Origin of the sequence: Streptomyces poriticola (genome assembly GCF_036689765.1) — a bacterium.
Taxonomy (GTDB): Bacteria; Actinomycetota; Actinomycetes; order Streptomycetales; family Streptomycetaceae; genus Streptomyces; species Streptomyces poriticola.
In genome coordinates, this window is record NZ_JBAGKH010000033.1 from 1 (window position 1) to 57671 (window position 57671).

Annotated in this window: 42 protein-coding genes and 3 pseudogenes (1 of these 45 running past the window's edge); 10 read left to right on the forward strand and 35 right to left on the reverse strand. The window is 72.4% G+C overall.

Translation table 11 applies throughout. From position 1 onward, the window contains the following. Positions 1–157: 157 nt before the first annotated feature. The 3 genes from V5O46_RS27410 to thyX form a co-directional block, all read right to left on the reverse strand. Positions 158–1843: a ribonuclease J gene (locus tag V5O46_RS27410; RefSeq protein ID WP_332887391.1), complete on the reverse strand. Its 1686-nt coding sequence runs from the start codon at positions 1841–1843 to the stop codon at positions 158–160. 162 nt (positions 1844–2005) lie between these two features. Beyond that, positions 2006–2905 carry a 4-hydroxy-tetrahydrodipicolinate synthase gene (dapA, locus tag V5O46_RS27415; protein WP_332887392.1) on the reverse strand — a complete coding sequence of 300 codons (900 nt, stop codon included), beginning with the start codon at positions 2903–2905 and terminating at the stop codon, positions 2006–2008. Positions 2906–3116: 211 nt separating this feature from the next. Further along, entirely contained in the window at positions 3117–3857 is a 741-nt protein-coding gene (thyX, locus tag V5O46_RS27420) for an FAD-dependent thymidylate synthase (protein ID WP_332887393.1), read from the reverse strand. 223 nt (positions 3858–4080) lie between these two features. On the opposite strand from thyX, the gene V5O46_RS27425 reads away from it, so the two are divergent. Further along, positions 4081–4320: a hypothetical protein gene (locus V5O46_RS27425; protein ID WP_332887394.1), complete on the forward strand. Its 240-nt coding sequence runs from the start codon at positions 4081–4083 to the stop codon at positions 4318–4320. 115 nt (positions 4321–4435) lie between these two features. Beyond that, positions 4436–4990, forward strand: coding sequence for a hypothetical protein (locus V5O46_RS27430; RefSeq protein ID WP_332887395.1), 555 nt, complete (start codon positions 4436–4438; stop codon positions 4988–4990). 86 nt (positions 4991–5076) lie between these two features. On the opposite strand, the gene V5O46_RS27435 is transcribed toward V5O46_RS27430, so the two are convergent. From V5O46_RS27435 to rpsO, 5 genes are all read right to left on the reverse strand, one after another. Further along, positions 5077–5607, reverse strand: coding sequence for a hypothetical protein (locus V5O46_RS27435; RefSeq protein ID WP_332887396.1), 531 nt, complete (start codon positions 5605–5607; stop codon positions 5077–5079). A 14-nt stretch (positions 5608–5621) separates the two neighbouring features. Then, positions 5622–6374: a 4-hydroxy-tetrahydrodipicolinate reductase gene (gene dapB / locus V5O46_RS27440; RefSeq protein WP_332887397.1), complete on the reverse strand. Its 753-nt coding sequence runs from the start codon at positions 6372–6374 to the stop codon at positions 5622–5624. A 25-nt stretch (positions 6375–6399) separates the two neighbouring features. Further along, entirely contained in the window at positions 6400–7779 is a 1380-nt protein-coding gene (locus V5O46_RS27445) for a M16 family metallopeptidase (RefSeq protein WP_332887398.1), read from the reverse strand. Continuing rightward, positions 7776–10001, reverse strand: a complete 2226-nt coding sequence (locus V5O46_RS27450) for a polyribonucleotide nucleotidyltransferase (protein WP_332887399.1) — start codon at positions 9999–10001, stop codon at positions 7776–7778. The genes V5O46_RS27445 and V5O46_RS27450 overlap by 4 nt, the downstream gene beginning before the upstream one ends. Before the next feature lie 394 nt (positions 10002–10395). Further along, positions 10396–10683, reverse strand: coding sequence for a 30S ribosomal protein S15 (gene rpsO, locus V5O46_RS27455; RefSeq protein ID WP_332887400.1), 288 nt, complete (start codon positions 10681–10683; stop codon positions 10396–10398). 296 nt (positions 10684–10979) lie between these two features. Between rpsO and V5O46_RS27460 the strand changes: the two genes are divergently transcribed. Continuing rightward, positions 10980–11276, forward strand: coding sequence for a DUF397 domain-containing protein (locus V5O46_RS27460; protein WP_332887401.1), 297 nt, complete (start codon positions 10980–10982; stop codon positions 11274–11276). A 57-nt stretch (positions 11277–11333) separates the two neighbouring features. Here the strand turns inward: V5O46_RS27460 and V5O46_RS27465 are convergent. Then, positions 11334–11566: pseudogene (locus tag V5O46_RS27465) on the reverse strand (type VII secretion integral membrane protein EccD); the annotation flags it as partial. A 375-nt stretch (positions 11567–11941) separates the two neighbouring features. Between V5O46_RS27465 and V5O46_RS27470 the strand changes: the two are divergent. Continuing rightward, a pseudogene (locus V5O46_RS27470) lies at positions 11942–12723 on the forward strand (hypothetical protein). Positions 12724–12975: 252 nt separating this feature from the next. Next, complete coding sequence (locus V5O46_RS27475) at positions 12976–16530, forward strand: SCO5717 family growth-regulating ATPase (protein WP_332887402.1); 3555 nt, start codon at positions 12976–12978, stop codon at positions 16528–16530. A gap of 449 nt (positions 16531–16979) precedes the next feature. On the opposite strand, the gene V5O46_RS27480 is transcribed toward V5O46_RS27475, so the two are convergent. The 9 genes and pseudogenes from V5O46_RS27480 to rimP all read right to left on the reverse strand — a co-directional run bounded on the left by V5O46_RS27480 (position 16980) and on the right by rimP (position 29683). Further along, positions 16980–17930, reverse strand: a complete 951-nt coding sequence (locus tag V5O46_RS27480; RefSeq protein WP_332887403.1) for a bifunctional riboflavin kinase/FAD synthetase — start codon at positions 17928–17930, stop codon at positions 16980–16982. 132 nt (positions 17931–18062) lie between these two features. Continuing rightward, complete coding sequence (locus V5O46_RS27485) at positions 18063–22367, reverse strand: hypothetical protein (RefSeq protein ID WP_332887404.1); 4305 nt, start codon at positions 22365–22367, stop codon at positions 18063–18065. A gap of 280 nt (positions 22368–22647) precedes the next feature. Beyond that, positions 22648–23553, reverse strand: a complete 906-nt coding sequence (gene truB, locus V5O46_RS27490) for a tRNA pseudouridine(55) synthase TruB (RefSeq protein ID WP_332887405.1) — start codon at positions 23551–23553, stop codon at positions 22648–22650. Then, on the reverse strand, positions 23550–23996 hold the full coding sequence (rbfA, locus tag V5O46_RS27495) for a 30S ribosome-binding factor RbfA (RefSeq protein WP_332887406.1): 447 nt from the start codon (positions 23994–23996) through the stop codon (positions 23550–23552). The genes truB and rbfA overlap by 4 nt, the downstream gene beginning before the upstream one ends. 48 nt (positions 23997–24044) lie before the next feature. Beyond that, the gene (locus tag V5O46_RS27500; RefSeq protein ID WP_332887407.1) at positions 24045–24338 is read right to left on the reverse strand and encodes a DUF503 domain-containing protein; all 294 of its coding nucleotides are present in this window, start codon (positions 24336–24338) and stop codon (positions 24045–24047) included. A 185-nt stretch (positions 24339–24523) separates the two neighbouring features. Beyond that, positions 24524–27577 carry a translation initiation factor IF-2 gene (gene infB, locus V5O46_RS27505; protein WP_332887408.1) on the reverse strand — a complete coding sequence of 1018 codons (3054 nt, stop codon included), beginning with the start codon at positions 27575–27577 and terminating at the stop codon, positions 24524–24526. A gap of 175 nt (positions 27578–27752) precedes the next feature. Beyond that, positions 27753–28022: pseudogene (locus V5O46_RS27510) on the reverse strand (YlxR family protein); the annotation flags it as partial. Between the two features lie 126 nt (positions 28023–28148). After that, the gene (gene nusA / locus V5O46_RS27515) at positions 28149–29159 is read right to left on the reverse strand and encodes a transcription termination factor NusA (protein WP_332887409.1); all 1011 of its coding nucleotides are present in this window, start codon (positions 29157–29159) and stop codon (positions 28149–28151) included. A 2-nt stretch (positions 29160–29161) separates the two neighbouring features. After that, complete coding sequence (gene rimP, locus V5O46_RS27520) at positions 29162–29683, reverse strand: ribosome maturation factor RimP (RefSeq protein ID WP_332887410.1); 522 nt, start codon at positions 29681–29683, stop codon at positions 29162–29164. Positions 29684–29886: 203 nt separating this feature from the next. On the opposite strand from rimP, the gene V5O46_RS27525 reads away from it, so the two are divergent. Genes V5O46_RS27525 through V5O46_RS27535 form a run of 3 tightly spaced genes read left to right on the forward strand, consistent with a single transcriptional unit; the run spans position 29887 to position 31816 of the window. Beyond that, a complete protein-coding gene (locus V5O46_RS27525) occupies positions 29887–30393 on the forward strand; it encodes a hypothetical protein (RefSeq protein WP_332887411.1) in 507 nt (168 codons plus the stop codon). Beyond that, positions 30390–30854, forward strand: a complete 465-nt coding sequence (locus V5O46_RS27530; RefSeq protein ID WP_332887412.1) for a ferritin-like domain-containing protein — start codon at positions 30390–30392, stop codon at positions 30852–30854. The genes V5O46_RS27525 and V5O46_RS27530 overlap by 4 nt, the downstream gene beginning before the upstream one ends. Positions 30855–30913: 59 nt before the next feature. Next, positions 30914–31816 (forward strand): aminoglycoside phosphotransferase family protein, encoded by a 903-nt coding sequence (locus tag V5O46_RS27535; RefSeq protein WP_332887413.1) that lies wholly within the window; start codon positions 30914–30916, stop codon positions 31814–31816. 107 nt (positions 31817–31923) lie between these two features. On the opposite strand, the gene V5O46_RS27540 is transcribed toward V5O46_RS27535, so the two are convergent. From V5O46_RS27540 to V5O46_RS27590, 11 genes are all read right to left on the reverse strand, one after another. After that, on the reverse strand, positions 31924–33627 hold the full coding sequence (locus tag V5O46_RS27540; RefSeq protein ID WP_332887414.1) for a proline--tRNA ligase: 1704 nt from the start codon (positions 33625–33627) through the stop codon (positions 31924–31926). Positions 33628–33702: 75 nt separating this feature from the next. Further along, a complete protein-coding gene (locus tag V5O46_RS27545) occupies positions 33703–34245 on the reverse strand; it encodes a GNAT family N-acetyltransferase (protein WP_332887415.1) in 543 nt (180 codons plus the stop codon). 33 nt (positions 34246–34278) lie between these two features. After that, a complete protein-coding gene (locus V5O46_RS27550; RefSeq protein WP_332887416.1) occupies positions 34279–35127 on the reverse strand; it encodes a GNAT family N-acetyltransferase in 849 nt (282 codons plus the stop codon). Positions 35128–35224: 97 nt separating this feature from the next. Further along, positions 35225–36382, reverse strand: coding sequence for a flavodoxin-dependent (E)-4-hydroxy-3-methylbut-2-enyl-diphosphate synthase (gene ispG / locus V5O46_RS27555; protein ID WP_332887417.1), 1158 nt, complete (start codon positions 36380–36382; stop codon positions 35225–35227). Positions 36383–36586: 204 nt separating this feature from the next. Continuing rightward, positions 36587–37879: a M50 family metallopeptidase gene (locus tag V5O46_RS27560; protein ID WP_332887439.1), complete on the reverse strand. Its 1293-nt coding sequence runs from the start codon at positions 37877–37879 to the stop codon at positions 36587–36589. Between the two features lie 8 nt (positions 37880–37887). Continuing rightward, entirely contained in the window at positions 37888–39144 is a 1257-nt protein-coding gene (gene dxr, locus V5O46_RS27565) for a 1-deoxy-D-xylulose-5-phosphate reductoisomerase (RefSeq protein ID WP_332887418.1), read from the reverse strand. A 104-nt stretch (positions 39145–39248) separates the two neighbouring features. Then, positions 39249–41195, reverse strand: a complete 1947-nt coding sequence (locus V5O46_RS27570; RefSeq protein ID WP_332887419.1) for an acyl-CoA dehydrogenase family protein — start codon at positions 41193–41195, stop codon at positions 39249–39251. A gap of 384 nt (positions 41196–41579) precedes the next feature. Next, positions 41580–42149: a hypothetical protein gene (locus tag V5O46_RS27575; protein WP_332887420.1), complete on the reverse strand. Its 570-nt coding sequence runs from the start codon at positions 42147–42149 to the stop codon at positions 41580–41582. A 94-nt stretch (positions 42150–42243) separates the two neighbouring features. Next, a complete protein-coding gene (locus V5O46_RS27580; protein WP_332887421.1) occupies positions 42244–43689 on the reverse strand; it encodes an aldehyde dehydrogenase family protein in 1446 nt (481 codons plus the stop codon). Between the two features lie 303 nt (positions 43690–43992). Further along, on the reverse strand, positions 43993–45594 hold the full coding sequence (locus V5O46_RS27585) for a PucR family transcriptional regulator (RefSeq protein ID WP_332887422.1): 1602 nt from the start codon (positions 45592–45594) through the stop codon (positions 43993–43995). A gap of 122 nt (positions 45595–45716) precedes the next feature. Beyond that, on the reverse strand, positions 45717–48152 hold the full coding sequence (locus V5O46_RS27590; protein WP_332887423.1) for a type IV secretory system conjugative DNA transfer family protein: 2436 nt from the start codon (positions 48150–48152) through the stop codon (positions 45717–45719). Positions 48153–48442: 290 nt separating this feature from the next. On the opposite strand from V5O46_RS27590, the gene gabT reads away from it, so the two are divergent. Together gabT and V5O46_RS27600 are read left to right on the forward strand one after the other, a co-directional pair. Beyond that, positions 48443–49777 carry a 4-aminobutyrate--2-oxoglutarate transaminase gene (gene gabT / locus V5O46_RS27595; RefSeq protein WP_332887424.1) on the forward strand — a complete coding sequence of 445 codons (1335 nt, stop codon included), beginning with the start codon at positions 48443–48445 and terminating at the stop codon, positions 49775–49777. A gap of 395 nt (positions 49778–50172) precedes the next feature. Then, positions 50173–50817, forward strand: coding sequence for a phosphatase PAP2 family protein (locus V5O46_RS27600; RefSeq protein WP_332887425.1), 645 nt, complete (start codon positions 50173–50175; stop codon positions 50815–50817). A 55-nt stretch (positions 50818–50872) separates the two neighbouring features. On the opposite strand, the gene V5O46_RS27605 is transcribed toward V5O46_RS27600, so the two are convergent. The 6 genes from V5O46_RS27605 to V5O46_RS27630 form a co-directional block, all read right to left on the reverse strand. Continuing rightward, positions 50873–52684: a chitinase gene (locus V5O46_RS27605; protein ID WP_332887426.1), complete on the reverse strand. Its 1812-nt coding sequence runs from the start codon at positions 52682–52684 to the stop codon at positions 50873–50875. Positions 52685–52769: 85 nt separating this feature from the next. After that, the gene (locus V5O46_RS27610) at positions 52770–53246 is read right to left on the reverse strand and encodes a hypothetical protein (RefSeq protein ID WP_332887427.1); all 477 of its coding nucleotides are present in this window, start codon (positions 53244–53246) and stop codon (positions 52770–52772) included. A 128-nt stretch (positions 53247–53374) separates the two neighbouring features. Further along, on the reverse strand, positions 53375–54802 hold the full coding sequence (locus V5O46_RS27615) for an NAD(P)/FAD-dependent oxidoreductase (RefSeq protein WP_332887428.1): 1428 nt from the start codon (positions 54800–54802) through the stop codon (positions 53375–53377). A 34-nt stretch (positions 54803–54836) separates the two neighbouring features. Next, on the reverse strand, positions 54837–55637 hold the full coding sequence (locus V5O46_RS27620; RefSeq protein ID WP_332887429.1) for an ABC transporter permease: 801 nt from the start codon (positions 55635–55637) through the stop codon (positions 54837–54839). Next, complete coding sequence (locus tag V5O46_RS27625; RefSeq protein ID WP_332887430.1) at positions 55638–56570, reverse strand: ABC transporter permease; 933 nt, start codon at positions 56568–56570, stop codon at positions 55638–55640. It lies immediately after the preceding gene. Continuing rightward, a protein-coding gene (locus V5O46_RS27630) for an ABC transporter ATP-binding protein (protein WP_332887431.1) crosses the window boundary here: on the reverse strand, positions 56570–57671 show its 3' portion. Its footprint extends 47 nt past the window's final position; the window shows 1102 of its 1149 coding nt (coding positions 48–1149); the start codon falls outside the window, past its right edge — the gene reads right to left on this strand; its stop codon occupies positions 56570–56572. The genes V5O46_RS27625 and V5O46_RS27630 overlap by 1 nt, the downstream gene beginning before the upstream one ends.

A 57671-nucleotide genomic window follows, 5' to 3' on the forward strand; every position in this document is an offset into this window, starting at 1 on the left:
GATTCTGAGTCGGAATTTCCACCCTTCCGGGCCTCTCCGACCATGAAGTAGTCGGGTGCCCGTCCGAGCGGAGTTGCAAACCTAGTGGAGCGGGGCGCCTCGATGCAAATCGAGGCGCCCCGCCACTGGTTGGCGCGGCCGGCGGGCCGACGGACCGTCAGACCTCCACGACCACAGGGAGGATCATCGGCCTGCGGCGGTACGTCTCCGACACCCACTTGCCCAGCGTCCGACGCACCAGCTGCTGGAGCTGGTGGGGTTCGACGACGCCGTCCTGGGCCGAGCGCTCCAGCACCTCCGTGATCTTCGGGATCACGCCCTCGAACGCCGAGTCGTCGATGCCCGAGCCACGGGTGTGGACATGCGGGCCGCCAGTGATCTTGCCGGTGGAGGAGTCGATGACCACGAAGACCGAGATGATGCCCTCGTCGCCGAGGATCTTGCGGTCCTTCAGGGCCGGCTCGCCCACGTCGCCGACGGAGAGTCCGTCGACGTAGACGTAGCCCGCCTGGACCTTGCCGGAGATCTTGGCCTTGCCCTCGACGAGGTCGACGGCGACTCCGTCCTCGGCGATGACGATGCGGTCGTGCGGGACGCCGGTCATGGCGCCCAGCTCGGCGTTGGCGCGAAGATGGCGCCATTCACCGTGGACCGGCATCAGGTTCTTCGGGCGGCAGATGTTGTAGAAGTACAGCAGTTCGCCCGCGGACGCGTGGCCCGAGACATGGACCTTGGCGTTGCCCTTGTGGACGACGTTCGCGCCCCAGCGGGTCAGGCCGTTGATCACGCGGTAGACCGCGTTCTCGTTGCCGGGGATGAGGGAAGAGGCCAGGATCACCGTGTCGCCCTGGACGATCCGGATCTGATGGTCGCGGTTGGCCATGCGGGACAGCGCGGCCATCGGTTCGCCCTGCGAGCCCGTACAGACCAGAACCACCTCGTTGTCCGGGAGGTCGTCCAGCGTCTTGACGTCGACCACGAGGCCCGGCGGGACCTTCAGGTACCCGAGGTCCCTCGCGATGCCCATGTTGCGGACCATGGAGCGGCCGACGAAGGCGACCCTGCGGCCGTACTCGTAGGCCGCGTCCAGGATCTGCTGGATGCGGTGGACGTGGCTGGCGAAGCTCGCCACGATGATCCGCTTGCGGGCGCCGGCGAAGACCTGGCGGAGCACGTTGGAGATGTCGCGCTCGTGCGGTGTGAAGCCCGGGACCTCGGCGTTCGTGGAGTCCGAGAGGAGGAGGTCGATGCCCTCCTCGCTCAGGCGGGCGAACGCGTGCAGGTCGGTGAGCCTGCTGTCCAGCGGCAGCTGGTCCATCTTGAAGTCGCCGGTGTGCACGACCATGCCCGCGGGGGTGCGGATCGCGACGGCCAGGGCGTCCGGGATGGAGTGGTTGACCGCGATGAACTCGCAGTCGAAGGGGCCGATGCGCTCGCGCTGTCCCTCCGCCACCTCGAGGGTGTACGGGCGGATGCGGTGTTCCTGGAGCTTGGCCTCGATGAGTGCCAGGGTCAGCTTGGAACCGATCAGCGGGATGTCCGGCTTCTCGCGGAGGAGGAACGGGACACCGCCGATGTGGTCCTCGTGACCGTGGGTGAGGATGATCCCCTCGATGTCGTCGAGGCGGTCCCGGATGGATGTGAAGTCCGGCAGGATCAGATCGATTCCGGGCTGCTCCTCCTCGGGGAAGAGCACTCCGCAGTCGACGATCAGCAGGCGGCCGCCGTACTCGAAGACCGTCATGTTACGGCCGATCTCGCCGAGGCCACCGAGCGGGGTGACCCGCAGGCCGCCTTCGGGGAGCGGCGGGGGCGGGCTCAGTTCGGGGTGCGGATGACTCAAAAGACTCTCCTCACCACGCACGCCACGTACCGGTGTGGCACGTGGCGCGCGTGACGTTCGTGCAGAAGCAATTGTCGTTGTGTGGGGTGCAGGCACCGGTGGCCTGCCTGTTCAGTTGTGAAGTGCGGGTGCGTGCGGGGCGCGGTCCTGCGAAGTCTGGTGTCAGAGCTGTACCCCACCCGCGGCAAGATCGATCTTCAGCTGCTCGGTTTCCTCCGGGGCGAGCTCGACCATGGGCGGGCGCAGCGGTCCACCGGGCAGCTTCTGGAGGGTGAGGGCGGCCTTGGTGGTCATGACGCCCTGAGTGCGGAACATGCCGGTGAAGACCGGGAGCAGCTTCTGGTGGATCTCCAGCGCCTTGTGCACGTCACCGTCGACATAGGCGTCGACCATGGCGCGCAGCTCGGGGGTGACGACATGGCCGACGACCGAGACGAAGCCGACGGCGCCCACCGAGAGGAGGGGGAGGTTCAGCATGTCGTCGCCGGAGTACCAGGCGAGACCGGAGTGCGCGATGGCCCAGCTCGCGCGGCCCAGGTCGCCCTTGGCGTCCTTGTTGGCGACGATCCTCGGATGCTCGGCGAGGCGGACGATGGTCTCCGTGTTGATCGGGACGCCGCTGCGGCCGGGGATGTCGTAGAGCATGACCGGCAGCTCGGTGGCGTCGGCGACGGCCTTGAAGTGCCGGTACAGGCCCTCCTGCGGGGGCTTGTTGTAGTAGGGGGTGACGACTAGGAGGCCGTGTGCGCCGGTCTTCTCGGCGGCGCGGGCCAGCTCGATGCTGTGGCGTGTGTCGTTGGTGCCGACTCCGGCCACGATGTGGGCGCGGTCGCCGACGGCCTCCAGGACGGCTCGTACGAGGTCCGTTTTCTCCGCATCGCTGGTGGTGGGCGACTCGCCGGTGGTGCCGTTGATGATCAGGCCGTCGTTGCCTGCGTCCACCAGGTGGGCGGCGAGCCGCTGCGCGCCGTCGAGGTCAAGTGCGCCGTCCGCCGTGAAGGGCGTGACCATGGCGGTGAGGACCCGCCCGAAGGGGATCTGCGGAGTGGAGGTCGGAGCCATGGGTTACACGCTACTCGTTGCTCGGAGCGGGGTCTGCCCTCGGGGCAGGCAGCGGATGGGTTCCCAGGCGGATCCCGGCACTGCCTGCTCGGGGGTTCAAGCAGTGCCGGGTCCGTTTGATCAGGCTAGATGAACTTCACGAAATGCCGCAATACGGACACTTCGCCGGGCTGATCCGTACCTGTGTGCCCGGGTGGGCCGGAACGGCGGGTTACGGGGCCACCCGGCCGTTGGTGTTGAAAGCGGCGTAGGTGAGCGGCATCAGCGCAGCCCACTCGGCCTCCATCTTCTCGGCGACCATCTCGATCTCGCGCTGGGGGAAGGACGGGACCTTCGCCCACTCGTGCTGGGTGCGCAGACCGAGGAAGTGCATCAGCGAGCGGGCGTTGCAGGTGGCGTACATCGACGAGTACAGGCCGACGGGGAGCACGGAGCGGGCGACCTCGCGGGCGACGCCGGCGGCAAGCATCTCGCGGTAGGTCTCGTACGCCTGGCGGTAGGAGTCGTCCATCGCGCGGCCGACCAGTTCCTGCTGGGCGGGGGTGCCCTCGACGAACCGGTACTTGCCGGGGCGGCCTTCCTGGACGAGCTTGCGGGAGGCGTCGGGAACGTAGAAGACCGGCTGGAGCTCGCGGTAGCGCCCGCTCTCCTCGTTGTACGACCAGCCCACGCGGTGCCGCATGAACTCGCGGAAGACGAAGATCGGGGCACTGACGAAGAACGTCATCGAGTTGTGCTCGAAGGGGCTGCCGTGCCGGTCCCGCATGAGGTAGTTGATCAGGCCCTTGGAGCGCTCCGGGTCCTTGTTCAGCTCGTCCAGGGACTGCTCGCCGACGGTCGAGACGCGGGCGGCGAACAGCACGTCGGCGTCGGACGCGGTGTGCTTGACCAGCTCGACGGTGACGTCGCTGCGCAGTTCGATCTTGAAGTCGGCTTCGGGCGTTTCGGACACGGTGTGGCGGGCCTTCCCTTGCGTCGCTTGAGGACGCCACTCTACGGCCCGCCGGGTGCCGTCTCTGCGGCCCGTCCGAAGCGGGTGTTCGGTGGCGTGCCGCGATGAAATCGATGAATTCGACGGAACAGGGCACCTTCGGGTCGGTTCGTTCGTCTGTACCCATGACGAGCCACTCGGTACCCGAGCGCATCCTGAAGCCCCCGAAGGGAGACGTACCTCGATGATCCGCCGGCGGGAACCCGTTCCGTTCGCCTTTGTCGCCGAGGCAGACAGGTTCCGCAGCAATGTCGCTCCCCCGCCTCGGGAGCGGGCCTCCTTCGGGCAGATAGCCGGGCGCTCCCTGCTGGGGCTCACCATCGTCGCCGGGCTCGTGGGCTCCCTGGTCATCGGGATGCCCGCGCTCTCACTGGACGACTCGGCGCAGCAGACGCAGCAGTCCCGGGCGTCCGAGGGACGCTGACCCGTCGCCCGGGCGGTCCCTGCCGCCATCCGGGCCCCCGAGGGTGGTGACCGGGCACACCGGTCGATAGCCTCACCGGGCACAGCCCACGCCCCGGAACGAGTGAGGTCCCGCCGTGCCCCTGTCCTTCCTGACGGCCGACCGCGCCTTCGACGCGGCCGAAGACGTCCCGCTGCCGTACGACGACCGGGACCGCTGGCGCCGGCCGTACCGTCCCGGGCCGTGGCGGGTGGGCATGGCGGCGGTGCTGCTGCTGCTCGCGTCGTATGTGCTCTTCGCGGCGGTCATCATCGCGGCCACCAGCACGCTGTCGGGGTCCGCGGTGGTCTTCGGTATCGCAGGCGTCGTGATCGTCTGCGCGCTGCGGCTGCTGCGGATGGGCGTGTGGGTGAGCGCGCACGGACTGCGTCAGGTGAGTTTCCTCGGCACCCGCACGGTGGCGTGGCAGCAGGTGGTTCAGGTGCGGACGGCGCAGCAGCCGGTGCGCTGGCTGGGGCTGCCGCGCACGGTGCAGGGGCAGGCGCTGCTCATGGTCCGGCAGGGCCGGGGCGCCGGTGCCGTGCCGCCGCTGCTGACCACGCACAACGCCGACTTCCTGGCCCGGGAGGAGGCCTTCGACCGGGCCGCGGACGCCGTGGAGGCATGGGCGGCGGAGTACCGGCACGACTGACCACCGGTGACGGGAACGCCGGTGACCCGGTCCGCGGCTGCGGGCGACGGGTCACCGGCGTTGTGTGTGCCCGGTGCAGGCGCGGCTCAGGCGGCCTCGGCGTGCCTGCCGTCGCCGTCCGCATCGGGAGCGCTGCCGGCCCGGGCGGTCCCGGTGGCCTCGGTGGTCCCGGCGGCATGGGCGGCGTCGTGCAGGGCGATGGCCCGCTGCATCGCCCTGCGGGCCCTGGGCGTGTCGCGGGCATCGTGGTAGGCGACGGCCAGCCGGAACCAGCTGCGCCAGTCGTCGGGTGCGTCCTCCGTCTCCGCCTTCCGCCGGGCGAAGACCTCGTCGGCGGAGTCGCGGTCGATGCGGCCGCTCGGGGTGCGCTTCAGCTCGTCGACGGGGAGTCCGCTCTCGGCGTCGAGTTCGGCGGCGAGCCGGTTGGCCTTGCGGACGAACTGGGTGTTCTTCCACAGGAACCACACCCCGATCACCGGCAGGATCAGCACCGCAACGCCGAAGGTGACGGTGAGCGGCGTGCCGGTTTCGATGAGCAGGACGCCGCGGCTGCCGACCAGGACGAAGTAGACGACCAGGACGGCGGCCGTGACGGCGTAGGAGATCTTCGCGCGCATGGTCCCGGGCCCCGTCAGCCCAGGTCCAGGAAGTGTTCCAGGCCGAAGGTCAGGCCCGGGGTGGTCACCACACGGCGGGTGCCCAGCAGGATGCCCGGCATGAAGCTGCTGTGGTGCAGCGAGTCGTGCCGGACGGTGAGGGTCTCGCCCTCGCCGCCCAGCAGCACCTCCTGGTGGGCGAGCAGCCCGCGCAGCCGGACGGCGTGCACCGGGACGCCGTCGACGTCGGCGCCGCGGGCTCCGTCCAGCGCGGTGACCGTGGCGTCGGGAGCCGGGGCGCTGTCGGCCCGGCGGCGGGCCTCGGCGATGAGCTGGGCGGTGCGCGTGGCGGTGCCGGACGGGGCGTCGACCTTGTCCGGGTGGTGCAGCTCGACGACCTCGACGGACTCGAAGTACGGCGCCGCGATCTGCGCGAACTTCATGGTCAGGACGGCGCCGATGGAGAAGTTGGGCGCGATCAGCACTCCGGTCTCCGGGGACTGGGCGAGCCAGCCCCTGAGCTGGGCCAGGCGCTCCTCGGTCCAGCCGGTCGTCCCGACGACGGCGTGGATGCCGTGACGTACACAGAAGTCGAGGTTGCCCATGACCGAGGCGGGGGTGGTCAGCTCGACGGCCACCTGGGCGCCGGTCTCCGCCAGCGTCTCCAGCTTGTCGCCCCGGCCGAGGGCGGCGACCATTTCCATGTCCTCGGCGGCCTCGACCGCCCGTACCGCCTCGGACCCGATACGGCCCTTGGCACCGAGTACCGCCACGCGCAGCTTGCTCATCTTGGTGTTCCTTACCGGAAGGGGGTTAGGCAACGGCGTCGTGCAGCCGGGACGCCTGCTTGTCCTTGAGCGGGCCGATGACCGACAGCGAGGGCCGTCGGCCGAGGATGTCGCGGGCGACGCTGCGGACGTCGTCCGGCGTGACCGAGGCTATCCGGGCCAGCATGTCGTCGACCGACATCTGCTCGCCCCAGCACAGCTCGCTCTTGCCGATGCGGTTCATCAGCGCGCCGGTGTCCTCCAGGCCCAGGACCGTGGAGCCGCGGAGCTGGCCGACGGCGCGGCCGATCTCCTCGTCGGACAGTCCGTGCTCGGCGATGTGGTCGAGCTCGTCGCGGCAGATCTTCAGCACGTCGTGCACCTGCGAGGGCCTGCAGCCCGCGTAGACGCCGAACAGCCCGCAGTCGGCGAAGCCGGAGGTGTAGGAGTACACGCTGTAGGCCAGGCCGCGCTTCTCGCGGACCTCCTGGAAGAGGCGGGAGGACATGCCGCCGCCGAGGGCGGTGTTGAGCACGCCCAGCGCCCAGCGGCGGTCGTCGGTGCGGGCGAGGCCGGGCATACCGAGGACGAGGTGCGCCTGCTCGGTCCTGCGGCCGATCAGCTCGACGCGGCCCGCGGTGCGGATGGTGCGCCGGCCGTCGCGGGGGGCGATGGGCTGCGCGGCGTGGTCCCGGAGGGCGCCGGCCTTCTCGAAGGCGGCGCGGACCTGGCGTACCACCTTGTTGTGGTCGACGTTGCCGGCCGCGGCGACCACCAGGTGGGTGGGGTCGTAGTGCCTGCGGTAGAAGCGGCGGATGCGGTCGGCGGTGAGGGCGTTGACCGTGTCGACCGTGCCGAGGACCGGTCGGCCGAGGGGGTTGTCGCCGAACATGGTGTGCGCGAACAGGTCGTGCACGCAGTCGCCCGGGTCGTCCTCGGTCATCGCGATCTCTTCGAGGATGGCGCCGCGCTCGACGTCGACGTCCTCCTGCAGGATCAGCGAGCCGGTGAGCATGTCGCAGACGACGTCGATGGCGAGCGGCAGGTCCGTGTCGAGCACACGCGCGTAGTAGCACGTGTACTCCTTGGCCGTGAACGCGTTCATCTCGCCGCCGACGGCGTCGAGCGCGGCGGAGATGTCCAGCGCCGACCTGCGGTTCGTGCCCTTGAAGAGCAGGTGCTCCAGATAGTGGGTGGCGCCGTTGAGCGACGGGGTCTCGTCGCGGGAGCCGACGTGCGCCCAGATGCCGAAGGTCGCGGAGCGGACCGAGGGCAGGGTATCGGTGACGATGCGCAGGCCGCCGGGGAGGGTGGTCCTGCGGACCGTGCCGGTGCCGTTCTCGCCCTTGATGAGGGTTTGGGTACGGGCGACGGCCCGCGCCTCCGGGGAGGTGCGGGCCGTCGTCGTGGTGCTACGGGACGTCACTGGTCGGCGTCGTCCTTCTTGGTCTCGTCGGAGGAGCCCTCCTCGCCCTCGATCACGGGGATCAGGGAGAGCTTGCCGCGGGAGTCGATCTCGGCGATCTCGACCTGGACCTTCTGGCCCACACCGAGGACGTCCTCGACGTTCTCCACGCGCTTGCCGCCGGCCAGCTTGCGGATCTGCGAGATGTGCAGCAGGCCGTCCTTGCCCGGGAGCAGGGAGACGAACGCGCCGAAGGTGGTGGTCTTCACGACCGTACCCAGGTAGCGCTCGCCGACCTCGGGCATGGTCGGATTGGCGATGCCGTTGATCGTGGCGCGGGCGGCCTCGGCGGCCGGGCCGTCGGCGGCGCCGATGTAGATGGTGCCGTCGTCCTCGATGGTGATCTCGGCGCCGGTGTCCTCCTGGATCTGGTTGATCATCTTGCCCTTGGGGCCGATGACCTCGCCGATCTTGTCGACCGGGATCTTCACGGTGATGATCCGCGGCGCGTTCGGGGACATCTCGTCCGGCGTGTCGATCGCTTCCATCATCACGTCGAGGATGTGGAGGCGGGCGTCACGGGCCTGCTTCAGGGCGGCGGCCAGGACGGAGGCCGGGATGCCGTCCAGCTTGGTGTCCAGCTGGAGGGCGGTCACGAACTCCTTGGTGCCGGCGACCTTGAAGTCCATGTCGCCGAAGGCGTCCTCCGCACCGAGGATGTCGGTGAGGGTGACGTAGTGCGTCTCGCCGTCGATCTCCTGGGAGATCAGGCCCATGGCGATACCGGCGACCGGGGCCTTCAGCGGCACACCGGCGTTCAGCAGCGACATGGTGGAGGCGCAGACGGAGCCCATGGACGTCGAGCCGTTGGAGCCGAGCGCCTCGGACACCTGGCGGATCGCGTACGGGAACTCCTCGCGGGTCGGCAGGACCGGCACCAGGGCGCGCTCGGCGAGGGCGCCGTGGCCGATCTCGCGGCGCTTGGGGGAACCGACGCGGCCGGTCTCACCGGTGGAGTACGGCGGGAAGTTGTAGTTGTGCATGTAGCGCTTGCGGGTCACCGGCGAGAGGGTGTCCAGCTGCTGCTCCATGCGGAGCATGTTGAGGGTGGTGACGCCCAGGATCTGGGTCTCGCCACGCTCGAACAGCGCGGAACCGTGCACCCGCGGGATCGCCTCGACCTCGGCGGCCAGGGTGCGGATGTCGGTGACACCGCGGCCGTCGATGCGCTTCTTCTCCTTGATGACGCGCTCGCGGACCAGGGTCTTGGTCAGCGAGCGGTACGCGGCGGAGATCTCCTTCTCGCGGCCCTCGAACTCCGGCAGGAGCTTCTCGGCGGCGAGCTGCTTGACGCGGTCCAGCTCGGACTCGCGCTCCTGCTTGCCGGCGATGGTCAGCGCCTGGGCGAGCTCCGGCTTGACGGCGGCCGTCAGCGCCTCCAGGACGTCGTCCTGGTAGTCCAGGAAGATCGGGAACTCGCCGGTCGGCTTGGCGGCCTTGGACGCCAGGTCCGACTGGGCCTTGCAGAGCACCTTGATGAAGGGCTTCGCGGCCTCCAGACCGGCGGCGACGATCTCCTCGGTGGGCGCGTCGGCGCCGCCCTCGACCAGCTTGACGGTCCCGTCGGTGGCCTCGGCCTCGACCATCATGATCGCGACGTCGCCGTCCTCCAGGGCACGGCCCGCGACGACCATGTCGAAGACGGCGTCCTCGAGCTCGGTGTGCGTCGGGAAGGCGACCCACTGGCCGCGGATCAGCGCGACGCGGACGCCGCCGATCGGCCCGGAGAAGGGCAGGCCGGCCAGCTGCGTGGACGCGGACGCGGCGTTGATCGCCACGACGTCGTACAGGTGGTCGGGGTTGAGCGCCATGATCGTGGCGACGACCTGGATCTCGTTGCGCAGGCCCTTCTTGAAGGACGGGCGCAGCGGGCGGTCGATCAGCCGGCAGGTGAGGATCGCGTCCTCGCTCGGCCGGCCCTCGCGGCGGAAGAAGGAACCGGGGATCCGCCCGGCCGCGTACATGCGCTCCTCGACGTCGACCGTGAGCGGGAAGAAGTCGAGCTGGTCCTTGGGCTGCTTGGAGGCGGTGGTGGCCGACAGCACCATGGTGTCGTCGTCCAGGTACGCCACGGCGGAACCGGCGGCCTGCCTGGCCAGCCGGCCCGTCTCGAAGCGGATGGTGCGGGTGCCGAAGGCGCCGTTGTCGATGACGGCCTCGGCGTAGTGGGTCTCGTTCTCCACTAGCGTTTTCTCCGTTACTTGTCGTCTTTCGTCCCTCGCTGCCCGTGTGGCAGGGGGACGGTGGCGGAGAAGCGCTCCGTCCGGTGCGGGCCGGTCTTCGATCGAAGCACCCGGGATTCCTGTCCCCCGGGGGCCACTACCGAGGACCGGCGGCGGCGAGGTGCGCTTCTCCTCGTCTCGTTCGGTTGTGTCGTAGGTGTCATGCACGGTGTCATGCACCTGGGTGTCGTACGGGGACTGTGCGCGCGGGGTCCGCGCGTACGTTCGTACGACGTGGGGCGCGCGTCGCGCCTCGTACGTTGTGCTACCACACTACAAAGCCGCAGTGACACTGCGCACGTACAGCAAAGGGAGCGGCCCCCGAACGAATGGGAACCGCTCCCTGCACGGCGTCTTACCTGGCGCCCGCCGCACCGCGGCGGATGCCGAGGCGGTCGACCAGCGTACGGAAGCGCTGGATGTCCTTCTTGGCCAGGTACTGCAGCAGCCGGCGACGCTGACCGACCAGGATCAGCAGACCACGGCGGGAGTGGTGGTCGTGCTTGTGGGTCTTGAGGTGCTCGGTCAGGTCGGAGATCCGACGGGACAGCAGGGCGACCTGGACCTCGGGGGAGCCGGTGTCACCCTCCTTGGTACCGAACTCGGCCATGATCTGCTTCTTCGTAGCGGCGTCGAGCGACACGCGTACTCCTCAATAGTCTGTGATGGCCACCGAGTGCCCCCGGTCTTCTTCTCGGGGAATCTTCCGTGACTCGGATGGCGGGGATCCGCTGAGCGCGGCCTCCAGGGTCCGCAGGGCTTCTGCGGGGGGTCCCGGGGGTGCGTACACGAACGGCCGTCACTCAGGGTACCAGCAGACGGCTGCCGCCCTGCTCGCGGCGCCGGAAGCCGGTGGCCACCGGCCTCGGCCACTAGGGTGAACGGTCGGACACAGGCAGTGCCGGGAGGCCGGTACGCGTGGGAAGGGGTCGCTTCGCGATGGCAGAGGAAGTGAACGAGGACGTCAAGGCACGCAAGGAGCGGGAGCGCGACGAGCTGTACGCGCTCGACATCTCGGGCGCCGAGTGGCACAGCGCGCCGGGGACGGAGGAGCACGAGGAGCGGGTGGAGATCGCCGACCTGCCCGGCGGTGCCGTGGCCATGCGCTCCTCCCTGGACCCGGACACTGTGCTGCGGTACACGGAGGCGGAGTGGCGGGCGTTCGTGCTGGGCGCTCGGGACGGGGAGTTCGATCTGGAACCGGCGCCGGGCAAGGGGACGGCCGGCCAGCAGTGAGCGCACCGTGAGGGCGGCCCGGACTCGTACCGCCCGTGGGTGGTCACCCGTGCGTGGTCACTCACTGGTCATGGACCGGGCCGCCACGTAGACGTCGAAGACGGCCAGTGCCAGCGGAACCAGCGTCGGCAGGACGAAGGCCTCTTCGATCTCCGTGAACCGCCCCAGAACGGCGTGACACCACGGCGGGAACCGATCAGGCCGATTGCGGTGACCAGGGCGACAGCGACGGCCACGGCCGCAGCCAGCCACACGCTACGGATGTCGAGGGCGGTGGTGTCGCCCCGCATCTGCCGCAGCAGTCCGTCCTGGTAGCCAATTACCCGCAGTTGCAGGCCGGGACGGTGTCCCCCGCGGTCCGTATCCTGTGGGCGCGTCGAAGCTCGACCCCGAGCGATACCCGGAGGCGGTGGCCGCACGAGGCGGCGCCCTCCTAGGCAGCAGAAGCGCCTGGCGCGGTCCGCGCAGCACCTGTCCAGTCGGCTCACGGGCGTCGGCTTCCGGGTCGAACTGCTGACCGAGGAGGGACCGACGGCCGCCGTCGCCACCTCCGTCTGCGCCAACTCCGTTGGCCACCGCCCAAGGCGGCCAGGACGACGCCGTCCAGCGCCGGACCGAGGAATCCAGTCGGAGTTGGCACTGTGACAACCGCAGGCACACCACGTATGGGGTGCGCCGCCGGCCCCCGCTCGACGGCTCCGCGTGACGGACTGCCGCAGCTGGCGGCCCTGTTGACCGCAATCCCCGCGCTGGCTAAGACACTCAGTCTGCCCCTCGCATGCGGCGGCCGGCGGGAGGTGGCGCTCAGCGGGCAGCTACGGGTCACCGGTCGCAGCGTGGGAGTGAACGTTGAGGGGCAGTCGGCCGTCATGGGGTCGACCGGCCGACGCCGTTCGACATCGTGTTCACCGGCGGTCTCTGGACGGCACAGGTGCTGGCACCGCGGGCTGCGGCGACAGGGGCACAGGTCGCGGTGGAGACCGGTCGGCCTGCGCAATGGCAGGTCGTGCAGGCGGTCGGCGGAGGCCCGTCCGGGATGACCGCCCACGACGTGGGACGGGTGCCGCCGCTCGGTGCCTCGGCGATGGTCCCTGTTTCTGGTGATCCGGGACTGCGGCATGCGTCCGCCGCGTTGGCGGGTGGCTTCCGCTCCCTGGCAGCGGTACTCACCCTTCCCCTATCTGAGTCCGGTGACGCCAAGTATCTGAGTCCGGTGGCGCCAAGATTGATGCGCCAGGCCCGCCTGGTGGGCGTGCAGCCTGTTTCCCCGGACGAGGCAGTGGAGATCGGGCGCGTAGCCGGACTGCCCTGCGGCGAGTACGAGGCCCTGCCGTCACTCGCTGACGGCGTCACTCTGTGGTGTACGGAACGGGATCGACAGTATGTAATGACACGCCCCACAGACGCCGAGGTCGGTTTGATGGGCGCCCCGCGCCGGATGGATTGACCGTACGGTCCGGGAGCCTCGCGTCGCCGGGTCCCATCAGGAGCAGGTACCGAGGGGTGGGCGGGGCTGCCGAGGCGGTGCTTGTGGTGATTAGGCTGGTACCGGTGCGACGTCAGAACCCGGGTACCGGGCATGGGCGTCCTACGGGGAGGGCCGGGGACCGGACAACCTCGTTCACTTCGGACTACGCCGGACGACAGCAAGGGTCGCCCCAGCACGGCTTGAGGGTGCTCGACCACACCGGGAGGAACTGTGAGCAGCGATCGGGACGGGACGCGCGGGGGCTGGGCGACACCCGGTGATGACCAGCCCGACGCGGAGTCCGCCGTCGAGACGACGGGCGAGTTCACCATCGACTACGCGCCGCCCGCCTGGTACACGCAGAACGCGTCCGGCGCTTCCGGGGGACAGGGCTCCGGGACGTCGGACGACTCGGGGCCTGCGGGGACTGCAGAGTCCACGGGATCCACGGGCACCGCTGGGGCCGCGGGCGCTGCGGGGCCGGTGGACTCCGCGGCTGCGTCGTCCTCCCCGGGTGGGCCGGTTCCGCCGCTGCCGGGGCTGACTCCGCCGCCGCACGCGACGCCCTCCCCGCCGCCCGTGGCTCCCGGCGTGCCGTTCACGCCGCCTGCGCCGGCTCCGTCACCGGGGGCTTCCTTCACTCCGCCCGCGCCGCCCGCGCCTGCGCCGGGGGCGCCGTTCACTCCGCCGGCGCCGCCGAGCGGGGGGCCTACGGCGGTGCCCAAGTTGCCGGTGGGGAGCGGATTCGAGCCTCAGCAGTCGGAGCCGGAAGCGCCGGGTCAGGCGCCTGCGCCTGCTTCCGACCCGGCTTCTCCCACTGCTGTGCCGAGCATTCCGGTGGGCGATTTCCCGTCGCCGACCTCGCCGTCCGGCGGCCTCGAGGGGACTGTGCAGCCGGAGTCGGAGCCCGAGTCAGGCAATGGCGACCTCGAGAGTGGGGCCACCATGCGGTTCTCGGCCGCCGCCCTCAAGCAGGAGATCGCCGCGCGCGCCGCCGAGGAGAGCGGGGCACGCGACGGAGGGGCCGACTCCGGAACGGTGGGGCGCGCCGAGAGTGACGGCGGTGGCGAAGCGGACGACCGTGGCGCCGACTTCGACCTGGCGCCCGCCCAGCCCGCTGGGGCCGATTCCGCCGGCTCCTCCGACTCCGCTGCCGCCGATTTCGCCCAGTCCTCCGGCCCATCCGGTTCGTCCGAAGCCACCGAGTCCACCGAATCCACCGGTTCCCGGGATGCCAGCGGCGCGTCGGCGGCCGAGGCCGGTGCGGATGCGGTCGACGCGGAGGGGGAACGGGCCGCCTCGCCGGAGAGTGCGGATGACGACGGACCGGACGAGAGGGCGTCCGAGGAGGCGCTGCCGGTGGCGGACGAGCCGCTGCCCGAGTCCGTGTCGGAGTCCGTGTCGGAGTCCGAGCCGGATCTGGAGCCCGAGGACGCCGTGCCCGCGGATGTGCGGCCCGTCACCGAACCGGAACCGGAGGACGCGGTACCGCACGCCCCGGCCCCCCCGGACGCCGCCCCCGCTGCCCCCGACACGCCCGCACCGCAGGACACCGCCCCCACCGACGCGCCGCCCGCCTGGACTCCGGATCCGGCGCCAATGCCGACGCCGACGCCGCAGGACGGCGGCGTGCCGCCCGTGCCGTCGGCGTACCAGCCGGGCGTACCCGCACCGGCCTACCAGTGGCCCGCCCAGCCGCAGCCGGGTGCACCGGATGCCCAGCCTCCGCAGCAGCCGTACCCGGCCCAGCCACACCCGCAGCCGCCCTTCGAGCCGCAGGCGCCACAGCCCGCCCCCGCGGCTTGGAACCCGCCGAACCCGCCGCCTCAGGCACCCGGGCAGCCCGCCCCGCCTGCACAGCCGACCGGTTACGGGTTCCCGCCCGCGGGGCCGACACAGCCCCCGTCCGCAGAGCCGAGCGGACCGCCCGCCCCAGCGCCCTCCCCTGCCCCCGGCCCGGCCGCCGGGTACGGCTTCCCGCACCCCGGCGTGCCCGGCACCCCGGGCGCCCCGGGTGGTTACGGCTTCCCCCAGCCGCCTGCGCCCCAGGGAGGTCCGCACGGGCCCGCCACCCCGGCTGCTCCGCAGCCCACGCCCACTCCGCAGACTCCGCCGCAGGCACCGCAGGCACCGTTCCCCTCGCAGACGCCAGTGACCGCCCAGCAACCCCCGCAGACGCCACCGGCCCAGCAGCCTCCCCAGGCACCCGAGAGCGCCCAGGCCCCGCAGGGGCAGCAGCTCCCGCAGCCCCCGCACCCCGTACCGGGCGCACAGCCGCACGTACCGCCCCAGCCGCAGCCATCGCAGCAACAGGCGCAGCAACAGCCGCAGGCGCAGCAACCGCAGCCGCAGCCGCAGCCGCAGCAACCGATCGACCCCCGCACCGGTGCCGCCTGGCCGCAGCCCATACAGCACGACCAGCGGCAGCCCACCAACCCGGGCGCCGCGCCGCTCGGTTACACCGCGGCCGTGGAACTGTCCTCCGACCGGCTGCTCAACAACAAGCGGCAGAAGACGAAGAGCAGCCGCCCCGCGGCCGGCGGTGGCCGGTTCAAGCTCGGCGGGAAGCGGGAAGAGGCCGAGCGCCAGCGGAAGTTGGAGCTGATCCGCACGCCGGTGCTGTCCTGCTACCGCATCGCGGTCATCAGCCTCAAGGGCGGTGTCGGCAAGACGACCACCACCACCGCCCTCGGCTCCACGCTCGCCACCGAGCGGCAGGACAAGATCCTCGCGATCGACGCCAACCCCGACGCCGGTACGCTCGGCCGCCGGGTGCGGCGCGAGACCGGGGCCACCATCCGCGACCTCGTCCAGGCGATCCCGTACCTCAACTCGTACATGGACATCCGGCGCTTCACCTCGCAGGCGCCGTCCGGCCTGGAGATCATCGCCAACGACGTCGACCCGGCCGTGTCCACGACGTTCAACGACGAGGACTACCGGCGCGCGATCGATGTGCTGGGCCAGCAGTACCCGATCATCCTGACCGACTCGGGCACCGGGCTGCTCTACAGCGCCATGCGCGGCGTGCTCGACCTCGCCGACCAGCTCATCATCATCTCCACGCCGTCCGTGGACGGTGCGAGCAGTGCCAGTACGACGCTGGACTGGCTGTCCGCGCACGGGTACGCCGATCTCGTCGCCCGATCCCTCACCGTCATCTCCGGTGTCCGGGAGACCGGAAAGATGATCAAGGTCGAGGACATCGTCGGCCACTTCCAGACCCGCTGCCGCGGTGTCGTCGTCGTGCCGTTCGACGAGCACCTCTCCGCCGGTGCGGAGGTCGACCTCGACATGATGCGGCCGAAGGTGCGGGAGGCGTACTTCAACCTCGCGGCCCTGGTGGCCGAGGACTTCACGCGCCATCAGCAGATGCACGGCCTGTGGACCTCCGACGGCAACCCGCCGCCGGTGGCCGCCCCGCCGATGCCGGGCCAGCCCTTCCCCGGCCAGCCCCCGGCGCCCGGACAGCCCATGCCGGGTCAGGGCGTACCGGGCCAGCCGATGCCGGGCCAGGGTGTCCCCGGGCAGCCGGCTCCCGGCCGGCCGGGCCACCCGGCACAGCCGGGACCGTACGGTCAGCCGCCCCAGACGCCGCACGCACCGCCCCAGGCACCGCAGGCACCCCACCCCGGGCAGCCGTACGCCCAGCCGGGGCAGCCCCCGGCCCCCGGCCAGCCGCCGCAGCCCGGCCAGGGCTACGGCTATCCGCAGCAGCCGGGGCACCCCGGGCCGGGACAGCCCGGTGGGCAGACTCCGCCGCCCCCGCCGCCCCCGCAGTCGTAGGCCGGGCGCGCCTCCGCCCGCATCGACGAGGCCCGCGCCGCTCACCGGTGCGGGCCTCGTCGCGCCGCCGCGGCGCTACCGTTCAGTGCCTTCCGCCCGAGGTGCCGCTGCCGCCGTCCGCCGTGCCTCGGTGCCTCCCACACAGCGCGTGGAGGGGCCTGGAGACGCCGACCCGACCGGAGCGACGAGAACGACCGGAGCGGCGAGAACGACCGGAGCGGCGACCGAAGCGACCGGGTCCGGCGCACCGTATGTCGCCGGCCGGGGCACCACGCTCAAGGGGGAGCTCGTCACGTCCGCGCACCACTGCCTGATGGGGCGGACCTCACCGTCCTGGCGCCGGTACATCGGTGCGGTGCGCTGGCCCCGGTCCCGGAGCATGCCTCGCACCTTCGCGTCGCTCGTCCGGTGCGTCCCGTTGTGGGGCCCGGGCCCGCTGCGGGCCCGGGTCACGCCTCCGCTGCGGCCACCAGCTCCCGGCAGCGCTTGACGTCGTCGGCCATCTGCTCCAGCAGGGCCTCCAGCGTGTCGAACTTCGCCTGACCGCGGACGTACGCCAGGAAGTCCACGGCGACATGCAGCCCGTACAGGTCGAGGCCCACCCGGTCGATGGCGTACGCCTCCACCGTGCGCTCGGTGCCGTCGAACTGCGGGTTGGTGCCGACGGAGATCGCGGCCGGCATCGCCTCGCCCTGGGCGTGCAGCCAGCCTGCGTAGACGCCGTCGGCGGGGATGGCGGTGTGCGGGAGGGTCTCGACGTTGGCGGTGGGGAAGCCCAGTTCGCGGCCGCGCTGCGCACCGCGGACGACCACGCCCTCGACGCGGTGCGGACGCCCGAGGATCTCGGCGGCGCCCGCGACATCGCCCTCGGCGACCAGGCGCCGGGTCAGCGTGGAGGAGAACGGCAGGCCTCCGCCCGCCTCACCGGTCACGTACAGGTCGACGACCTCGACCTCGAAGTCGTAGACCTTGCCCTGGTCGGCGAGGAACTCGACATTACCCGCAGCCCGGTGGCCGAAGCGGAAGTTGGGGCCCTCGACGACGGCCCTGGCGTGCAGCTTGTCGACCAGGACCTTGACGACGAACTCGGCCGGGGAGAGCTTCGAGAACTCGGCGGTGAAGGGGAGGATGAGGACCGCGTCCACGCCGAGGTCCGCCATCAGTTCGGCGCGACGGTGGTGCGGGGCGAGCAGGGGCGGGTGGCTGCCGGGGCGGACGACCTCGCTGGGGTGCGGGTCGAAGGTGACGACGACGGCGGGGACGCCCAGTTCACGGGCGCGGTCGACGGCGTGCTTGATGATCAGCTGGTGACCTCGGTGGACGCCGTCGTAGGAACCGATGGTGACGACACTGCGCCCCCAGTCCTCGGGGATGTCCTCCAAGCCACGCCAGCGCTGCACTGTGTCTGCTCCTTGTCGAACCGGTTCCGTCGGTTGCCTCCTGCGCAGGTCTAAGGGTGCCATGCCGGGCCCCTCCCGCCCGCATCGGCATGGGAGTGTGACGCTCTGCACTCCCATGCCGATGCGGGCGCTTCATGCGGGTACCCGGAGGCCCGCCAGGCTCTCGATCGTCCGCTGGGCGCTGGGGCCGACCAGCGCGGACCACTCGTGCGGGGCGTCCGTGAGCCAGCCGGTCACCCGGGTGGCGAAGCCGGGGACATGGCGGGCCAGGTCGACCAGGCCGCGGTCGTAGCAGGCGGCGCCGTGCGGGGTGCGGACCAGGAGCAGACCCAGTCGGTGGACGAGGGCCCGCAGGTCGTCGCCGCGGCACCCGGGGGCGGCGTGCAGCAGCGCGTCCAGGACGGCGGGCTCGTGCTCGCGGGTGAGCAGGAAGCTGCGCAGTTCCCGGCGGAGGGGGGCGCACGGGGAGGTGCCGGGGGCGGCGAGCACCCCGGCGAGCGCCGCCCGGACCGAGGTCGGGCCGCCGGTGAGCAGGGCGGTGGCCAGCGGCAGCAGGACGGTGCGGGCAGCCGGGCCCTCGGCGGTCAGGCGCTGGTCGACATAGGCGGCCACATGCCCGGCGGTCTCCGGCCGCTCGGCGACGACGTCCCCGATCAGCGCGGCGACCCGGCGGGTCAGCCCGGGCGGGGTCGCGTCGGCCAGCCTGCGCAGGGCCTCCCCGGCGTCCGGGCCGCGCAGCCGCGCCCGGAAGGCGTCGAGGACCGGCTCCGGGTGGGTGGACAGCGCGGTGGCGGCCGCGTCCGGCGGCAGATACGGGTCGCCCGCCGCGAAGTGGCCCAGCGCGGACGCGAGGTGCTGCTCGCGGGTGTCCGGGTCCCTTACCAGCAGCGCGAGGGCCGCCCCGTGCAGGGTGCTGTCGGCCGGGCGGGCGAGCAGGGCGAGCGCGGCTCGGCGCAGCAGTGCGCGGTCGGCGTCGGAGCGTACCTGCGCGGCAGCGCGCAGTCCGTAGGTCATCGCCGCCGCCCGGCGCAGGGGCCGCGGGTCGTGCGCCCACCGGTCGACGGCGCGGCAGACGGCGGCCGGCTCCTCCTCCGTCAGCGCAGCGAACAGTTCGTCCGCCCGCCGGTGGGCGCTGTCGGCGAGCGCCTCGGTGAGGTGGTCCAGGGCGTGGTGCCGGTGGGTGTGCAGCAACGCCTGCGCGGCCGTCGCCACGGTGGCGTGCGGGGCGGCGGGCAGCGGACGCTCGTCGTCGAACCAGGTCACCAGGATCGGCTGTACGGCGGTGGGGTGGGCGGTGAGCAGGGCGGCGACGGTGTCGAGATGGCGGGGTCCGGGTTCGTGCGGGGCGCCGTCGGCCAGGACCAGGCGGCGCAGCAGCTCGAGGCGGGTGTCCCGGGGCAGGGCCAGGTCCCGCCAGAACGCGGGCCCCAACCCGGACGGCACGGGCCGGTCCTCCTCCCGCCGGGTCACCAGCGCGTGGGCGAGCAGGCGCAGTACCGGCGTGTACGGCGCCGCGTCCGGCACCCGTCTCAGCGTCTCGGCGACGAGGCGGACCGCCCACCAGGAGCAGGGCTCGTCGTCCAGGGTGAGCACCAGCTCCTCCAGCCGGAGTGCGAGCTGCTCGGTGCCGTGCTGACGGGCCAGGAGCAGCAGCGCCTCGACGACGGGCCCGATGCGGTGGTGCGGTACGGGGAGAGGGTGGGCGGTGTGCGGGGTGCGCCAGCGGTGGACGAGGGCGCCCAGGGCCGCGTCGAGATCGAGGTGGGTGCCCTGGATCCAGTCGGCGAGTTCCTCGTGCGCGAAGCGGTAGCCGGGGCCTGCGGGCACCAGGAGGCCCTCGGCGAGGACGGCGGACGCCCAGCCGGCGCCACCGCCCAGCCGGGCCGGGGCCTGCCCCCAGGGGAACACCGCTTCGAACGCTTCCCGGTCCAGTTCGCCCTGTCCGGGTCCGAGGCTGCGCCGGGCGGCCTCGTGGACCTGCCCGGACACCTTGGCGGCGAGGCGCCGTACGGCGGTGCCGCGGAGGCCGTTCTGGGTGGCGAGTCGGGCAGCGATGCGCAGGCACATCAGGTCCAGCCAGGCCGCGAAGACCTCGTCGCGGCCGAGTCGGACGGCCGGCGGGGGCGTGGTGAACGCACCGCGGACTTCGCAGAGCAGCCGGAGGGTCAGCGGGTGCCGGGCGTCGGCACCGGCCAGGGCGCCTTCCGGGATCCGGTACCTCTCGCGCGCCCGGCCGGCCTCCTCCTCGTCCAGGTCGCCGAGCCGCACGGCGGGCGGCAGCTCCGGGCTTCCCTCCCTCGAGGGGAGCCTCGGGTTCCCTTCCCCCGACCGCGGCCCCGGGTTGCGCTCGTCGGCCCCCGGCCCGCCGCCCACCCCCGCCCCGCCGACCGGATCCGGGCCCCCGAGCGGACCCGGGCCACCGACCAGCTCCGGCCCGCCGACCGGCCGACCGTCCAGGCCCGGGCCACCGACCGGCTCCGGCCCGCCGACCGGGCCAGGCCCATGGCCCAGGCCCACTCCACCGTCCAGGCCCACTCCACCGTCCAGGCTCGGTACACAGGCCGACTCCGGCCCGCCGACCAGGCCAGGCCCATGGCCCAGGCCCACTCCACCGTCCAGGCCCACTCCACCGTCCGGGCCCGGACCACAGGCCGACTCCGGCCCGCCGACCAGGCCAGGCCCATGGCCCAGGCCCACTCCACCGTCCGGGCCCACTCCACCGTCCGGGCCCGGACCACAGGCCGGCTCCGGCCCGCCGACCAAGCCCCGCCCACCGGGCGGTGGCTCCCGCCCACCGACCGACTCCGTACCCGGGCCGGGGGCCGGGCCCGCACACCCGCCGGCACCCGCTGCTGTATCCGCACCCGCATCGGGGTCCTCGACCACACCCACACCATCGCCCGCGCCTGCGCCCGCACCATCGCCCATGCCCGCGCCGCCGCCGGCCTCAGCACCTACGCCCGGCCCCGCGCCCCCACCCGCACCAGCACCCTCGCCCGCTGCGCCACCCGCACCCGACGCGGCACCCGAACGCGACACCGCACCCGACACCGCACCCGACACCGCACCCGAACGCGACACCGCACCCGACGCCGCTCCCGGACCCGCCCCGGCACGCCCGTCCGCTCCGTACAGCAGTTCCGCGGGAAACTCCGAACCCGCCCCCTCCCAGTACTCCGGCCGGCATCCGACGACCAGTCGGGTCCCCGTCTCCCGCAGCCAGTCGGCCGTGCCCCGGGTCCACTCGCCGAGGCGGTGGGCGAGCAGCGGCGGCATCTCCTCCGGGCCGTCCAGCAGGAGCAGCAGCGGGCGGCCGCTGTCGCGGGCGAGACGGGCGAGGCGCTGCGGTGTGGTGCCGCCCGGGTCGGCGGGGCCGGAGGTGCCGGAGGCGGCGACGATGCGGGCGGCACGGGTCAGTGCGCGGGCCGCCGCGTCCGCCACCGAGGTGTCGTCGTCGCGCAGGTCGGCGCCGCGCAGCCAGAGCGTGGGGGCCGGACGGGGGCGCCGGGCGCGGCGGGCGGTGAGGGCGGCGAGCTCCGTGGTCCGGCCGCTGCCGGGTGGTCCGACCAGCCCGAGGACCTGTGCGGAGCTCGCCTCGAAGGCGGCGAACGCCGCGAGCGGCACGGCCCTTTCCACCGGCTCCCAGCCGGGGCCGGGGCTGCCGCCGGAGGCTCCCGGCGGGCCGTCCTGTCCGACCGAGGTGGCCGTGAGTTCCAGGACGCCGGCCGGGTTGAGGTCGGCGCCGTACGCCGGGACCGTCGCCGCGTTCTCGGCGAGCAGGGCTGCGAGCGGGCCGGTGAGCGGGCGGTCGCGGTCGGCGCGCAGCGGTACGGCGAAGCCGACGTCGCGGTCTCCGGAGCTGAGGGCGGTGCCGAGGACGCCGAGGACCGCACCGGTCGCGGCGTCCAGCACCGGTCCCCCGGCCGCGCCGCCGCCGAGCCGCAGCGCGTCCCGGCCCGCCGTGCCGACCGCGAGTTCCAGGCTGCCGGCGATAGGGTGCCGGCGGTCCGTGGCGGTGTAGGTGACCTCGGCGGTGCCGAGCACCCGCGCCTCGCGCCAGCCGGCGGCGGCGATGCGTACGTACGTCCCGGGCCCCACGGTCCTCCGTGCGCTGACCGGCAGCGGGGCGGTGCCGAGCCCCTCGGTGCGCACCAGGGCCAGGCCGAGGGAGGGCAGCGCAGTCACCGCGTCGGCGGTGACGGAGCGCCGGCGGTCGCCGGCCTGCAGGACGAGCCGGGGCAGACCGTCGACCGCCTCGTGGCTGGTGATCACGGTGCCGTGGTGATCGGCGGCGAATCCGCTGCCTCGCGGGCGTCCGGCAAGGTCGTGGACGTGGATCAGAGTGTCGTCGGCCGGCCGCCAGGCCGCTTCGGCGGACGGTGTCCGCTTGGTCCCGGCGTCGTCGAGTGGATCCTGGGACCGGTTCCGCGACGTCATCGTCGAACCTCCCCGCCGTACACCGTGCCCTGTGACGACGGTAGGCGGGCGGTGATCAGCGGGACAGATCGTCCGACGAACGCGCCCCCCTGTGCTCCCCCGGTTCACTCCGAGCGCCTGCCCGGGCGGGTGAACAGGAGGGGTCCGCTGGATACACCCTAGGGGTGGGGGAACCGAGGGGGGACCGTGGAGCGGCGGCAGTGGAGGTCCCCGTGTTCGCCGCTCCACGGGCAGGGACGCTGCGCCGTACCACGGGCAGGCGGCCCGGCCGCCGTGGCCGTCAGCCGAAGACGGCGAGGCTCTTGGCCTTGCCCCGGTGCTCCTCCACCAGCGCGAGGAAGCGGCCCTCGGGGTCGAAGACGGCGACGGGACCGGCGCCCGAGTAGACATCGGGCATCTCCAGCCGCACACCGTTGGTGAGCAGCCGGGCCCGCCGGGCGTCGACGTCCCAGCGGGGGAACGCCGCGGCGGCGGCCTCGGCGATCGGCATGACGGTCAGCTCCTTCTGGAGCTGGTCCAGCGTGCCTGCCGAGTCCAGCTTGTACGGCCCGACGCGGGTGCGGCGCAGCGCGGTGAGATGACCGCCGACGCCGAGGTCGGCGCCCAGGTCGCGGGCGAGGGCGCGGATGTAGGTGCCGGAGGAGCAGACCACGGACACCACCAGGTCCAGTACCGGGGTGCCGTCCTCGGCGGTGGCCTCCCGCACGTCGTACACCGCGAAGGAGGAGACGGTGACCGGGCGGGCCGGGATGTCGAAGTCCTCGCCCTCGCGGGCCCGCTTGTAGGAGCGCACACCGTTGATCTTGATCGCGCTGACCTTGGAGGGCACCTGCATGATGTCGCCCGTCAGCTCGGCGACCGCGGCGTCGATGGCCTCCCGGGTGACCTTCGAGGCGTCGGCCGACACGGTGATCTCGCCCTCGGCGTCGTCGGTGAGGGTGGTCTGGCCGAGCCGGACCGTGCCCAGGTACTCCTTCTCGGTGAGCGCCAGGTGGCCCAGGAGCTTGGTGGCCCGCTGCACGCCGAGGACCAGGACGCCGGTCGCCATCGGGTCGAGGGTGCCGGCGTGCCCGACGCGCCGGGTTCTGGCGATGCCGCGCATCTTGGCGACCACGTCGTGCGAAGTGAAGCCCGACGGCTTGTCGACGATGACAAGGCCGTCGGGCGTGGCGTGCTGGTCGGTCATTCGGCGGCGTCGTCCGTCTCGTCGGCGGGCTTCTTGTAGGGGTCGGCGCCGCCGGCGTAGGAGGCGCCCGCGGACGCCTCGCGCACCTTGGCGTCGGACTCGCGCGCCTTGTCGAGGAGGTTCTCGATGGAGCGGGCGGTGTCCGGCAGGGCGTCCATGACGAAGGTCAGCGTCGGAGTGAACTTCACCCCGGCCGCCCGGCCCACCTCGGAGCGCAGCACGCCCTTGGCGCTCTCCAGGCCCGCCGCGGCGGCCTGGCGCTCCTCGTCGTCCCCGTACACCGTGTAGAAGACGGTCGCCTCCCGCAGATCACCCGTGACCCGGGTGTCCGTGATGGTGACGTGCGAGCCGAGCCGCGGGTCCTTGATCCCGCGCTGCAGCTTCTGGGCCACCACCTCTCGGATGAGGTCCGCCAGCCTCTTCGCCCGCGCGTTGTCGGCCACTGGTCCGTCTCCCGTTCTTTCCTGATCTTGGTTCGCTGGCTGTGGTCGTCAGTCGTCGTCGCCGTGGAACCGCCGTCTGACCGAGAGCAGTTCCACCTCGGGGCGGCCGGCGACGAGCCGTTCGCACCGGTCGAGTACGTCGGTCAGGTGCCCCGCGTCGGCGGAGACCACGGCGAGACCGATGCCGGCCCGCCGGTGGAGGTCCAGATGGTCCACCTCGGCCGCGCTCACGGAGTACTTCCGCTGCAGTTCCGCGACGATCGGTCGGACGACGGAGCGCTTCTGCTTCAGCGAGCGTACGTCGCCGAGCAGAAGGTCGAAGGACAGCGTCCCCACGTACATGTGTGTATCCGGATGACCCGCCGGTACGGGATCGATGGCCCCGCCCTGGAACGGGCGGGGACATCAGGAACGGTACCGCGATCCCGCCGGGGGCTCGACGGGGTTTCCGCCCCGCCGCTCCCGGCACACGGCGCGGTGGCCGGCGGACCCGGAGGTCACGCCGGCCACCACGTACCGCGCGGCGATCAGACGCGCGGCTTCTCGCGCATCTCGTACGTCGCGATGACGTCGTCGACCTTGATGTCGTTGAAGTTTCCGAGGTTGATACCGCCCTCGAAGCCTTCGCGGATCTCGGTGACGTCGTCCTTGAAGCGGCGCAGGCCCTCGATGGTGAGGTTCTCCGCGACGACCTTGCCGTCGCGCAGCAGGCGGGCCTTGGTGTTCCGCCTGACCTCGCCGGAGCGGATGAGAACACCCGCGATGTTGCCCAGCTTGGACGACTTGAAGACCTCGCGGATCTCCGCCGTACCGAGCTCGACCTCCTCGAACTCCGGCTTGAGCATGCCCTTGAGGGCCGCCTCGATCTCCTCGATCGCCTGGTAGATGACCGAGTAGTAGCGGACGTCCACGCCCTCGCGCTCGGCCATCTGCTGCGCGCGGCCGGCCGCGCGCACGTTGAAGCCGATCACGATGGCGTCCGAGCCCATCGCCAGGTCGATGTCGGACTCCGTGACCGCACCGACGCCGCGGTGCAGGACGCGGATGTCGACCTCTTCGCCGACGTCCAGCTGGAGCAGGGAGGACTCCAGGGCCTCGACGGATCCGGAAGCGTCGCCCTTGATGATCAGGTTCAGCTGCTGGACCTCGCCGGCCTTGAGCACCTTGTCCAGGTCCTCCAGGGACACCCGGCGCGTGCGCTTGGCGAACGCGGCGTTCCGCTCGCGGGCGGCGCGCTTCTCCGCGATCTGGCGGGCCGTACGGTCCTCCTCGACCACGATGAAGTTGTCACCCGCGCCCGGCACGTTGGTCAGACCCAGGACCTGGACCGGCATGGCCGGGCCGGCCTCGGCGACGTTGTTGCCGTTGTCGTCGAGCATCGCGCGGACGCGGCCGTAGGCGTCGCCGACCACCATGGTGTCGCCGACCCGCAGCGTGCCGCGCTGGACCAGCACCGTGGCCACGGCACCGCGGCCGCGGTCGAGCCGGGACTCGATCGAGATGCCCTGCGCGTCCTGCTTCGGGTTGGCCCGCAGGTCGAGCGAGGCGTCCGCGGTGAGGACGACGGCCTCCAGGAGGCTGTCGATGTGCAGACCCTGCTTGGCGGAGATGTCGACGAACATCGTCTCGCCGCCGTACTCCTCGGCCACCAGGCCGTACTCGGTCAGCTGACCGCGCACCTTGGTCGGGTCGGCGCCCTCGACGTCGATCTTGTTGACCGCGACGACGATCGGGACGTCGGCGGCCTTGGCGTGGTTGAGCGCCTCGACCGTCTGCGGCATGACGCCGTCGTTGGCGGCGACGACCAGGATCGCGATGTCGGTCGACTTCGCACCGCGGGCACGCATGGCGGTGAACGCCTCGTGACCCGGGGTGTCGATGAAGGTGATCTTGCGATCCTCTTCGTTCACCTCGGTCGTGACCTGGTAGGCACCGATGTGCTGGGTGATGCCGCCGGCCTCGCCCGCGATGACGTTGGTCTTGCGGATGGCGTCGAGCAGGCGGGTCTTGCCGTGGTCGACGTGACCCATGACGGTCACCACCGGCGGACGGACGACCAGGTCCTCCTCGGAGCCGACGTCCTCGCCGAACTCCAGGTCGAAGGACTCGAGAAGCTCGCGGTCCTCCTCCTCGGGGCTGACGATCTGAACCGTGTAGTTCATCTCGCCGGCGAGGATCTCCAGCGTCTCGTCGGAGACGGACTGGGTCGCGGTGACCATCTCGCCGAGGTTCATCATGACCGCGACGAGGGACGCCGGGTTGGCGTTGATCTTCTCCGCGAAGTCGGTGAGCGACGCACCGCGCGACAGGCGGATGGTCTCGCCGTTGCCGCGAGGCAGCATCACGCCGCCGACCGACGGGGCCTGCATGGCCTCGTACTCCTGGCGCCGCTGCCGCTTCGACTTGCGGCCGCGACGGGCCGGACCGCCGGGACGGCCGAAGGCGCCCTGCGTGCCACCGCGACCGCCCGGACCACCGGGACGACCACCGAAGCCGGGACGACCGCCGCCGCCACCACCGGGACGGCCGGCGAAACCGCCGCCGCCACCGCCGGGACGGCCACCGCCGCCGCCACCCGGACGACCGGCGAAACCGCCACCCGGACGGCCACCGCCGCCGGGACGGCCGGCTCCGCCCGGGCCACGGCCGCCGCCGCCACCGGGGCCGGGACGCGGGCCCGCGGCGGGACGCTGCGGCATCATGCCGGGGTTCGGACGCGGGCCGCCGGGACCGCCGCCCGGACGGGCACCGCCGCCCTGCGGACGCGGCATCGAGCCCGGGGTCGGACGCTGTCCGCCCGGAGCCTGCGGACGCGGACCGCCGCCCTGGCCGGGGGCCTGCGGACGCGGGCCGCCGGAACCACCGGGACCGCCCGGACGCGGACCGCCCTGCGGACGGGGCGCCTGCGGGCGCGCCATACCGGCGTTGCCACCGGAGGTGAACGGGTTGTTACCCGGACGGGGACCGGACGGACGGGCACCCGGACGCGGCGACTGGCCGCCGGGACGTGCACCCTGACCACCGGAACGCCCCTGACCGCCGCCCTGCTGACCCTGGCCGGGCGCGGACGGACGGGCCCCGGGCTTCGGGGCACCGGGGCGCGCGCCGGGCTTCGGCCCGGCCGGGGACGCCGGAGCCGCGGAGGCGGCCGGAGCGGTGAACTCCGGAGCCGACGGAGCCGGACGCGGCGCGGGCTTGGGACCCGGCGTCGGACGCGGGCCGGGGGCCGGCGCGGGGGCCGACGGGGAGGACGGAGCCGACGGCTGCTGGGCCGCGGGCTTGGGTGCGCCCGGCTTCGGGGCAGCCGGACGGTCCCCCGCCGGCTTGGCGGCGCGGGAGGTGCCGGCCTGCGCCTGGGGCGCGGCAGGCTTGGGGGCGGCCTTCCGGGGGGCGGGCTTGGCGGCGGACCTGCCGTTGCCACCGCCCTGCTGGAAGGCGTCGGTCAGCTTGCGTACTACGGGCGCTTCGATCGTCGAAGACGCCGAACGGACGAATTCACCGAGCTCCTGGAGCTTGGCCATGACGACCTTGCTCTCCACGCCGAACTCCTTGGCGAGTTCGTAGACCCGGACCTTAGCCACTTCGCTCCTTTGAGGTCCGGGTTGCGGCCGGACCGTCGCTAGTTCATGGGCGTACTCATCGCGTACTCATCGAGTGCTCATCGCAATCTCGACCTGCTTTCGACTCGCGAGGTACCAGGCCGCACGGGGTTCCGTGCGGCACGTCTTCCTTACCATGTTGCGCATCGCAACCTTGTGCCTGCTCGACGTGGTGACGCAACGCCTTTACGTCGAGCGCGCCCGGGACGCGCAGCGCCCGCGGGAACGCCCGGCGGCGGACCGCCTGGTCGAGACAGACCGTGGTGGGGTGTACATATGCACCCCGACCGGGCAGCGTACCGCGAGGATCGGGGACGCAGTCGCCCTCGATCGCCACGATGCGCAGCAGTTCGTCCTTGACCGCTCGCTCCCGGCACCCCACACAGGTGCGCTCAGGGCATGCGCGGGCACGCGTCCGGCCAGACACCCTTCAGTCTACCTCCCCGGACCGACCTCACCCCTTTGGGGCAAGGATCGAACACTTGCCGCGCTCATCCTGTCGTGATCTCAACGGCTCGCGGCTTGGATGCATTCCCCGGCGGCCGTCCGCCGGCTACGCGGACGGCTGCTCGGACGGCTGATCGGACGGCTGCTCGGTGTCGGGGCGGATGTCGATCCGCCAGCCGGTCAGTCGGGCCGCGAGCCGGGCGTTCTGCCCTTCCTTGCCGATCGCCAGGGACAGCTGGTAGTCCGGCACGGTCACCCGCGCGGACCGGGCCGCCATGTCCACGACCTCCACGTTGGAGACGCGAGCCGGGGACAGCGCGTTCGCCACCATCTCGGCCGGGTCGTCCGACCAGTCGACGATGTCGATCTTCTCGCCGTTCAGCTCGCCCATCACATTGCGGACCCGGCCGCCCATGGGGCCGATGCAGGCGCCCTTGGCATTCAGCCCGGACCGGACGGACCGGACGGCGATCTTGGTGCGGTGACCGGCCTCACGAGCGATCGCGGCGATCTCCACCGACCCGTCGGCGATCTCCGGCACCTCCAGGGCGAAGAGCTTCTTCACCAGATTGGGGTGCGTACGGGACAGGGTGACCGACGGTCCGCGGACGCCCTTGGCGACCCGGACCACGTAGCTGCGCAGCCGCATGCCGTGCGGATAGGTCTCCCCGGGGACCTGCTCCTGCACCGGCAGGATGGCCTCCAGCTTGCCGATGTCGACCAGCACGTTCTTCGGGTCGCGGCCCTGCTGCACCACACCGGTGACGATGTCGCCCTCACGGCCCGCGTACTCGCCGAGCGTCGCGTCGTCCTCGGCGTCGCGCAGCCGCTGCAGGATGACCTGCTTGGCGGTGGTGGCGGCGATCCGGCCGAATCCCGACGGCGTGTCGTCGAACTCGCGGGCCTCCTGGCCCTCTTCGAGGTCCTCGGGGTCCTCCTTCGCCCACACGGTCACGTGGCCGGTGTCCCGGTTGAGCTCCACGCGCGCGTGCCGACGGCTTCCCTCGGTGCGGTGGTAGGCGATGAGGAGGGCCGACTCGATCGCCTCGACCAGCAGGTCGAAGGAGATCTCCTTCTCCCGAACCAAGCCCCGCAGGGCACTCATGTCGATGTCCACGGCTACGCCTCCTCCGCTTCCTTGCTGTCCTTGCGGTCCTTGTTGCTCTTCTTGGGGTTGAACTCGACCTGGACCCGGGCCTTGGCGATGCCGGCGAAGGCGAGCCGGCGCGCGGTGGGCCTGCGGCCCTTGGCCCCGGGCACCTCGACGTCGACGCCGTCGTCGTCGACCTGCTCGATCCTGGCCACCAGCTCGCCGCCGTCGGTCAGCTGGAAGGCGACCAGGCGGCCGGTGGCGCGCACGTAGTGCCGGTGCTGGGTGAGCGGTCGCTCCGCGCCCGGGGTGCCGACCTCGAGGGTGTACTCCCCCTCGCCCATCGCGTCGCTCTCGTCGAGCCTCGCCGAGAGCGCACGGCTCACATCGGCGATCCGGTCCAGGTCGGCACCGGTGTCGGAATCGACGACGACGCGCAGCACACGCTTGCGTCCGACCGAGTCCACCGCGATCTCCTCGAGGTCCAGGCCCTGGGAACTGACGAGGGGTTCCAGGAGCTCTCGCAGCCTCTCGCTCTGGGTGGTGCTCATCCGGGTGACTCCTCGGCCGCGTGTGCTGTTGTGGGATGGTCGCGTGTCTGGTCAAAGGGTATCCGGTCGCGGAGGGTGTTGCCGTCCACCCGGCCGCTGCGGTGCCGATGAGTGGTGCCGGATCGCCGCCCGGGTACCGTGATCGCGGGCGTCGTGCCCGCTTGCCTCCGCCCTTCCGTTCGAGCCACCCGAGGACGTCTGCCGTGCCGTTCCCCTCATCGCCGCGCCTGCCCCCGGGGCCGCGCAGAAGGACGCTGCTCGCCTCGGCCGCCGTGGCTGCCTCGGCCGCCGCGCTGGCCGGCTGCTCCGGCGGCTCCGGGGCCGATGCCACCGGCGGCAGTCCGCCTGCTGCCGAGCGGGCACGCGCGCGTGCCGCTCGCGACAGCGAAGGTCTGGTGGCCCGCTACGACGCGGTGATCGCCGCGCATCCGGGGCTGGCCGAGCGGCTGCGCCCGCTGCGGGAGGAGGCGGTCCGGCACGCGGAGGCGTTCGGGGCGGTACGGGCGGCCGCGGCCGGCGCCCCGGCGGCGGCCGCGGTGCCCGGCGAGGAGCGGGCCGCGCTCGCGGAACTGGCCGCCGGCGAACGCGCGCTGGCCGACCGCCGGGCCAAGGCGCTGCTGGAGGTGCCGGGCGAGCTGGCGCGGCTGCTGGCGTCGGTGGCGGCGGCCGGTGCCGCGCACGCGTATCTGCTGACGGAGGGTGACGGGTGAGCGAGGCGAGAGACCGGGTGCTGGACGCCCTCCAGGCGGCGCTGGCGGCCGAGCATGCGGCGGTGTACGGCTACGGAGTGGTCGGGGGCCGGATCGGCGAGGAGCGGCGCGAGGAGGCGCGGGCGGGGTACGACGCCCATCGTGCGCGGCGGGATGCGCTGGCGCGCGCCGTGCGTGACCTGGACGGCGAGCCGGTCGCGGCGGCGGCCGGGTACGCGCTGCCGTTCCCGGTGCCGGACCCGGATGCGGCGGTGCGGTTCGCGGCACGGCTGGAGGACCGGGTGGCCGGGGTCTACTCCGACCTGGTGCGGGCGGCCGAGGGGGAGCGCCGGGAGCACGCGGCGGCGGCGCTGCGGGAGGCGGCGGTCCGCGCGGTGCGCTGGCGGGGCGGCAGCGTAGCCTTCCCTGGGCTCGCCGAGCGGTCGGCCGCGCCGTCGCCGCCGGCGACCCCGGCGGCGTAGGAGCACGCCACACGCACCACACGTACGGGGATCCCGTACGGGAAGGGAACGACTCGCGCATGGCTTTCGAACCGCCGCGGCGTCTGGTCAGGGCGCTCGGTGAGACGGCACCGGACGGTGCCGACTGGCTGGAGAAGCTGCCGGAGACGGCGCAGCAGGCCGTGGCGCTACGCGAGTTGACGGTCGAGCGGGTGCAGGTGCCCGGTGGGCGCAGCAGCCTGGTGGTGCTGGTGCGCACGCCGGACGGCACCCCCGCGGTGCTGAAGCTGGCCCCGCCCCGGGCCCGTCCGGAGAGCGAGCGGGCGGCGCTGGCGCACTGGGGCGGCCTGGGCGCCGTACAGCTGCTCGGCGCGAGCGGGGCCACCGAGGGGGTGCTGCTGCTGGAGCGGCTGCATCCGGATGTGTCGGTGCGCTCGCTGCCGGAGTCCCGGGCGCTGCTGGAGGCGGCGGGCACGCTGCGCCGGCTGTGGGTGGAGCCGCCGGCCGGTCATCCCTTCGAGACCGTCGAGGTGCGGACCGGGCGCCAGGCGGCGGCGATGCGCGCCCGGTCGGAGACCGATCCGGAGGTGGCGCCGTTGGTGGACGCGGCGCTCGCTGTCCGTGAGGAGCTGTTGGCGGCGCCGCCGGAGCGGCTGCTGCTGCACGGCACGTTCCGGCAGAGCAAGGTGCTCGCCGCCGAGCGGATGCCGTGGCTGGCGGTGGGGCCCGACCCGGTGGTCGGCGAGAGCGCCTTCGACCTGGCCCGGCTGGTGCGGGACCGGGTGGAGGACCTGATCGCGCAGCCGTCCGGTGCCGCGACGACGCGGCGGCGGGTGAAGCGGCTGGCGGAGTCGCTGGAGGTGGACCAGGAGCGGCTGCGCGGCTGGACGCTGTTCCGGGCCGTGGAGTCGGGGGTGCGGGCCCGCCGGGTGGGGCGGGAGCAGGACGCGGAGCTGCTGCTGGAGTTCGCGAGCTGGTTGTGAAGGAATGCCCGGGGCACCCGCGGTCGGCCGCGGGCGCCCCTGGTGCATTCGGCCTGCGCCGCCACGTCGGCTGGCCGGCCTCGGCGGCCTAGCCGCGGACCTGCGCGTCAGGCCGTCAGGCGGGCGATCGCCTCGTCGACGGGGAGCTCCTCGCGCTCGCCGGTGCGGCGGTCCTTGAGCTCGACGACGCCCTCGCCGGAGCGCCGCCCGGCCACCAGGATCGTGGGCACACCGACCAGCTCCGCGTCGGTGAACTTCACGCCCGGGGAGACCCCGGCCCGGTCGTCGACCAGGACGCGGACACCGGCGGCGGCCAGCCTGCCGGAGACGTCGAGGGCCAGCTCGGTCTGCAGCGCCTTGCCCGCGGCGACCACGTGGACATCGGCCGGGGCGACCTCGGCGGGCCACACCAGGCCCTTGTCGTCGGCGTGCTGCTCGGCGAGGGCGGCGACGGCCCGGGAGACGCCGACACCGTAGGAGCCCATCGTGACGCGGACCGGCTTGCCGTTCTGGCCGAGGACGTCCAGCTTGAGGGCGTCGGTGTACTTGCGGCCCAGCTGGAAGATGTGGCCGATCTCGATGGCGCGGTCCAGCCTGAGGCCGGTGCCGCAGTTCGGGCAGGGGTCGCCCTCCTGGACGACGACCACGTCGACGTACGCGTCGACCTCGAAGTCGCGGCCGGCGACGACGTTCTTCGCGTGGGTGTGCGCCTTGTTGGCGCCGGTGATCCAGGCGGTGCCGGGGGCCACCCGCGGGTCGGCGAGGTACTTCACCTTGTCGCCCAGGCCCTGCGGGCCGACGTAGCCGCGGACCAGGTCGGGACGGGCGGCGAAGTCGGCCTCGGTGACCATCTCGACGACCGCGGGGGCGAAGTGGGCCTCGACCTTGTCGATGTCGACCTCGCGGTCGCCGGGGACGCCGACGGCGACGATCTCGCCGTCGACCTTGACCAGGAGGTTCTTCAGGGTGGCGGAGGCCGGGACGCCGAGGGAGGCGGCGAGGGTCTCGATGGTGGGGGTGTCCGGGGTCGGGATGTCCTCGGCGGCGGGCAGACCGGCGGGGTCGGCCGGCTTCAGCTGGTAGGTGATCGCCTCGGTGTTGGCGGCGAAGTCGCAGTTCGGGCAGTCGGCGAAGGTGTCCTCGCCGGCCTCGGCCGGGGCGAGGAACTCCTCGGACTTGGAGCCGCCCATGGCGCCGGCGGTGGCGGCGCAGATGCGGTAGTCGAGGCCGAGGCGCTCGAAGATCCGCTGGTAGGCCTGCCGGTGCAGGGCGTAGGACTCGGCGAGGCCCTCGTCGGCGGTGTCGAAGGAGTAGGAGTCCTTCATCAGGAACTCGCGGCCGCGCAGGATGCCGGCCCGGGGGCGGGCCTCGTCGCGGTACTTGGACTGGATCTGGTAGAGGATGACCGGCAGGTCCTTGTAGGAGGACGCCTGGTCCTTCACCAGGAGCGTGAAGATCTCCTCGTGGGTGGGGCCGAGCAGGTAGTCGCCGCCCTTGCGGTCCTGCAGCCGGAACAGCTCGGGGCCGTACTCGTCCCAGCGGCCGGTGGCGTCGTAGGGCTCCTTGGGCAGCAGCGCGGGGAGCATCACTTCCTGGGCGCCGATGGCGTCCATCTCCTCGCGGACGATCCGCTCGACGTTGGTCAGCACCTTCTTGCCGAGCGGCAGCCAGGACCAGATGCCGGCGGCGGTGCGCCGGACGTATCCGGCGCGGACGAGCAGCTTGTGGCTGAGGACCTCGGCGTCCGCCGGGTCGTCGCGCAGCGTCTTCGCCATCAACTGGGACATGCGCTGGACCGGTGCGTTCGCCATGGTTCTCGTATCTCCTGCTGCGTAAGGGTGATGGCAGACGAGGTTAGCCGGGCGGTCGGTGGTGGCGGAAATCGGTTACGTCCGCTGTCGCCTGCGCAGCGGCAGCGGCGCGCCCATCACCGCGTACGGCTTGGGAGCACTGGGGAAGAGGACCTGCCGGGCGAGGTCCCGGTAGCCGAGGGAGCGGTACAGGGCGCGGGCCGGGCTGTCGGTGTCGATGGCGGAGAGGATCGAGCGGGGCTCGGCGGCGCCGTCGGTGACGGTGGTGATCAGCGCGCGGCCGATGCCGAGGTTCTGGTGGCCGGGGTGGACGTGGAGCTCGGTGATGACGAAGGAGCCGTCGAGCCAGTCGTCGTTGCCGTGGGCGCGGAGGTAGGGCTCGACGACGGTGGACCACCAGTGGGTGCGGTCGTTGGGCATGCCGTACACGAACCCGACGAGGCGTCCGTCGGAGGTGGTGGCACCGAGCGCCCGGGCGCCCGGGAAGGTCATGTGGCGCAGGACGATCTGGCGGCGTACGGCGATCTCGTCGGCGCCGAGTCCGAAGGCCGCCGCCTGGATGGACAGGGCCTCGTCGACGTGGGCCGACAGCTCGAGGGGGCCGATGACGAGGTCCATGCCGGGAGCCTACCCCGCGCCCCTGGGGCGGGTTCAGAACAGGATGCTCATGAAAGCGCCGACCTCCTGGAAGCCCACCCTCTGGTAGGCCCGCCGGGCCGCGGTGTTGAAGTCGTTGACATACAGGCTGACCACCGGGGCCACGTCGGCGAGCGCGTAGCGCAGCACCGCGGCCATGCCCGGCGCCGCCAGGCCCTGGCCGCGGTGTTCGGGGGCGATCCAGACGCCCTGGATCTGGCAGGCGCGGTCGGTCGCGGCGCCGATCTCGGCCTTGAAGAGGACGCGGCCGTCGCTGTCGAAGCGGGCGAAGGAGCGCCCGGAGCCGACGAGTTCGGCGACCCGGGCCTGGTAGAGCAGACCGCCGTCGCCGGCCAGCGGCGAGACGCCGACCTCCTCGGTGAACATGGCGATACAGGCCGGCATGATCATCTCCAACTCGTCCTTGCGGACCCGCCGGACGTAGGGGTCCGGGGCGATGTCGGCGGGCATGCGGTCGGTGACCATCAGCGGCTGGTGGGCACGGACCTCGCGGGCCGGACCCCAGTGTGGTTCGAGGAGCCGCCACAGCTGGGCGGTGGGCTCGGCGGGGCCGACGACGGAGGAGCAGCGGCGGCCGGCCCGGCGGGCCCGGTCGGCGAAGGCGCGGACGGCGCGCGGGGTGGCACAGATGGGCACGAGGTTGGCCCCGGCGTAGCACAGGGACGTCAGCATGCCGTCCTCGTACCAGCCCCACATCTCGCCGCCGAGCCGCCACGGGTCGAGGCCTGCGAGCTGGACCCGGGCGGCCACGAAGGCGTTGGCGACCGGCTCGCGGTCGAGTACGGCGAGCGCGGCGTCCAGGTCGCTCGGTTCGAGGACCCGGGAGGTGGTCTGCGTCAACACGTGCGGGGCCTCACCCAAAGGTCTGCTGGTCTCCGCACTGTACCTGTCGAGAATAAGCCGCGCCGCCCCTGGGACGGCGCGGGTGGCGGGCGGTGGATCAGCCGGCGACGGAGACGGAGGGCTCGCCGGAGGCGACGCCGTCCTGCTCCATCTGCTCGGCGAGCTTCATCGCCTCGTCGATCAGCGTCTCCACGATCTTGGACTCGGGAACGGTCTTGATGACCTCGCCCTTGACGAAGATCTGCCCCTTGCCGTTGCCGGAGGCGACACCCAGGTCGGCCTCGCGGGCCTCGCCGGGGCCGTTGACCACACAGCCCATGACGGCGACCCGGAGCGGGACCTCCATGCCGGTCAGACCGGCCGTGACCTCCTCGGCCAGCTTGTAGACGTCGACCTGGGCCCGGCCGCAGGACGGGCAGGAGACGATCTCCAGACCGCGCTCGCGCAGACCCAGCGACTCCAGGATCTGGATGCCGACCTTGACCTCCTCGGCGGGCGGGGCGGACAGCGAGACGCGGATGGTGTCGCCGATGCCCCGGGAGAGCAGCGCGCCGAAGGCGACGGCGGACTTGATGGTGCCCTGGAAGGCCGGGCCGGCCTCGGTCACGCCCAGGTGGAGCGGGTACTCGCACTGCTCGGCGAGCTGCCGGTAGGCCTCGATCATGACGACCGGGTCGTTGTGCTTGACCGAGATCTTGATGTCCCGGAAGCCGTGCTCCTCGAAGAGGGAGGCCTCCCACAGCGCGGACTCGGCCAGCGCCTCCGGGGTGGCCTTGCCGTACTTCTGCAGCAGCCGCCGGTCCAGCGAGCCGGCGTTGACGCCGATCCGGATCGGGGTGCCGTGGTCGCGGGCCGCCTTGGCGATCTCCTTGACCTTGTCGTCGAACTGCTTGATGTTGCCGGGGTTGACACGCACGGCCGCGCAGCCCGCCTCGATCGCGGCGAAGACGTACTTCGGCTGGAAGTGGATGTCGGCGATCACCGGGATCTGCGACTTGCGGGCGATGGTGGCCAGCGCGTCCGCGTCGTCCTGCGTCGGGCAGGCGACCCGCACGATCTGGCAGCCGGAGGCGGTGAGCTCCGCGATCTGCTGCAGCGTGGCGCCGATGTCCGACGTACGCGTCGTCGTCATCGACTGCACGGACACGGGGGCGTCTCCGCCGACCGCGACGGATCCGACCTGGATCTGCCGGGTCTTCCGGCGCTCGGCGAGCGTGATCGGAACGGACGGCATGCCGAGTGAAATCGCAGTCATCTGCTGTGCAACCCCAAGTCGTGGTTCAAGGCCCGGTCCCGTCAGCAGCGGGCTCCGGGCTTCGAGATTACGGCACCGGCGTCGTCGGGGGGCACTCCCCCACCTCGAATACGCTCGGCGGGGGGACCCCGTCGCCCGGTGAACCCGCTCGAAGGGCGGCGGCCCGGAGGACCGGCCTGCCGGGCCGCCGCCGATGCCTGATGTCTAGGAGATTCTGACCGGGTTAACGACGTCCGCGATCAGCACCAGGATGGTGAAGCAGACGAAGATCCCGGCCACCACGTACGCCACCGGCATCAGCTTCGCCACGTCGAACGGACCGGGGTCCGGGCGACGCAGCACCTTCGCCGTGTTCCGGCGCAGCGACTCCCACAGGGCGCCCGCGATATGGCCGCCGTCCAGCGGCAGCAGCGGGAGCATGTTGAACAGGAACAGGGAGAGGTTGAAGCCGGCCACCAGCATCACGGCCATGGCCAGCTGCTGGGTGGGCGGGATGTCCAGGGTGAAGATCTCGCCGCCGACCCGGGCCGCGCCCACGACGCCCATCGGGGAGTCGGGTTCGCGCGGGCCGTCGCCGAAGGCCGCGTCCCACAGGGCGGGGATCTTGGCGGGCAGTGCGGCCAGCGCGTCGACGGCGTCGCCGATCCGGTCGCCCATCCAGGTCAGGGACTGGCCGAAGTCCTGTTTGACGATGCCGGTGGCGGCGCTGAAGCCGAGGAAGCCGGCGGTGACGTACTCGCCCTGGACGATCTGGCCGGCGGCGTCCTTCTTGGCGACCTGGTTGGTGGCGATGGTGGCGGTGAGGGTGACCTCCTGGCCGCCGCGCTCGACGACGATCGGGACCGTCTCGCCGGGGTGGGCGCGGATCAGGTCGGAGAGCCGGTTCCACTCGGTGGTGCGGACCCCGTCGAAGGCGACGATGGTGTCGCCCGCCTCGAGGCCGGCCGCGGCGGCCGGGGAGGCGGGGTCGGAGCCGGTGCACTCGTCGCGGTTCTCGCTCTGCGAGATGACGCACTGGGAGACCGAGCTGACCGTGGTGGTCTGCTGGGAGATGCCGAAGCCCATCAGCACGATGAGGAACAGCACGACCGCGAGGATCAGGTTCATGAACGGGCCCGCGAACATCACGATGACCCGTTTCCACGGCTTGCGGGTGTAGAACAGGCGTTTCTCGTCGCCGGGCCGGAGCTCCTCGAAGGCCGCCGAGCGGGCGTCCTCGATCATGCCGCGCCACGGCGAGGTGGAGCGGGCCTCCATCCTGCCGTCGGGACCGGGCGGGAACATGCCGATCATGCGGATGTAGCCGCCGAGCGGGATGGCCTTGATGCCGTACTCGGTCTCGCCCTTCTTCCGCGAGAACAGGGTCGGGCCGAAACCCACCATGTACTGCGGCACGCGGATGCCGAAGAGCTTGGCCGTGGAGAGGTGCCCCAGCTCGTGCCAGGCGATCGAGAACAGCAGGCCGACCGCGAAGACGACTATGCCGAGGATGAACATCAGGGTCGTCATGCACGGGCCTCCGCCGTCCGAGCCGCCAGTTCCCCGGCCCGGGTGCGTGCCCAGGCCTCCGCTTCGAGGACGTCCGCGACGGTGAGCGAGGTTCCCGTGGCCGGGGTGCCGTGTTCCTCGACGACCCGGGTGACGGTCTCCATGATCCCGAGATACGGCAGCGCGCCGGAGCGGAACGCCTCGACGCACTCCTCGTTGGCGGCATTGAACACCGCCGGGGCGGTTCCCGCGAGCTCGCCGACGTGCCGGGCGAGGTTCACCGAGGGGAACGCCTCGTTGTCGAGGGGGAAGAACTCCCAGGTCGAAGCGGTGCTCCAGTCGAAGGCCGGGGCCGCGTCGGGGATCCGCTCGGGCCAGCCGAGACCGATGGCGATCGGGCCCCGCATGTCCGGGGGCGTCGCCTGCGCCAGGGTCGATCCGTCCGTGAACTCCACCATCGAGTGAACATACGACTGGGGATGCACGACGACCTCAATGCGGTCGAAGGGAATGTCGTAGAGGAGGTGCGCCTCGATGACCTCCAGGCCCTTGTTGACGAGGGTCGCGGAGTTGATCGTGATCACCGGGCCCATCGCCCAGGTGGGGTGGGCGAGCGCGTCCTCGACTGTGACGAGTGCCAGCTCCTGCCTGGTCCGGCCGCGGAACGGCCCGCCGGAGGCGGTGACGACCAGTCTGCGCACGTCGGCGCGGGTGCCGGCGGCGAGCGCCTGGAAGAGAGCGGCGTGCTCGGAGTCGACGGGGATGATCTGGCCGGGCTTGGCGAGGGCCTTGACCAGCGGGCCGCCCACGATGAGCGACTCCTTGTTGGCGAGCGCGAGGGTGCGGCCCGCCTCCAGGGCGGCCAGGGTCGGGGCGAGTCCGATGGAGCCGGTGATGCCGTTGAGCACCGTGTGGCAGTCGGTCGCGGCGAGCCGGGTGGCCGCGTCCGGGCCGGCGAGGATCTCGGGGATCGGCTCCCCCGCGCCGTACTCGGCCCGCAGGGCCTCGCGCAGGGCCGGTACGACGTCCTCTCGGGCCACCGCGACGATGCCGGCCCGCAGCCGGTGGGCCTGCTCGGCGAGGAGGGCGACCCGGCCGCCGTTGGCGGACAGGCCGGTGACCCGGAAGCGGTCCGGGTTGCGCAGGACGAGATCGATGGCCTGGGTGCCGATCGACCCGGTGGAGCCGAGGATCACGACGTCCTTGGGGCCGTCGCCCGCCACGGGGTCGTAGACGAGGTGCGGGTCGGCGAGGGGGGATGGGCTGTCGCTCATCCCCCCATTGTTGCCGCTCCCCTTCCCCGGCAGGACAGCGCGTCCCTCGGGCGGGTGGCGTGGCGCCCGCCCGAGGGACGCGGGGGGTGTGTCTCAGGCGGATCTCACCTGATGGGGCGGTGGACGTTCTCCTTGGTGCTGGGGCCGGGGGCGGCCTCGGCGATCCAGGGGCCGTCGCCGGAGGGGTCGACGATGCCCTGTTCCAGCCACTCGTAGGTGCCGGAGAGCACGCCCTTGACGACCTTGCGGTCGAGGTCGTCGGTGTTGGTCCACAGGCGGCCGAAGAGCTCCTCGACGCGGATGCGGGACTGGTGGCAGAAGGCGTCGGCGAGCTGGTACGCCTCGCGGCCGTGCTCGCCGCGGCTGCGCAGCAGTTCGGCGCGGACGCAGGAGGCGCTCATCGCGAACAGTTCGGCGCCGATGTCGACGATCCGGCTCAGGAAGCCCTGCTTGGTCTCCATCCGGCCCTGCCAGCGGGACATGGCGTAGAAGGTGGAGCGGGCGAGCTTGCGGGCGGTGCGTTCGACGTAGCGCAGATGGCCGGAGAGGTCGACATGGCCGGAGGGGTGGAACTCGCCGTAGGAGCGCGGGAGCTGTCCGGGTCCGGCGACCAGCCGGGGCAGCCACTTGGCGTAGAAGACACCGGCGTTCGCGCCCGCCTTCGCCTTGTCCGACAGGGACTTGTCGGGGTCGATGAGGTCGCCGGCGACCGAGAGGTGGGCGTCGACGGCCTCCCGGGCGATCAGCAGGTGCATGATCTCGGTGGAGCCCTCGAAGATGCGGTTGATGCGCAGGTCCCGCAGGAGCTGCTCGGCGGGTACCGCGCGCTCGCCGCGGGCGGCGAGGGAGGCGGCGGTCTCGAAGCCGCGGCCGCCGCGGATCTGGACCAGTTCGTCGGCCATGAGGCCGGCCATCTCGGAGCCGTAGAGCTTGGCGAGGGCGGCCTCGATGCGGATGTCGTTGCGGTCCTCGTCGGCCATCTGGGAGGACAGGTCGAGGACCGCCTCCAGGGCGAAGGTGGTGGCCGCGATGAAGGAGATCTTGGAGCCGACCGCCTCGTGGAGTGCGACCGGCTTGCCCCACTGCTCGCGCGCCGCCGACCATTCGCGGGCGATCTTCAGACACCACTTGCCGGCGCCGGCGCACATCGCGGGCAGCGACAGCCGGCCGGTGTTCAGGGTGGTCAGCGCGATCTTCAGACCGGCGCCCTCGGGGCCGATGCGGTTGGCGGCGGGAACCCGGACCCGGTGGAAGCGGGTGACGCCGTTCTCCAGTCCGCGCAGGCCCATGAAGGTGTTGCGGTTCTCGACCGTGATGCCCTCGGAGCCGGCCTCGACGACGAAGGCGGTGATGCCGCCCTTGTGCCCCTCGGACCTCGGAACCCGGGCCATGACGACGAGCAGGTCGGCGATGACACCGTTGGTGGTCCAGAGTTTCACCCCGTCGAGGACGTAGTCGTCGCCGTCCGGTACCGCGGTGGTCGCGAGGCGGGCCGGGTCGGAGCCGACGTCCGGCTCGGTCAGCAGGAAGGCGGAGATGTCGGTACGGGCGCAGCGCGGCAGGAAGGTGTCCTTCTGCTCCTGGGTGCCGAACATCTTCAGCGGCTGCGGTACGCCGATCGACTGGTGCGCGGAGAGCAGCGCGCCGATCGCGGGGTTGGCGGAGCCGACCAGGGCCAGGGCCTTGTTGTAGTAGACCTGGGTCAGGCCGAGGCCGCCGTACTTGGTGTCGATCTTCATGCCGAGGGCGCCGAGCTCCTTCAGCCCGGTGATCACCTCGTCGGGGATGCGTGCGTCCCGCTCGATCACGGCCCCGTCGATCTTCGTCTCGCAGAAGTCGCGGAGCTTGGCGAGGAACTCCTCGCCGCGCTGGGCGTCTTCGTCGTCGGGGAGCGGATGCGGGTGGATGAGATCGAGGCGGAAGCGGCCGAGGAACAGCTCCTTGGCGAAGCTCGGCTTGCGCCAGTCCTGTTCCCGGGCCGCCTCCGCCACCTGGCGCGCCTCCCGTTCGGTGACGGAGGGCCGGGAGGACGGGGTGGGTGGTGCGGACATGAGGCTCACCTCGCCGCGAATCGTGATGGGTGTACGCCCGGAAAGATCGCTTCGGGGGAAGTTGCGGGCGTACGTTACTAGTCGGTGCTACTCGATCGTATGTACCCGATTCCCGGGAGACGCACCACCCTTTGTGCGCCGTTCGGCCGACCGGTGGGGGTTTCCGGCGCATGACCGTCCCGTCGCCGGATCCCCTGGGCCGTGCGGAGTCCGCGCGGACGCGGTCGGCCCGAGCCCTCGCACAGTGGTCCCCTCGCCCTGCCTCCGATCGGGTGACGACCTCGCGGAGCTGCGTGGCGGTGATCGCGGTGGCGTCTTCGGCGGCGGTCGCGGGAGCGGACCAGGACCAGCAGGTCGGGTAACGGCCGAGGGTGAGCTCCGGGCTCAGGCGTGGAGAGTGACGTCGGGCAGTGGGCGGCCCGTGGCGTCGAACAGCGGAGCTCCGCAGTCGCAGCGCTCGTCGGCCAGGTTCCGGCCCACCGGCACTTGCCAGACCAGCATTTCCGAGCAGCTCGGGCAGTCCAGGCTGACCAGGGTCTCTTCGGGTTCCGAGTCCCAGGCCCGCACCGGGCGGCCTTGGTGCACCAACCCGGTCAGCTCACGCTCACCGGTCAGGGCGACCAGTATCTCGTAGGTGTCGGTGCCGTTGTCCCGCACCGCGAGCGTGCAGCCGAGACCCGCCAGCACACCGGAGAGATGATCGAGCTGGCGGACCGGGAAATCACCGCGGCGCAGAGCCGGGTCGGTCTCGGCCGCCCGGTAGACGGCGGTGGTGTCGACGTCTGCCGGCTCCACCCCGAAGGCCCGTACCCGACCAGCCACGAACGCCGCCAGCCGGCCCGGGCGGTCCTCGCCGGTCCAGTCCATCCTCCACATCACACTGTCGACCTGGACCCCCCGGGCCCGCTCGTCGGGGGTCAGGACCAGCTCTTCCAGCTCTTCCAGCTCTGCCACGACGATCACGCTATCAACTGCGTGAGCAGCACCTGCGGGACGGCCCGAGCCCCCGCACAGCGGGCTCGGGCCGTCGGCCCCGGTGCCGGTCGGCTCAGAGGGCCAGGCCGGTCAGGACCAGGACCCGCTCGTAGGTGTAGTCGTCCATCGCGAACCGCACGCCCTCGCGGCCGACGCCGGACTGCTTGGCGCCGCCGTACGGCATCTGGTCGGCGCGGTAGGAGGGGACGTCGCCGATGACGACGCCGCCGACCTCCAGGGCGCGGTGGGCGCGGAAGGCGGTCTGCAGGTCGTGGGTGAAGATGCCGGCCTGCAGGCCGTACCTGGAGTCGTTGACGGCGGCGAAGGCCTCGGCCTCTCCGGCGACCCTCTGCACGGTCAGGACGGGTCCGAAGACCTCCTCGCGGGCGATCGTCGTGCCCGCGGGTACGTCGGTCAGGACGGTCGGCGCGTAGGAGGCGCCGTCCCGGGTGCCGCCGGTGGCCAGGCCGGCGCCGGCCCCGACGGCCTCCTCGACCCAGGCCTCGACCCGCTTGGCGGCGTCCTCGCTGACCAGCGGTCCTACGTCGGTCTTGTCGTCGTTCGGGTCGCCGGTGACCTGGGCCTCGACCGCGGCGACGACGCGCGGCAGCAGCCGGTCGTACACCGAGGCGTCGGCGATCACGCGCTGCACGGAGATGCAGGACTGGCCGCCCTGGTAGTTGGAGAAGGTCGCGATGCGCTGCGCGGCGCGGTCCAGGTCCTCGTCGCTCGCCCAGTCGGCGAGGACCACGGCCGCGCCGTTGCCGCCCAGCTCCAATGTGCAGTGCTTGCGCGGCACCGAGTCCATGATCGCGTAGCCGACCTGCTCGGAGCCGGTGAAGGAGATGACCGGCAGCCGCTCGTCCTGGACCAGGGCGGGCATGCGGTCGTTGGGCACCGGCAGGATGCTCCAGGCGCCGGCGGGCAGCTCGGTCTCGGCGAGCAGCTCGCCGAGGATCAGGCCGGAGAGGGGGGTCGCCGGGGCCGGCTTGAGGATGATCGGGGCGCCGGCCGCGATGGCCGGGGCGATCTTGTGGGCGCACAGGTTCAGCGGGAAGTTGAACGGCGCGATCCCGAGCACGACGCCCTTGGGGAAGCGGCGGGTGAGGGCGAGCCGGCCCTGCCCGCCCGCGTCGGTGTCGAGCCGCTGGCCGTCGCCGCCGTTGAAGCGGCGGGCCTCCTCGGCGGCGAACCGGAAGACGGACACCGCGCGGCCGACCTCGCCGCGCGCCCACTTCATCGGCTTGCCGTTCTCACCGGAGATGAGCCGCGCGATCTCCTCGGTGCGCTCGGCGAGGCGCCGGCTGACGTGGTCCAGCGCGGCGGCGCGCACATGGGCCGGGGTGGCGGCGAACTCGTCCCGTACGCCGTACGCGGCGGCCACCGCCTCCTCGACCTGGGCGCCGGTAGGGACGCTCGCCCTGCCGACGAGACGGCCGTCCCAGGGCGAGGTGACGTCGAAGGTGTCCTCGCCGGTGGCCTGGCGGCCGGCGAGCCAGAAGGCGTGGGTGGAAGTCATTCTCGAGTCCCGGCCCTTCCGCGTTGAGGGTGTACGTGGCTTGCTGGCACCACGGTAGGTGCGCGGCGGCGGGCGGGGGTTTGTCCGGCGCGTAGTAGTGGGGGCGGGCAGTGCGCCGGAATGGCGAGGGTTCGGTGGGAGCCGCGGTCATGGAGGTCGCGGGCGGTCGCCGGGTGGCCCAGCAGGTCGGGCGAAGTCCCCTGCGGTTCCGCATCGCCCTGAGGGGGCGCGGGGACCTGCGCGACCGGCCACGACGGCGCCGCAGACGAGCGACGGCATGTCGCGGCGCCTCCGGCGGGGCGCTCAGTCGCGGTCCGACGACGTGGCCTTCAGGGCCAGCCACAGCTCCATGCGTACGTCCGGGTCGTCCAGGGAGCGGCCGAGGATCTCCTCCACCCGGCGCATCCGGTAGCGCAGGGTGTGGCGGTGCACGCCGAGGTCGGCGGCGGCCGCGTCCCACTGACCGTGGCGGGACAGCCAGGCCCGCAGTGAGGCCACCAGGTCGCCGCGTCCGGTCGCGTCGTGCTCGCGCAGCGCCCGCAGGAGACCGTCGGCGAAGGCCCGTACCGCGTCGTCGGCGAGCAGCGGCAGCACGGAACCGGCGGCCATCTGCTCGTGTTCCACACAGACGCGCCCGCGGCGGCGGGCCACCGACAGCGCCTGCTCGGCCTGCTTGTACGCGGCCGACGCGGCGATCGGCCCGGTGGGGGCCGACAGGCCGACGACCAGTCCGTCCTCCTCGCCGCTGCCGGGGCCCGGATCGGTGCCGGGGGCCGGGCGGCCGGACTCCAGGGCGGCGGCGTGGTCGGTGCAGGCGCCGACGGCCGCGCCCCCGTCGGCGGCCAGCACCACCAGCCGCTCCCCCTCCGGGACGGCGAGCACCGCCTCGCCGGCGCGGGCGGCCGCCGACTCCACCACGTCGGCGAGGGCCGCGAGCGGATCGCCGGCCGCCGGCGCCGACTCGGCGACGATCACCCGGAACGGCGCGTCCAGCAGAACGCCGTAGAGGTCGCCGGCGACCGCGCGGGCGTGGTCGGGCTCCCCCGCCAGCAGCATCCGCAGCACCGCCGTGCCGATGCGCTGCTCGGCCGCCTGCAGCGACCTGGACCGCTCCGTGGTCAGGGTCAGCAGCGCCACCGCCGAGTGGACGGCGTACCGTTCGGCGGTGCCGAGCGCGGCGGCGGTGCCGACGGCGAGCGCGGCGCGGGGCCTGCGGGAGGTGCCCAGGGAGTGCAGCTCGACCCGGTCGGTGTCCTCGGGCCCCTCGGATCCGCCGACCACGGCGGAGGCGGGGGCGGGCCGTTCCCGCAGCCGCTGCACGTCCGCCGTGAGCCGCGCGGCCCGGCGCCCCGCCCACTCCGGCGCCGCCGCGACGACCGCGCCCGAGGCGTCGTACAGCGCCGCCCAGCCGTCGACCTGCCCGGCGAGCGCGGCGAGCAGCCCCTCCGGGCCGTCGGTCAGCGCCTGCCGGGTCAGCTCCCGCTGGGCGGCGAACCCCGCGGTCACCGCGCGGTACTGGTCGGCGGCGATCGCGGCGGACACGGCTTTGCTGATGGCGATGAACGGGGTGCGGCGCGGCACCTCCAGCAGCGGCAGCCCCTCCTGTTCGGCTGCCGTCACCAGGGCCTCGGGGATGTCCTCGTAGTGGACGCCGACGGCGAAGCCGAGGCCGACCACCCCCGCGCCGACCAGCCGCCGCACATAGCGGCTCATCGCCTCGGGGTCCTCCGCGTCCAGCTTCAGCGCGGTGATCAGCAGCAGCTCCCCGCCCTCCATGTAGGGCACGGGGTCGGCGAGCTCGCTGGCGTGCGCCCAGCGCACGGGCGCGTCGAGCCGGTCCCCGCCCGCCCGCACGGTCAGCTTCAGCGCGGAGTGGTGGACGAGCGAGGCGAGGGTCGGGGGCATGAGGCCTTCAGGTCTGCGGCAGGTGGCGACGATGGCCACGATCGGAGATCTTTTGGCCGCCGTGTATGAACGGCCTGGTTCGATTCTGCCTCACCGTACGGTCGGCGCGGCGACCGTACGGGTCATCCGCGCAGATCCACCAGCAGCGGCGGCGCGTGCTCGCCCCGCACGGTCGTCAGCGACAGCACCGCGTGCCCGGGCGGCACCTCGTGCGCCAGCTCGGAGGCCGACCAGCGCTCCCGCTCGACCTGCCGGACGGTCACCGCGTCCGTGGTCACCGCCTTGCCCGTGACCAGCTTGCGCAGCGTGTGGAAGGCCCGCGTCATCGGCTGGTCGGCGAAGACCGTGTGCTTGGCGATCTCCGTGGTCTCCACCCACTCGGTCCCCCAGGCCTGCGCGAACCGGCTGCCGTCCCAGGTGGTGACACCGCAGAAGGCCATCCGGCACCCCACGGCACCGTAGAGCGGACCGTGCAGGGCCTCGGGCACGTCGGCCACGGTGCGCAGGGCCAGCAGCACCCCCGCGTTCTGTGCCCGCAACCGCTGGATGCGCTGCACCGATTCCGCGGTGACCGCGCCCGTCGCGTCGTCCAGGACCAGGTGGGCGAAGTGGGTACGGCGGCTCTCCCGGGCGACGGCGAGGAACTGGGCGAGAACCAGCCGGGTGATCAGCCGCCCGGCCTCCTCGTGACCGCGTTCGGGGAGGTCGATCCGCACCCGCAGCGGGTGGTGGACGACCGCCCGCAGGGAGAACGTGCGGCCGGCGCCGCCGCCGAAGAAGTCCGCGAAGACCGGCCGGTTCAGCAGGGCCAGCCGGTCGGTCAGGACCTGGTGGGCGGTGCCCGGCGTGCCCTGCTGCCTGGTGCCGGCGTCGAGATCGCGGACCATGAGGTCGTCGCCGCTCACGACGAGCGCCTCCCGCAGCGAGGCCAGTGCCCCGTCGTGGCCCTCCAGCAGCTCGCGCAGCTCCGGCAACGAGGGGAAGCGGCCGTGCACCGTCCGGAAGGGGCCCAGCAGCCGCGCCAGCGCCGTGGCGGCGCCCTGCGCTGCCACGGCGGCCGCGCCGCGCGCGCCGGTGGTGTCCAGGTCGCCCACCAGCGCCTCGGCGAGGATCGTGGCCGCCTCGTCCGGGTCGTCGGACCCGGCATACGGGTCCAGGTCGTGCACGGAGGAGGGATCACCGATGCGCACGATCACGTCGAAGGCCTCGTCCGCGCCGAGCGGGCTCCCGGCGGCGGAGACGGCCACGACGGCACAGCTGCCCGTGAGCGCCTGCAGCGCGAGGGCCTCGGTCACCGGTTCGACGAGGGTGCGGGTCTTTCCGGCACCGGAGGGGCCGACGGCGAGCAGCGAGGTGCCGAGCACCTCGGGGCCGAGGGCAGCCCCGGCCTCCCGGTAGGCCTCCGGGGTCCGGTCGGCGGACGTCCAGCGGCCGATGCGCACCTGCCCTGCGAGCAGGTCGTGCCGGGCGGACCGGAAGGGCAGGTCCCGGGCGCCGGAGGGGTGTGTCCAGGCCGCTCCGCCCCGGCGCAGGACCGTGTCCCGGAAGGTGTCCAGCCGGGCCGTGCGCCGGGCGTCCTCGAAGGCCTGCGTCACGCGCACGCAGTCGACGTCGTTCATCCGGCCCTGGGCGACCTCGGCGGTGAGCAGCTCGGCGGCCTCGTACTGGCCGGCCTCGCGGAGGGCCGGCCAGTGGGAGCGGGGGCCGGCCGGAGCGGGGCTCCTGGGTGCGGCGCTCGCCCGGCGCCGGGCGAGGCATTCCCGCGCGTACGGCAGCCACGCGCCCAGCCGGGCGAACGGCCACAGCACGAGCAGGGCGACGGCCGTGTACAGCGTGTACGTGAAGACGGGGGAGGTCGCCGGCTCGCTGCTGCCCACGATCAGCACGGTCAGGGACAGCAGCGGCTTGACGACCGGGACCGGGGACCACCCCGCCCCCGGAAGTGCCTCGGGGAAGACCAGGCCGAGGGCGCCGAGCGCGACCAGGGCCGCGACGAGGGCGCGGGCCGGCTGGGGCCTGCGGCCCACGTAGTGGCGGACGATGGCGGGCCAGCTGCCGAGCCTGGCCACCGTGAGGACGAGTGCGACGAAGAAGACGCCGTCGTAGACGACGAGAGCGTCGAACCCCGGGGGCACCGCCCACCCGTCGACCGGCTTGGGCGCCGCCGTCGTACCGCCCCACCACCAGTCGTCCGGGGTGAACAGCCGCAGCAGGACGTGCTGGTAGGGGATGACACCGCGGTGCCAGAACGACCACACCAGGAACGCCAGGAGGAGCGGGACCAGCATGCCGACGACGGTCACCGGGGCGAGCTTCTCCGCGGCCCCCTGCGGCGGGCGGTGGCCGTGGCGCCAGATCCCGGGCCGGGTGGCCGGTCGGTCCGTGTCGAGCCAGGCGGCGACGCCGGACCCCGGGCGCGGGGGCTGTCGGGGCGGGTGCGGTTCGCCCGGTGCCGCGGCGGGCCGGGGGGGCACCGCCGGGCGGGCGGGCGGTACCACCGGGCGCGGCACCGGACCGGCCTGTGCGTCCCGTGCCCCGTGCGTCCCGTCGCTGTCCATCGCCCTTGCCCCCTGACCAGCCGCTCCGTCCACCGTCAGCGAGCCAATCTAATGCCCTGCCAGGGGGAGTTCACCGCTTACGCGGCCGGGAGCCGGTCACCGGCCGCACGACTTCCCCGTGCGCCGGGGCCGGCACCGGTGTCCACCACGGACGGCTGCTATGTCCACCACGGACAACGAATCTCCCCGACAACGCCCACATGGAGCATGCCCGCCCCCCGTCCCCCGCCCTAGCCTGCGAGAAAAGAGGAAAGCGTCCGTAAGATCCGCAAGACCCCCAGGAGCCCCGCATGACCGCACTTCCGCAGGAGCGCCGCGTCGTCACCGCCATTCCCGGCCCCAAGTCGCAGGAGCTGCAGGCCCGCCGTACCGCCGCGGTCGCGCAGGGCGTGGGCTCGGTGCTGCCGGTGTTCACCGCGCGCGCGGGCGGCGGCATCATCGAGGACGTCGACGGCAACCGGCTGATCGACTTCGGTTCCGGCATCGCCGTGACCTCGGTCGGCGCCTCCGCCGAGGCCGTGGTGCGCCGCGCCTCCGCGCAGCTCGCCGACTTCACCCACACCTGCTTCATGGTCACCCCGTACGAGGGGTACGTCGAGGTCGCCGAGGCGCTGGCCGAGCTGACCCCGGGTGACCACGCCAAGAAGACCGCGCTGTTCAACTCCGGCGCCGAGGCCGTCGAGAACGCGGTCAAGATCGCCCGTGCGTACACCAAGCGGCAGGCCGTCGTCGTCTTCGACCACGGCTACCACGGCCGTACCAACCTCACCATGGCGCTGACCGCCAAGAACATGCCGTACAAGCACGGCTTCGGCCCGTTCGCGCCCGAGGTCTACCGTGTCCCGGTCGCCTACGGCTACCGCTGGCCGACCGGCCCGGAGAACGCCGGCCCGGAGGCCGCCGCCCAGGCCGTCGACCAGATCGCCAAGCAGGTCGGCGCCGAGAACGTCGCCGCGATCATCATCGAGCCGGTGCTCGGCGAGGGCGGCTTCATCGAGCCGGCCAAGGGCTTCCTGCCGGAGATCGTGAAGTTCGCCAACGACAACGGCATCGTGTTCGTCGCCGATGAGATCCAGTCCGGCTTCTGCCGCACCGGCCAGTGGTTCGCCTGCGAGGACGAAGGCGTCGTCCCGGACCTGATCACCACCGCCAAGGGCATCGCGGGCGGTCTGCCGCTCGCCGCCGTCACCGGCCGCGCCGAGATCATGGACGCCGCCCACGCCGGCGGCCTCGGCGGCACCTACGGCGGCAACCCGGTGGCCTGCGCCGGTGCGCTCGGCTCCATCGAGACGATGAAGGAGCTCGACCTCAACTCCAGGGCGAAGAACATCGAGGCGATCATGAAGGGCCGCCTCACCGCCATGGCCGAGAAGTTCGAGATCGTCGGTGACGTCCGGGGCCGCGGCGCCATGATCGCCATCGAGCTGGTCAAGGACCGTACGACCAAGGAGCCGAACCCGGAGGCGACCGCCGCGCTCGCCAAGGCCTGCCACGCCGAGGGCCTGCTGGTCCTGACCTGCGGCACCTACGGCAACGTGCTGCGCTTCCTGCCGCCCCTGGTGATCGGCGAGGACCTGCTGAACGAGGGGCTCGACATCCTCGAACAGGCCTTCGCGCGCATCTGAGCCACACATCTGCGCACCTGAGGGCACGTCATGTGAAGAAGGTGTGCGGGGTGGATGACAGGACCCGGATGCCCCTGTCGTCCACCCAGCCCCTGCCGTAGTTTCTTCGGCAGATGAGAGATACACCCGCCCACGGGTGACCGTGGGCGACTCAGGACGGGGCCTCCCCGGCTTCGGCCTGGTCGTGCCCTCGCGCACACCCGGAGCCGCACGGCTCCGGATCTCCTCACCGATCGGACGGTCGCTCGCCCCAGACCCCCCGGGGCGCGCGACGTTCCGGTCCGGACGGCCGGCTCGGCAGCCGGACGGCGGTTCATCGAGGGACCGGCGCACTCCCCCCCTTGCGCCGGTCCCTCGGCGTATCCGCCCGGGCGGCCCCTGACAAGCTGGTCACCATGTCACCGCTCCTCGTCCGGCTCGGGCTCCCGGCACTGCTCCCCGTGGCGCTCTTCGCGCTGATCACCTGGCAGGTCGTGGCCGACGGCCCGCTGCTGCGGGGGGACGAGCGGATCAGCCGGGCGCTCGTCCGACCGGACCGGGACGCCGAGCTGCTGGCGGATCTCGGCAACGTGGAGGTCGCGGTACCCGTCCTCGCCGTGGCCCTGGCGTACGTGGTGTGGCGCGGCCGGGCGGCCGGTGCGGACCGCTGGTGGTGGCCGGCGGTCGCCGGGGCCGTGCTGATGGTGCTGGTGCCGGCTCTGGTGGTGCCGCTGAAGGAGTTCACCGACCGGCCGGGGACCCCGGCCGTGCCCCCGGCCACCGGCTACTACCCCTCCGGGCACACCGTAACCGCCGTGGTGGCGTACGGCACGGCCGCGCTGTTCCTCCTTCCGCTGCTGCGCTCCGTGGCCGGCCGTCGGGTCCTGGTCGGGGGCTGTGCGGCGCTGGTGCTCGGCGTCTCCTTCGGGCTGGTGCGCCGCGGCTACCACTGGCCGCTGGACGTGGTGGCCGGTTGGTGCCTGGGCGCGGTGCTCCTGGTCGGTCTGCGGGCGGCGGCCGGCGGGAGCAGCGCCGGCCGAGGTGGCGGTCGGCCGAAGTAGCGGGCTCCGGCTGCCCGCCGCCCTGCACCCCACCCTCCCGCCGCCCCGCCCCGCCTCAGCCGAAGTAGCCGTCGAAGGTCCGCTGGAACTCCCAGCCTCCGAACCGGTCCCAGTTGATCGACCAGGTCATCAGGCCGCGCAGCCCCGGCCAGGTGCCGTGGGTGGCGTACGAGCCGCAGCTCGTCCGCTTCGTCAGACAGTCCAGGGTCTTGACCACCTCGGCCGGCGGGACGTGGCCGTTGCCCGCGTGGGTCGAGGCCGGCATGCCGATGGCAACCTGGTCGGGGCGCAGCGGCGGGAAGACCTTGTCCGCGTCGCCCGCGACCGGGAAGCCGGTCAGCAGCATGTCGGTCATGGCGATGTGGAAGTCGGCACCGCCCATGGAGTGGTACCGGTCGTCCAGGCCCATGATCGGGCCGGAGTTGTAGTCCTGGACGTGCAGCAGGGTCAGGTCGTCGCGCAGGGCGTGGATGACCGGGAGGTAGGCCCCGCAGCGGGGGTCCTGGCCGCCCCACTGTCCGGTGCCGTAGTACTGGTAACCCATCTGCACGAAGAACGTCTCCGGGGCCATCGTCAGGACGAAGTCGTCGCCGTACTTCGCCTTCAGCGTCTTCAGGGCGGCGACGAGGTTGACGATCACGGGTGTCTTCGGGTTCCTGAAGTCCGTGTCGTCCGCGTCGAGCGAGAGCGAGTGACCCTCGAAGTCGATGTCGAGGCCGTCGAGGCCGTACTCGTCGATGATCTTCGAAACCGACGACACGAAGGTGTCCCTGGCCGCGGCCGTGGTCAGCCGCACCTGGCCGTTCTGGCCGCCGATGGAGATCAGCACCTTCTTGCCGGCCGCCTGCTTGGCCGCGATCGCCGCCTTGAACTCGGCGTCGCTCTCCACGTCCGGGCACTCGGAGACCGGGCAGCGCTCGAAGCGGATGTCTCCGGAGGTCACCGAGGTCGGTTCGCCGAAGGCCAGGTCGATGACGTCCCAGCCGTCGGGGACGTCGGCGAGCCGGGTGTAGCCGGAGCCGTTGGCGAAGGTGGCGTGGAGATAGCCGACCAGGGCGTGCGGGGGCAGGCCGGGGGTGCCGCCGCCGGTACCGGGCGCGGTGGTGGCGGTGACCGTCGCCGACCGGGCGGACTCCCCGGCGTCGTTGCGGGCGCTGACCTGGAAGCCGTAGGCGGTCTCGGGGGCGAGTCCGGTGACGGTGGTGGAGGTGCCCGTCGAGGTCGCGACCCGGGTGCCGTCGCGGTGGACGGCGTAGTCGGTGGCGCCCGGGACCGGCGACCAGGACAGGGCGACGCTTGAGGCGGTGACGGTGCCGACGGTCAGTCCGCCGGGGACGGCGGGCGGCTGCCCGGTCTCGCCGCCGGGTCCGACGAGGCTGATGTCGTCGGCGTGGTAGGCGCCGGTGCCGTACCAGCCGTGGGTGTAGATGGTGACGCGGGTGGTGTCGGGGCCGGTGCGGAAGGTGGTGGTGAGCTGCTGCCAGTGGGGCGCGGACCGGGTCCAGGCGGAGACGTCGGTGGTGCCGGTGCCCTCGGCGCCCAGATAGACGTAGGAGCCCTGGACCTGGCCGGACAGGGTGTACTGCGCGTCCGGCTGCACGGTGACGGTCTGGGCGCAGCGGGCGTGGTCGGAGCCGGCCGGGGTGGCCTGCAGCGCGGCGGTGCCGCTGTGCACGGGTGAGTTCACGGTCGTACCGGCGGTGCAGGCCCAGCCGTCCAGGCCGGATTCGAAGCCGCCGTTGCGTGCCAGGTCCGCGTCGGCCGCACGGGCGGCCGACGTGAGCGCGGTGGTGCCGGACACGGCGAGAGCCGCGGCCGTGACCAGTGCGGCGAGGGGCCTGCGCGGAAAGGGTCTGGAGCGGTCCACAAGTACCTCCGGGCATGGGGGAATTGGAGGGTGGAGCGCGCCCAACTTGGTCCAGACCAATTCGCTTGTCAAGCCCTCCCGCGGCTCACCGCCCGTCCTCCTCCGCTGTCTGCTCCGGCTCCGCCGCCTGCTGCGCCGCCGCCTCGTGCATCGCCAGCTCCAGCAGCGCCGGATCCGTGAGGGTGCCGGAGCCGTCCGGCGGCACCAGCCAGCGGATCCCGCCGGGGGCCGGCCACGCCGGGTGGGGCACGACGATCCAGGTGCCGCGCCCCGCGGTGCGGATACCGGTGCCCAGCCAGCGGGCGGCGGTCCCCGGCGGTACGAAGAAACCGGTGCGCGCGTCGCCGAAGTCGGCGAGCACCGGGCCGGGCTGGTCCAGCACCCGGGTCAGGACGTCGAGGGTGGGGTAGCCGAGCCTGCTCGGCAGGATGAGCACGTCCCAGGCCGTGCCGGCGGGCAGCAGCGCGACCCCGAGGGGGTTGCGTTCCCACTCCCGCAGACAGGCCTCGGGGTCCGGTGCGGCCGATGCCAGCCATGCGACCGCCGTCTTCGCCCCAGCCATGAGAAGACCTCCCTTTCGCTCGTGGACGCGCGGTTCGCGTCCACGAGGGAGAGGAGGTCTCCCGGCGGGCATTACGCGGATCGGCGGGGCTCGTTGGGGTGAACCGGCTCACACCGCGGCGGCGGGGCTCAGCTGTCGAACCCGAGGCCCAGCCGGTCCATGGCCTTCAGCCACAGGTTGCGCCGGCCGCCGTGCGCGTCGGCGCGGGCCAGCGACCACTTGGTCAGCGCGATACCCGTCCACGCGAACGGCTCCGGCGGGAACGGCAGCGGCTTCCTGCGCACCATCTCCAGCTCGGTGCGCTCGGTCCGCTCGCCCGCCAGCAGGTCCAGCATCACCTCGGCACCGAACCGGGTGGCGCCCACACCGAGTCCGGTGTACCCGGCGGCGTAGGCGACCCGGCCCTGGTGGGCGGTGCCGAAGAACGCCGAGAACCGCGAGCAGGTGTCGATGGCACCGCCCCAGGCATGGCTGAAACGGACGCCCTCCAGCTGCGGGAAGCAGGTGAAGAAGTTCCCGGCGAGCTTGGCGTAGGTCTCCGGGCGGTCGTCGTACTCGGCGCGCACCCGGCCGCCGTACGGGTAGATCGCGTCGTAGCCGCCCCACAGGATGCGGTTGTCGGCGGAGAGCCGGAAGTAGTGGAACTGGTTGGCGCTGTCCCCGAGGCCGGCCCGGCTCTTCCAGCCGATCGACGCCAGCCGGCCGTCGGTCAGCGGCTCGGTCATCAGGGCGTAGTCGTAGACCGGCACGGTGTACGACCGCACCCGGCGCACCAGGTTCGGGAAGACGTTGGTGCCGAGCGCCACCGTGCGGGCGCGGACCGAGCCGTAGGGGGTGCGCACGGCCATCCCGGCGCCGGACGGCTTCAGGTCCAGCGCAGGGGTGTGCTCGTGGACCCGGACCCCCAGGTCGAGGCAGGCCCGCTTCAGGCCCCAGGCGAGCTTGGCCGGGTTGAGCATGGCCACACCCCGGCGGTCCCACAGGCCCGCCCGGAAGGTCGGGGAGGCGACCTCGGCCTGCACGGCGCCGGCGTCGAGGAACTCGACGCCCTCGGCGAGCCCTTCGCGCTCGATCTCGTCGTACCAGTCCTTCAGCTCCCGGGCCTGGTAGGTCTCGGTCGCGACGTCGATCTCGCCGGTGCGCTCGAAGTCGCAGTCGATGGCGTGCCGGGCCACGGCCGCCTCGATCGCGTCGAGGTTGCGGCGGCCCAGCTCCTGAAGCCGGTGGATCTCGTCCGGCCAGCGGGTGAGACCGTTGGGCAGACCATGGGTGAGGGAGGCGGCGCAGAACCCGCCGTTGCGACCGGAGGCGGCCCACCCCGCCTCACGGCCCTCCACCAGGACGACGTCCCGCCGCGGATCGCGCTCCTTGGCGACGAGCGCGGTCCACAGCCCGCTGTAGCCGCCGCCGACGACCAGCAGGTCGCAGGTCTCGGCACCGGTGAGAGCGGGCTCGGGGCGGGGCTTGCCGGGGTCGTCCAGCCAGTACGGGACGGGCTGGGCCTCGGAGAGGGATCGCGTCCAGTCGGTGCGGCGGCTCATGGCGCTGGGGGCCATGATTTCAACTCCCTACGAATTGCACTGTGCGCAGTTACGCCGTACGGCGCTTTCGGCGGTTACCGATGACCATGGAGGCCAGTACGAACAGTACGGCGACGATGAACATGGCCGTACCGATGACGTTGATCTGAACGGGCGTGCCACGCTGGGCCGATCCCCACACGAACATCGGGAAGGTGACGGTGGAGCCCGCGTTGAAATTGGTGATGATGAAGTCGTCGAAGGAGAGCGCGAAGGCGAGCAGGGCGCCCGCGGCGATTCCGGGGGCGGCGATCGGCAGCGTGACCCGGAGGAAGGTCTGGAACGGGCCGGCGTACAGGTCCTGTGCCGCCTGTTCCAGGCGCGGGTCCATCGACATCACCCGGGCCTTCACGGCCGTCACCACGAAGCTCAGACAGAACATGATGTGGGCGATCAGGACCGTCCAGAAGCCCAGCCTGGCACCCATGTTGAGGAAGAGCGTGAGCAGCGAGGCGGCCATCACGACCTCGGGCATCGCCATCGGCAGGAAGATCAGCGAGTTGATCGCGCCGCGCGCCCGGAAGCGGTAGCGGACCAGCGCGAAGGCGATCATCGTGCCGAGGGCGGTGGCGCCCAGCGTCGCCCAGAACGCGATCTGCAGGCTGAGCGACAGCGAGTCGCACAGGCCGGCGACGCCACAGGGGTCCTTCCACGCTTCCGTGGAGAACTGCTGCCATTCGTAGTTGAAGCGCCCCTTCGGCTGATTGAAGGAGAACACCGTGACGATGACGTTGGGCAGCAGCAGATAGGCGAGGGTCAGCAGTCCGGCGATGACGACCAGATTGCGCTTGAGCCAGTTGACGAAGGCCATTTAAACCAGATCCTCCGTGCCGGACTTGCGGATGTAGAAGGTGACCATGGCGAGAATGGCGGCCATCAGGATGAAGGACAGCGCCGCTGCCGTCGGATAATCCAGCACCCGCAGGAACTGCGACTGGATGACGTTTCCGACCATGACGGTGTCGGTGGAGCCGAGCAGCGAGGCGTTGACGTAGTCACCGGTGGCCGGGATGAAGGTGAGCAGCGTGCCGGAGACGACTCCGGGCATCGACAGCGGGAAGGTGACCCGGCGGAAGGTGGTGACCGGCCTGGCGTACAGATCGCCCGACGCCTCGTGCAGCCGCGGGTCGATGCGCTCCAGCGAGGTGTACAGCGGCAGGATCATGAACGGCAGGAAGTTGTACGTCAGACCGCACACCACCGCCAGCGGTGTGGCCAGCACCCGGTCCCCGGAGGTCCAGCCGAGCCAGCTGGTGACGTCCAGGACGTGCAGCGTGTTGAGGACCTCGACGACCGGTCCGCCGTCGGCGAGGATCGTCTTCCAGGCGAGGGTGCGGATCAGGAAGCTGGTGAAGAACGGGGCGATCACCAGGATCATGATCAGGTTGCGCCAGCGGCCCGCGCGGAACGCGATCAGGTAGGCCAGCGGATAGCCGAGCAGCAGGCAGAGCACGGTCGCGGCGGCGGCGTAGGCGACCGAGCGCACGAACTGCGGCCAGTACTCGGACAGCGCCTCCCAGTAGGTGGCGACGTGCCAGGTGACCTGGTAGCCCTCCTCCAGGGAGCCAGTCTGCACGGACGTGGAGGCCTGGTAGACCAGCGGCAGCGCGAAGAAGACGACCAGCCACAGGATGCCGGGCAGCAGCAGCCAGTACGGCGTCCAGCGGCCCCTTCTGCGCGGCGGCTTCTGCTGCGGTGCGGTCGCGTCGAGAGGCGGCGGCGCCTCGGTGAGCGTCGTGGTCATCAGGCGGCCTCCTCCACGCCCGCCTCGATGTCCTGGGAGGCGTCCAGGGCGAAGGTGTGCGCCGGGCTCCAGTGCAGGACGACGTCGGCGCCGGGTGCCAGGCGCGGGTCGCGGTCGACGTTCTGGACGTAGACGGCGAACTCCCGGCAGACGGGGCTGTCGACGACGTACTGGGTGGAGACGCCGATGAACGCGGCGTCCGCGATCTTCCCGGTGATGCGGTTGCGGCCCTCGGGGATCTCCCCGGCGTCGTCGACGTGCGTCAGCGAGACCTTCTCCGGGCGGACGCCCGCCAGCACCTTGCCGCCCGCGTCGGCGGGCGCGCTGCACCGCTCGCCGGGCAGGACGAGCTTGCCGGCACCGGCCCTGAGGACGATCTCGTCGCCGCTCCTGCCGTCCACCTCGGCCTCGATGAAGTTGGAGGTGCCCAGGAAGTTGGCGACGAAGGTGGTGCGCGGGTGCTCGTAGAGGTCGGCGGGGGCGCCGAGCTGCTCCACCCGTCCGGCGTTCATCACGGCGACCCGGTCGGCCATCGTCATGGCCTCCTCCTGGTCGTGCGTGACATGCACGAAGGTGATGCCGACCTCGGTCTGGATGCGCTTGAGCTCCAGCTGCATCTGGCGGCGCAGCTTCAGGTCGAGGGCGCCGAGCGGCTCGTCGAGGAGCAGCACCTTGGGGTGGTTGATGAGCGCGCGGGCGACGGCGACGCGCTGCTGCTGGCCGCCGGAGAGCTGGTGCGGCTTCTTGCGGGCCTGCTCACCGAGCTGGACGAGGTCGAGCATCTCCTCGACCTGCTTCTTCACGCTCTTGATGCCGCGCCGGCGCAGTCCGAAGGCGACGTTCTCGAAGATGTCGAGGTGCGGGAAGAGCGCGTAGGACTGGAAGACCGTGTTGACGGGCCGCTTGTAGGGCGGCAACCGGGTCACGTCCTGGTCGCCGAGGTGGACGGTGCCCGAGGTGGGCTCCTCCAGGCCGGCGATCATGCGCAGGGTGGTGGTCTTGCCGCAGCCGGAGGCACCGAGCAGGGCGAAGAAGGAGCCCTGCGGCACGGTCAGGTCGAGCGGGTGCACGGCGGTGAAGTGGCCGTAGGTCTTGCCGATC

Excerpts from the sequence above, each read along its gene's own strand:
- dapA (WP_332887392.1), bottom strand. The coding sequence starts at position 2,905 with ATGGCTCCGACCTCCACTCCGCAGATCCCCTTCGGGCGGGTCCTCACC.
- V5O46_RS27425 (WP_332887394.1), top strand. The coding sequence starts at position 4,081 with ATGATCCGCCGGCGGGAACCCGTTCCGTTCGCCTTTGTCGCCGAGGCA.
- V5O46_RS27435 (WP_332887396.1), bottom strand. The coding sequence starts at position 5,607 with ATGCGCGCGAAGATCTCCTACGCCGTCACGGCCGCCGTCCTGGTCGTC.
- dapB (WP_332887397.1), bottom strand. The coding sequence starts at position 6,374 with ATGAGCAAGCTGCGCGTGGCGGTACTCGGTGCCAAGGGCCGTATCGGG.
- V5O46_RS27460 (WP_332887401.1), top strand. The coding sequence starts at position 10,980 with ATGGCAGAGGAAGTGAACGAGGACGTCAAGGCACGCAAGGAGCGGGAG.
- V5O46_RS27485 (WP_332887404.1), bottom strand. The coding sequence starts at position 22,367 with ATGACGTCGCGGAACCGGTCCCAGGATCCACTCGACGACGCCGGGACC.
- truB (WP_332887405.1), bottom strand. The coding sequence starts at position 23,553 with ATGACCGACCAGCACGCCACGCCCGACGGCCTTGTCATCGTCGACAAG.
- V5O46_RS27500 (WP_332887407.1), bottom strand. The coding sequence starts at position 24,338 with ATGTACGTGGGGACGCTGTCCTTCGACCTTCTGCTCGGCGACGTACGC.
- rimP (WP_332887410.1), bottom strand. The coding sequence starts at position 29,683 with ATGAGCACCACCCAGAGCGAGAGGCTGCGAGAGCTCCTGGAACCCCTC.
- V5O46_RS27535 (WP_332887413.1), top strand. The coding sequence starts at position 30,914 with ATGGCTTTCGAACCGCCGCGGCGTCTGGTCAGGGCGCTCGGTGAGACG.
- V5O46_RS27540 (WP_332887414.1), bottom strand. The coding sequence starts at position 33,627 with ATGGCGAACGCACCGGTCCAGCGCATGTCCCAGTTGATGGCGAAGACG.
- V5O46_RS27545 (WP_332887415.1), bottom strand. The coding sequence starts at position 34,245 with ATGGACCTCGTCATCGGCCCCCTCGAGCTGTCGGCCCACGTCGACGAG.
- ispG (WP_332887417.1), bottom strand. The coding sequence starts at position 36,382 with ATGACTGCGATTTCACTCGGCATGCCGTCCGTTCCGATCACGCTCGCC.
- V5O46_RS27560 (WP_332887439.1), bottom strand. The coding sequence starts at position 37,879 with ATGTTCATCCTCGGCATAGTCGTCTTCGCGGTCGGCCTGCTGTTCTCG.
- dxr (WP_332887418.1), bottom strand. The coding sequence starts at position 39,144 with ATGAGCGACAGCCCATCCCCCCTCGCCGACCCGCACCTCGTCTACGAC.
- V5O46_RS27570 (WP_332887419.1), bottom strand. The coding sequence starts at position 41,195 with ATGTCCGCACCACCCACCCCGTCCTCCCGGCCCTCCGTCACCGAACGG.
- V5O46_RS27580 (WP_332887421.1), bottom strand. The coding sequence starts at position 43,689 with ATGACTTCCACCCACGCCTTCTGGCTCGCCGGCCGCCAGGCCACCGGC.
- V5O46_RS27585 (WP_332887422.1), bottom strand. The coding sequence starts at position 45,594 with ATGCCCCCGACCCTCGCCTCGCTCGTCCACCACTCCGCGCTGAAGCTG.
- V5O46_RS27590 (WP_332887423.1), bottom strand. The coding sequence starts at position 48,152 with ATGGACAGCGACGGGACGCACGGGGCACGGGACGCACAGGCCGGTCCG.
- gabT (WP_332887424.1), top strand. The coding sequence starts at position 48,443 with ATGACCGCACTTCCGCAGGAGCGCCGCGTCGTCACCGCCATTCCCGGC.
- V5O46_RS27600 (WP_332887425.1), top strand. The coding sequence starts at position 50,173 with ATGTCACCGCTCCTCGTCCGGCTCGGGCTCCCGGCACTGCTCCCCGTG.
- V5O46_RS27610 (WP_332887427.1), bottom strand. The coding sequence starts at position 53,246 with ATGGCTGGGGCGAAGACGGCGGTCGCATGGCTGGCATCGGCCGCACCG.
- V5O46_RS27615 (WP_332887428.1), bottom strand. The coding sequence starts at position 54,802 with ATGGCCCCCAGCGCCATGAGCCGCCGCACCGACTGGACGCGATCCCTC.
- V5O46_RS27620 (WP_332887429.1), bottom strand. The coding sequence starts at position 55,637 with ATGGCCTTCGTCAACTGGCTCAAGCGCAATCTGGTCGTCATCGCCGGA.
- V5O46_RS27625 (WP_332887430.1), bottom strand. The coding sequence starts at position 56,570 with ATGACCACGACGCTCACCGAGGCGCCGCCGCCTCTCGACGCGACCGCA.